The sequence below is a fragment of the Streptomyces sp. NPDC104831 genome, assembly GCF_055583025.1.
In genome coordinates this window covers 14691-56783 of record NZ_JBVJOT010000055.1, presented here as the reverse complement: position 1 = coordinate 56783, position 42093 = coordinate 14691, and the positions used below count along the sequence as shown (strand labels likewise).

The following is a 42093-nucleotide window of genomic DNA, read 5'->3' as shown; positions in this document are numbered from 1 at the left end:
GGGGAGGGGACGGGAGTGAAGACGGGTCCTCTCCCGCTCCCTTGCACCGGCGCCCCCCCCCCCCCCCGGTTCCCCCCTCCCTCCCCGCCCCCCCCCCCCCGCCCCGAGGAGGGGTTCTGGTCATGGCGACCTCATGTCGGGTTCCGGGCGCTGCCGGTCAGCGGAACAGGGAGTCGACGTAGTCGGCGCCGATGCCGACCTCGTCGTAGTGGCGGCGGCACATCTCGATGTAGTCGTGCACGTCGAAGAAGCCGGTGGGCTCGCCGTTCTCGTCCAGCCAGATGAGCGGGCCCTTGACGATGAAGAGCGCCTTCATCGGCTGCTCGCTCTCGTACGCGACCAGGGTGTGGCCCTCGCCCGGGGCCTCGTACACGAAGTCGCCGGCGCTTGCCGTCCAGGGGCGCTCCAGGTAGCCCCACTTGCCGGAGATGGTGTACGCGAACACCTCGTGCGGGTGGTAGTGGCGGTTGACCAGACCCGCCTCTTTGGCCCGCAGGATGTCGGACCAGGTGTTGTCCTTGACGTTGATCCACAGCGGGCGGGAGCTGACGGTCTCGGTGAAGGGCGCGTAGTAGCGGTCGTCGTCGGTGGCGACGTCGGAGAGGTACACCTCCGGCAGCGCGTCCGGCTTGAACGAGTTCTCGATCGGCTTGAGGTTCTTCCAGAACTCGTTCTTCGGCTGCTCAGGCATGGACGGACTCCCTCGGCTCGTTCATCGGGTGGTTGGCTGGAAGTCAATCCCGCGACGCATGTCCTGTCTGTCCCGTACGGGACACCTTCCTTTGCCTGTTCCGGACGTCCGCACCGTCCGGCACCGCCGGCCGCCCGCCGTGGAAGGCACGTGCGCCACGGGGAGCCCTGATGCGTCCAGCGCGCGCATCGCGGCGGTCCGCCGCTCCACCGCGTCCGCGAGGGCGGGGGCCGCCCGGCGCGGCGGCGCCACCTCCTGGTGCGCGGCGACCGCGCGGCGGCAGCCGTCCGGGGCGGTCCGTCTCCTGGGGCGCACCGGACCGGCAGGCACGGCCGCGGCTTCCGGGGGCGTCCCTGCCGGCTCGCGCGGGGGCACCGTGCCAGGCGGGAGGTTCTCCAGGGCGCACACCACCGCGCGGCGGGCCGGCCCGTTCGCGGCCCGCGATGACGCGAGTCTGCTCCGGGCGCGTCCTCGTCGCCCGGACCGCCGACTCCGGGCAGGCGGTGAGCGGCGCGGCGGGGCCCGCACGGCGGGCGCGGTGAGGCCCGAGCGGTGGGCGCGGTGAGGCCCGAGCGATAAGCGCGGCGGGGCCGGCGCGGTGGGGCCGGCCTTTCCGGTACCGGGCGGGAGGGCGTGCGGGGTGCGCCCTTCGCGTCGGGTGCCTTCCTGCCGGCCGCCTGGATCGGCTTCGACGCGGTCCAGCGCGGTCGCGTGCCTTACGCCGGAGTACCGGGAGCGTGGCTCATGCCCGGCGGACCGCGTAGCCCAGATACGTCACCGCTGGGCTGCCCTCCTGGTCGAGCACCATGTCGACCAGTTCCGGCAGTCGCTCGTCGGTGAGCGTGCCACGCCTGCGCCCGCGCGTCGCGCGCACCAGACTGCGTACGTCGCGCGGCTTGAACGCCGAGACGTCCTTCGCCGACAGCCCGGCCCGGTCGAGGGCCTCGGCGAGTTCGGCCGGACGGCGCAGCCGGTGGGCGGCGTAGCGGCCGCGGGGCATGATCCGGGTGCCCGGGAAGGCCTGGAAGGCACCGAGGTAGATCAATCGGGACACAAGGGTGCGGTTCACTGTGTCGTAGACGAAGGCCCCGGCAGGGCGCAGCACACGCGCCGCCTGCGCGAGGACCGCCTTCGGCCGTTCGGTGATCTCTAGGGTGTCGGCGCAGTACACGAGGTCGAACGTGCCGTCCGGCAGGTCGAGTTCCTCCGCGGGTGACGTCAGGTACGTGATGCCGAGCCCGTCGTCCGCGTCCCGGGCGAGGGCCGTCGCGGCGGGAGAGGGGTCGGCGGCGACGACCTCGAAACCCAGCCGGGCGATGCCCCTGGCGGGGAGGCCGCGTCCGCTGCCGATGACGAGCGCCCGGCAGCCGGCCGCCGTGAGGCTCAGTTCCGAGAGCACGAGCCGCAGATACTCCATCCGTACGGACTGGAAGGTCAGGGCCCGGATGTGGCGGCCGTCGACGGCCGCCCGGTCGGCCGAGTCGACTGCGATGCGCGGGGTGGTGGACACGGCAGACTCCCTCGACGCTCAGCGTAAGTTCCCTGAGGGAACCTAGCATTGACGAGTCCCCTGAAGAAACCCGCCGTCGATACGATCGACGCGTGACCCGCACCTCCCTCTCCGATGTCGCGTGCTCGATCGCCCGTGCGACCGATCTGTTCGCCGACGCCTGGACCGCCCTGATCATGCGCGACGTCCTCCTCGGCATCCGCCGCTTCGACGAACTGGCGGAGGACCTCGGCCTGTCCCGCAAAGTCCTCGCCGCCCGGCTGGCCCGCCTGGTCGAGGAGGGCGTACTGACGCGCGAGCGCTACCAGGACAGCCCGCCGCGCGAGGAGTACGTGGCCACGGAAAAGGGCCGGGAGCTGTATCCCGTCCTGCTGGCACTGATGGCCTGGGGTGACAAATGGTACGCGGGGCCGGCGGGACCGCCCGCCCGGATCCACCACGACGCCTGCGGCCACGTCACCACACCGGTCGTGGCCTGCGACACCTGCCGGGAGCCGCTCACCGTGGCCGACACGACGCAACTGCCCGGCCCCGGCGGACGGACAGGACCGGGCACACGGCTGTTGGGACCGTTGCTCGCCACCCGGCACGAGGGGACCCCGGCCACGGCCCCGAAAACCGCCCGATCAGCTCCTGCATGATCCCGCTGCTTGCCATCGGCCCAGGTCTTGCGCACTCGACGTCCCGCCCCGGCTCGCCCTGCTCGTGACAGGCACGGTGGGGGCCTTGGGAAGCAGAACGGGCACAGGCCCCGGTGATCATGGAGCTGCGCGCTCTGTGATCACCAAGGAGCCCTGTGTCCGCGTTTCCGTCATGGCTGCCCGAACCGCTCTGGGACCAATTCGTGGGCTGGGCCCTCCCCAGGCGAGCGCGGCCAAAGCTCGGGTATGACGGACGGAGACGGCAGCCCGCTGGATCGTGCCCCGGCTGGCGCCCACCGCAGCGACTCTCCGTTGCTCGCCCCCGCCCTGGGCGGCCTGGTGGTGTTGCAGACGCCCATCCCGGGCCAGCCGGCGTTGGCACGTGGAACGCACGCGTGCCGGGCAGAGACCGACCGTTGGAACGCCTGCGTGCCGCGCTCGATCATCCGGGAGTCCACGCGCCTCCCTCGACAGGCGACGGGCGAGCCGCGGAAGGGCCGACAGTGGGACTCCCCTATTGTCGCTTTCGATAGGGTCCGGACGTCCGTGCTCTCCCTGATGGGCCCCGACATCACGGCAGTGCGTGCGGGTTGGCCGCACAACAGGCCGATCGCGGCGCGACGCACAGAGGCGTCCACCGGCCGTGTCCCCGGCTTTCATGTTGTCCGTCGAACACCAGCTGTCCGTTGGCCCGAGGGTTGTCCCGGGTCGGCCAGATAACGCTGCAACGTGAGGTGGCGGAACTGGTAGACGGTGCCGAGGCGGCGCAGGACTCCTCGGTGTACGTGGGCGTCGTTGAGAAAGTGCATGAGGCGCCAGGGGAGTCGTCGTCGGGTGGCCAGCAGGAGGCGTGCCGCGGTGTAGCGCCACCACAGTGCTCCGCCGGTGGCCAGCAGGGTGCCGAAGGCCGGACCGCAGAGGGCTCCGAGCCACGGGCGGGTGCCGTATGCGAATACCGGGCCGGCGGTGAGGGCGCCGGTGATCCACAAGCCGATGAACGCGCGGCGGTCGGCGACCAAGAGGTCGCGCGGGCTGTGCACGGTGGACGTGGTGGGCACGCCGGCGCTCAACCCGCCCGCGAGGCCGCCGACCAGGGCAGCCGCCAGACCGGTCGTGACCGCGTTCCGCAGGCCGAACGGCAGGCCGAGGGCCAGGCCGGCAATGAGCCCGCAGCCGGCTCCCACCGCGACGAAGAGGTTGGGCAGCCAGCCGATCCGGATGGTGGGTCCCGAGTACTCGTCCAGGGGGCTGAACAGGGTTCCCACGACGGTACTGGCGCACAGCAGGGCCACCACCAGGGCGCCGCCGCCCAGCGCCGGCCACCCCAGGAGAAGACCGGCGAGCAGGCTTATGAGCAGGCCGGCTACACCCGGGACGAGGATCAGTTGGCGATAGCGGAAGGACGCCGAAATCTGCCACCAGGCAATGTGGGGCCGACCTGCCAGCCTGCTCTGCAGGTGCTGGGCCAGGAAGGTGAGGTAGCGCTCCGCCTGCCGCAGACTCCAGGGACATGGATGGGAGGGGTGGGGGCGGTAGGCAGCAGGCACGAACGCACGGAACAGGTGGTCCTCGACGGTGTTCCGTGACGACCGGTCGATGTCAAGGAGGTCGTCGGGGTGCGGGACCGCGTCAGTCGATCCCCCCGGACGCGGATTGTAGACGGTGCGGGCCAGGAAAAGCCCGAGCGGAGTGCTCAGAGCCTGCGCCAACGGCGAGTGGGGGTCATCTCGCAGGACGTTCGCGACCCTGGACCAGCGTCCGGTGTTCGCACCGAGTCCGTCGTCGGCATCCCTGGCCAGATACTTGAGGGCCTCACCAACGCCTAAGGGTTGGAGAACAATCCCGGCGACGCCGTTCAGCCGCACGACGGGAGCGTCCCATGCCGGTACGCGGGTCTGCCCGTATTCGGTAGTGCGGCTGGACAGAACCAGCGGCTCATGGGACGAAAACGCCTCGTTGACCGCCTGCAGAACGTGGGCGCGGAGAGCACGGGGCACTTCGTCGAGACCGTCGAAGAGCGGGATCACCCGTCCGCTCTCCACCAAGGCGCGGGCCAGGGAGCCGTCCTGCGGCCCGGGAGCCGCGCCGATTCCTTCGGCGGGGGCGCGGAGCGCCGGGTGCTCCTGGACCAGTTGGTGGGTCATCCAGGTACGCAGGTCCTGACGTGTCGGATCGAAGGACGCCAGGGCGAACAGGAACGGTGTCGGCCCGCCGGGCTCGCGGTGGCCAGGGCGCAGCAGCGCAAGCAGCAGCCGAATCAGGAGCATCGTCTTGCCGGATCCCGGCTCCCCCAGCACGACCAGTCGGCGTGTGGGGATCCGCTGGAGGAAGACAGCCTCGATGTCCTGTCCCGAGCCGCTGAGTTCCTCGACACCATCGGCCCAGCGGCCTCGATCGTTCGACGGTCCACCCGGGGCCTGCTCGGCGAAGGTGCGCAACAGGCGCCAGTTCTCCGTCACGTCAGGGCCGGCCGCAAGCCAGGCGACCGGCAACGGGTACGGGTCGTTCAGTCTGCGGACCCGGCTCTCTGCCTCCCATTGGCGTCGCGTCGCCTCCGCCAGGAGGTCAGCGGCTTCCGCCAGTGGCATACCATCGGATGCCGGCGTTCCCCGCCGCAGCCCGAAGGCGGTGACCACCAGCGGCGGCAGGCCAAGGAGCGCGGCCACCACACCGATCACCTTGCCTATGTCGTCGACCCGGTCGACACCCCATGCCCACAGGACTCCGGTCACGGTCAGCAGCACCGTCAGCGCGTACAACCGCACCGGCCACCGTGTTCCTCCACCCATGCCGCAGGCCCTTCACTCCGCCTTCGTCCGGCCGCACTCGATCGTGCCCGAGGAGGACGGCCCGTGGCGTGAGAACAGCGGAAGACGCCGCAGCAGCCGCGTCGTCGCATTCGGTACTGCCCGACGCACACCCCGTGATTGCCCGCCGAGGTGATGGGTGTCGCCGCCGTGGCACGAACCGGCTCGCCCAGACCGCCGCCACGGCCCCAGCAGACGTCTTCGACGCGCGGCCGGCGGGCTTGACTGTTCGCACGCATCTCGGAGTACCTCCGTCGCGCCTGACCAGCGCAACCCGTTCGGCCAAATCCAGTTGTTGCCGCAGGGTTTGGTTAACCGTCGGTATCGAGTGAGCGGGCCCGTGCGAGCGGTGTCACCCGCGCTCCTGGCCCCTCGGCCCCCTCCCCGTCGGCCTCTTGCCCGTCCCCGGCGGTTCCGCATGGGGGTGGGGCCCCCATCTTTCTGCCGGCCGCCCCGGACCCGTGGGTGTCCTCCCCCGCAGCGAACCGGCCCGAACGCACCGGACGGCTCGAACTCTTGTCGGAACACGAAAGGCCTGCAATTGTCAGGCCTGTGATCAACACCATGGTTGCTCCCGCCGATTCGGCCGTTTCCGGCCGGCGGCAAAGCGGACCGACCGCCGCCGGACTCCCCCACGACCCGCAACCGGAGTGGGCCGCGTTCGTCGCGGCGGCGATCGCCGCCGCCCCGCTCGCGCCGGTGGTGCCGGCCGGCGAACTGCCGGGCACCTCCGGTTTCCGGTTCGTCCTGGCCCCCTTCGCCGAGCTGGCCGCCTCCCGGCTGCCGGCCGCCGTCCCCGACACGGATCTGCCGCGCCTCAGGGCCGGGTTCACCGACCAACTGGCCCGGCGCCTGGCCCGGCAGGCCGCCCGCACCCTGGTGCTGGAGCTCAACGTCGCCCGGGTGGACGGCCGCCTGACCGGTGACACCCCCGCGGCCCGGTTCCGCGCCTTCCTGGCCCAGACGTCACGACAGGACGGCCTGTCCGCCCTGCTGTCGGAGTACCCGGTGCTCGGCCGGCTGCTGGCGCAGACCTGCATCGACGCCGCCGACGCCCTGACCGAACTGCTCGACCGCCACACCGCCGACCGGACGGAGCTGGTCCGCACCCTGCTGCACGGCACCGACCCCGGGCCGCTGGTCTCGCTCCGCGCCACCGCCGGTGACGGGCACCGGCACGGCCGCAGCACCGCGGTGCTCACCTTCGCCGACGGCTCCCGGGTGGTCTACAAGCCGCGCCCGCTGACCGCGCACCGGCACCTCAACGAGTTGGTCGGCTGGTTCAACGGACAGCCGAACGTGCCGGAACTGCGCACCGTCGCCCTGCTGGACCGGCCCGGCTACGGCTGGCTGGCCTACGTGGCGGCCCTCCCCTGCCGGGACCGCGGCCAGCTGGAGCGGTTCTACCGGCGGCAGGGCGCCTGGCTCGCGCTGCTGCACGCGCTGGACGCGACCGACCTGCACTTCGAGAACCTCATCGCCCGGGCGGACCACCCGGTGCCGGTGGACGTCGAGACCCTCTTCCACCCCCCGGTGTCCGGCTCCGCCCCTGACGGCGACCCGGCGGCGTCCGCGCTCGCGGCCTCGGTCCACCGGGTCGGTCTGCTGCCGCTGCTGCTCTTCGGCGAGGACGGCACGTTACTGGACGCCTCCGGTCTGGGCGGCGACGCCGGGGCCGTGGCGCCGCTGCCGGTGGTGGCCTGGGCGGAGAGCGGCACCGACCGGATGCGGCTGGTCCGCCGGGCCGGGACGATCGCCGGGGCCGACAACCGCCCCCGGCTCGACGGGACGTACGCCGACCCGGCCGAGTTCACCGAGGCGCTGGTGGCCGGATTCCGCGCGGGGTACCGGGCGATCGCCGCCGGACGGGAGACGCTGACCGGACCGCGGGGCCTGGTGCACCGCTTCGCCGAGGACGAGGTGCGCGTGGTGCCCCGGGCCACCCAGGTGTACGCCACGCTGCTCGACGAGTCGACCCACCCGGACGTGCTGCGCGACCCGGCCGACCGCGACGGGCTCCTGCGGCTGCTCGGCACGGACGCCCTCGGCTCGCCGGGGCCGGCCCGGCTGCTGGAGCACGAGATCGCCCAGCTCTGGGACGGCGACGTGCCGTTGTTCACCACCCGGCCCGGCCTCACGGACCTGTGGTCCGGCACCGGCCGGCGGATCCCGGACGCACTGGAGCGGCCGGGTCTGGAGCGGGTGGTGGAGAAGATCCGTGCCATGGGGCCGGCCGACCTCGACGCCCAGGAGTGGATCGTCCGGGCGGCGCTGGCCGCGAGGTCCACGGCCTCCGCCCACCGGGCGGGCGCACCGGCCACCCGGCGCAGTGGCACGGCCCGACCGGACCTGACGGACCGGCCGGCGGCGGAGCGGCTGCTCAGCGCGGCGCGGCGGATCGGCGACCGCCTGGCGGACGGCGCCCACCGGGGCCGCGGCCGGGCCAACTGGCTCGGCCTCGAACTCCTTACGGACCGGGCCTGGCGGTTCGGTCCGGCCGGGGCCGACCTCGGGCACGGCTACCCGGGCCCGGCGCTGTTCCTCGCCGAGCTCGCCGCGCACACCGGGGAGCAGCGGTACGCGGACACGGCGCGCCAGGCCCTCAGCCCACTGCCCGCGCTGCTGGAACGCCTCGCGGCGGAGCCGGAGGACCTGGCGGCCGTGGGCCCGGGAGCCTTCGCCGGGCTGGGCGGCATCGCCTACGCGCTCGCCCGGACCTCCGCCCTGACGGACGACCCCGAGCTGGCCGGCTGGGCCGGCCATGCCGCCGAACTCACCCGCGCCATCGCCGAGTCCGACGCCGCCACCGAGGCCCCCGGCGCGGCCGGGGCCGCCGACGGGCTCCGGGGCGGAGCCTGGGCGGACGGCTGGGCCGGGCTGGCCGAGGGGACGGCCGGCGGGCTCGCGGCGCTGCTGGCGGTGCACGAGACCACCGGGAGCGCTGCGGCCTGGCACGGCGCCGCGCTGTTCGCCGAGCGGCTGACGGACCGTCCGCTGCCGGCCGCCCCCGGGTTCGCCGAGGGCGCGGCCGGGGTGGGCTGGGCCCTGCTGCGGTTCGCGGGGGCCGGCGGCGGGGAGCGGTACGAACGCGCGGGCCTGGCGGCGCTGCGCCACGCGGCCCGGCGCGTCCCAACCGCTGCGCCCACCGGCCTGACCTGGTGCCAGGGCCTGCCGGGGGCCGCCCTGGCCGTGGCCGACAGCCCCGCCGCCCTGGCGGATCCGGAGCTGGCCGGGCTCACCGCGCGCGCCGTCCGCGAGCTGGCGGCCGCCGGTCCGCTGCCCGGCCACGCCCTGTGCCACGGCGAGTTGGGCGTCCTCGAACTGCTCGGCCATCTCCCGGGCCCCGGCGCGCGCGAGTCGCTGGACCACCGGGCGGATGCCCTGGCCACCGCACTCGACCGGGCGGGCCCGGTCTGCGGTACCCCCGGCGGCCTGTCCGTTCCCGGCCTGCTGACCGGGCTGTCCGGCATCGGACTGGGCCTCCTGCGGCTCGGCTCGGCCGGGCGCACAGCTTCGACGCTGCTGCTGCAGCCGTCGCCATCAGCGCGGCCGTCGTGAACCGACGGCGCGACCTTCACCGAGAGGAAACCCGACCCATGAACGTCGAAGAGTTGGTCCGCAGCTGGAAGCAGCCCAAGGCGCGCGGCGACCAGGCCGCCGACCACCCCAGCGGGCGGATCTCGCTGCGCCCCGGCGGCGGCGCCCGCCGCAGTCGGCTGCTCTCGGGCTTCGACGAGCACTCGATCATCGGGACCCTGACCGTGACCGTTCCGTTCGCACCGGAAGCGGTCGGCTAGGGCCGGTGCGCACGCCCGGGCGCCGACCGGGCGACCGAGACCTTCGGCCGGTGCGCCCGTGTTCGTACGGGCGCTCCGGCCGTCGTGCGGCCGGTGCGCCGGTGATGATCCCTGTCCGCACGCCGGTCGATCAAGTAGCCTCCACGGCATGCGCATGACTTCTTCACATGTCGTCGGCCGGGACGCCGAGCTGGCCCTGGCGGACAGCCTGCTGTCGGACGCCCGGCAGCACTCCGGCCGTGCGCTCTTCTTCCTGGGAGAGGCCGGGATCGGCAAGTCGCGGCTGGCCGGCGAGTGCGAGTCCAAGGCCGCCGCGCTGGGCCTCCCGGTGCTGCGCGGGCGCGGCAGCCCGAGCGGCTCCGGCACCCCGTTCCGGCCGCTGGCCGAGGCACTCTCCTCCCGGTTCCGGATCGGCGGGCCTCCGTCCGACCCGGCGCTCGCGCCCTACCGCCCGGCCCTGGCCAGACTGATCCCGGAGTGGCGGCCCGCGACGGCCGTCGGCCACCCGGAGGGCGTGGTCGACCTCGCCGAGGCGCTGCTGCGGCTGCTGGCCGTGATCGGCAAGCAGCACGGCTGCGTACTGGTGCTAGAAGACCTGCACGACATGGACTCCGAGACCATCGCCGTGCTGGAGTACCTGGTCGACAACCTCGCCGGGCTGCCGGTGCTGCTGGTCGGCACCCTGCGCCCGCAGCCTGGCCCGGCCCTCGACCTGGTCGACGCGGCCGACCGGCGGCGGGCCGCCTCGGTGGCCACCCTGCGGCCGCTCGCGCCCGGCGCGGTGCGGGCGATCACGGCGGGCTGCCTCGGGGTGCCCGCCGCCGGGGTGCCGGCCGAGCTGGTCGAGCGGCTGGTCGACGGCGGTGACGGGAATCCGTACCTGGTCGAGGAGTTGCTGGCCGAGATGGTCGGCTCCGGCCTGCTGCGCTGGGGCGGCGGCGGGGGCTGGCAGGTGGCCGGCGATCTCTCCGCCACCGTCCCGGCCACCGTGGTGCGGGGATACCGCCGGCGGATCGAGTCGCTGGACCCCGAGGCCCAGGAGGTGGTGCTGCTGGCGGCCTCGCTGGGAGCCCGGTTCTCCGTCGCCACGCTCCAGTTGATCACCGGGGCGGAGGACCGCTGTCTGTTCGCCCGGCTGCGCTCCGCCGTCGAGGCGGGCCTGATCGTGCCCGACCCGGGAGCGCCGGACCGGTACGCCTTCCGTCACGCGCTGACCGCCGAGGCGGTGCTCGCCAGTCTCCCGCCGGCCGAGCGGGCCGCGATCGCCCGGCAGGCCGCTGTCGGCCTCCAGCAGGCCGACCCGGAGCTGACCGACGACCACTGCCAGCTGGTCGCGGACCTGCGGATCGCGGCCGGTGACCTGGCGGACGCGGCCCTGCTCTACGCCGAGGCCGGGCGCCGGGCACAGGCCGACGGCCTGTCGGGGACGGCCGTGGTGCTGCTCGGGCGCGCCCACGAACTGGCCGACCCGTCGGCCCGCACCGCGATCGCCGAGTCGCTGCTGTACGCGCTGGCCGACGCCAGGCAGCTGGACCGGGCGCTCGCCCTGGTCGACTCGCTGGCCCCGGCCGGGGCGGCGGCACTGTGCCTGGACGCCCGGATCGCCCTGCACACCCGGCTGGCCTGGGTCGCGGTGGCGGCCGAGCGGCGGGCCGACGCCGTCAGCCAGATGGCGGCCGCCCGGGCGCTGCTCCAGGACGGCGGCACCCCCGAGCAGGGCGCCGCGCTCGCCGTGGTCGAGTGCGAACTGGCCCTGCTGCCCGGGCAGGGCGGGTGCACCGCGGAGACCGAGCGGAAGGCCCGTGCGGCGGCGGAGGTCGCCGAGCAGACCAAGCTGCCCGTGGTGGCCTGCCAGGCCTGGCAGCTGCTGGCCCTGCTGGTCCGGGAGCGCGGCTTCGACATGGCCGACGCCTGCCTGGAGCGGATGCTCGCCGTCGCCGAGACGCACACCCTGCCGCTGTGGCGGGTCGAGGCGCTGACCAGGCTGGGTGCCAACACCTACCTGCGGACCGGCGACATCCGCCGGCTCGAACAGGCATGGGAGGCCGCGAACGAGCTGGGCGCGATCCAGCTGGCCCAGACCGCCGAGAGCGTGCTCGCGATGAACGCGGTGCTCCGGGGCGACCCGCGGCGGGCCGAGGAGATCCTCGCCCGGTGCCTGGACGCCAGCGCGCGGATGGGCAACCTCGGCACCCGCCGGTACCTGCTGCTGGTCTCGGCCACCCTCGGCGCGCACCGGGGCCGCCGCCGCGAGATGGAGCGCGGACTGCTGGCGTTCCGTCAGGCCGGGGGCGCCGAATCGCAGCTGAACCCGGTGATGCTGGGCCTGTGCCGGGCCGTCTGCGCCCTGCTGGAGGAGGACCGTACGGCCGCCCGGGCCGAGCTGGCCGCCGCGGCCGCCTGGGAGTCCCTGCACCCGAACGTCTACTACCTGGCCGGCCGGTACGGGCTCAGCCCGCTGCTGGAGGTGCTGGCCGGCCGGGCGGCCCGCACGGACTTCGCGGCCGTGGCGGCGAAACCGGCCGCCGGACTGGCCTGGAACCGCCAGTTCCTGATGCTCGCCGACGCCGTCCTGCTCGGCCGGGAGGGCCGGGGCGAGCAGGCCGCCGGGGTGGTCGAGGACTTCCGCCGGCACGCCGCGATCTTCCCGACCGGCCACCACCTGGGCCTGCGCCTGGTCGCCGAGGCCGCCCTGGCCGACGGCTGGGGCGACCCGACGTCCTGGCTGCAGGCCGCGGAGGAGTACTTCCACCAGCTCGACGTGCCCGCCGTGGTGAGCACCTGCCGGGCGATGCTGCGTCAGGCCGGGGTGACCGTACCGCAGCGCCGCAGCGGCCGGGAGCTGATACCCGCCGAGCTGCGCGCGCAGGGCCTCACCCCGCGCGAGTACGAGGTACTGGCCCTGCTCGTCGACCGTCCCGGCAACCAGGACATCGGCCGGCGGCTGTGCATCTCACCGCGCACGGTCGAGAAGCACATCGCGAGCCTGCTGCAGAAGACCGGCCTGGCCGGCCGCGCCGCTCTGAGCCGGCTGGCGGCCGAGCTCTCCGCCGGCGGCTGAACCAGCCGCCCCGGGCTCCCGGCAGCGGCCGAGCGGGTCCAGGTACAGGTCCAGCGGTGGCTCGGGCGCGAGGTAGAAGTGCCCGCCGGGCAGCGTCTCGTGCCGGAACGCCCCCCGGGTGAGCTCCCGCCACAGCTCGCCCTGACGGTGCGTCACGTGCGGGTCGTCCGCCCCGCGCACCACCAGCAGCTCGCAGGCCAGCGGCGGCCCCGGGCGGTACTCGTACCGCTGGAACAGCTCGAAATCGGCCCGCAGGTAGGGCAGTACGAGTTCGCGGACCCGGGGGTCGGCCATCAGCTCGGCGTCCGTCTGGCCCATCGCGACGATGCTGCGCACCGCCGAGTCGTCGTTCCAGACGGCGCCCCGCGCCGAGACGTGGGCCGGGTCGTGCGGGGCGCGGGCCGCCGAGACCACCAGCCGCCGCACCCCGCGGCCCTGTTCCTCCAGCCGCCGCGCCACCTCGTAGGCGACGATCGCACCCATGCTGTGTCCGAACAACGTGACGGGCCGGTCCAGTTCGGGCAGGACGGCGGCGCACACCTCCTCGGCCATGGCGTGCAGGTCGTGGTGGCAGGGCTCCGGCAGCCGGTCGGCCCGGCCGGGGTACTGGACGCCGAGGACCTCCACGTCGGTGCGGCCCCGGGTGGCCCAGCCGCGGTAGTAGTTGGCCGATCCCCCGGCGTGCGGCAGGCAGATCAGCCGCCGCGGGGCCTCGGGGCGGGGCTCCAGGACCCGGACGGTGCTCACGCGCCGACCTCCTGACGATTCGTCAGTACCATGCCGTGCAGCTCCTCGAAGGAGCGCAGCCCGTAGACGTCGGCGAAGTCCAGCCGTACGCCGAAGGTGACCGCGATCGACTCGATCAGCAGGATGAGGTCCAGCGAGGTCCCGCCGGAGTGGAAGAAGTCCTCGCCGCTCTCGGCGGGCGTCCCGGTCCGCTCCAGCCACAGCCGGGCCAGCTTCGTCCGGTCGTCCGCCCCGGCCGCGGGTGCCTCCTCCGGCGCGGGGGTGGACGGCAGGGCCTTCAGGGCCTCGCGGTCGACCTTTCCGGAGGGCTTCAGCGGGAACTCCGCGACCACCACCAGCTCGTCGGGCACCAGCTGCCGCGGTGCGCGCTCCGCCAGCCGGGTCCGGACCGCCCGCGGGTCCACGCCTTCGCAGGCCGCGCGGACGAAGGCGCGGACGTGCCGCTCGTGGCCGGTACCGACCGCGGTGGCGACCACTTCCCGTACCTCCGGGTCGGCGGCCAGCAGGGCCTCCACCTCGGCGAGGTGGATCCGATGCCCCCGGACCTTGATCTCGTCGTCCTCGCGGCCGCGGAACTCCATCACCCCGCCCGCGAGCAGGACGGCCCGGTCGCCGGTGCGGTACATCCGGGCGCCCGGCAGGTCCGAGAACGGGTCCGGCAGGAAGCGCTGCTCGGTCATGGCCGGGTCGCCCGCGTAGCCGAGGGCCAGCCGGTCGCCGCCGAGGTAGAGGTCCCCCACCCGGCCGGGCGGCAGCGGGCGCAGCCGCTCGTCCAGGACGTGGCAGGTGGTACCGGCCAGGCCCGCTCCGATCGGGACCGATCCCCCCTGCCGGTCCCAGCCGTTGAGCGAGAAGGCAGTGGAGATCACGGTGTTCTCGGTGGGCCCGTAGGTGTTGAGGAACTCCAGCTCCGGGAAGCGGTCGAGGATCCGCACCGCCTGCTCGCGCGGCATCACGTCACCACCGACCATCAGAGTGCGGAGCCCGCCCAGCGCGTCGGGGTCGCGGTCCGCCAGCAGCGCGAACACCGCCGGGGTGAGCACGGCGGTGGTGACCCGCTCGTCCCGGAGGAGCTCGGCCGTCTCGTGCAGGGACAGCGCCCGGCGCGGGGCACAGAGCACCGAGGCGCCCACCAGCAGGGGCGACCAGATCTCGTACATCGCGGTGTCGAAGGTCAGCACCGTGTGCACCAGGAAGGTCTCGTCCGGGTCGCGGCGCAGCACGCCGGGCCGCAGGCACAGCGCGGTGAGCGCACCGTGCGGCACCGCGACCGCCTTGGGCGTGCCGGTCGAGCCGGAAGTGAAGATCACGTAGGCCGGCCGGTCCGGGTCCCCGGCGGGCAGCGGGCCGAGCGCGTCGGCCGGGCCGGCCTGCTCGATCAGCTCGCGGACGTGCCGGGCCTCCGCGCCGATGCCCTCCGGCACGCGGTGTTCCGAGGTGGCCAGCACCAGCGAGGCGCCGGCGATGGCGGTCATCCGCTCGGCGCGCTCCGGCGGGCAGTCGGGGTCGATCGGCACGAAATGCCCGCCCGCCAGCAGGACTGCGAGCATGGCCACCAGTGTGTCGCGGTCGCCCACGCCGACGACGCCGACCGCGTCACCGGCCCCGACTCCCTTGCCGTGCAGGGCGCCGGCCAGCCGGACCGCCCGGTCCCACAGCTCGGCGTAGGTGGAGCTGCCGGTGCTGTCCCAGGCCGCCACCTTGTCCGGGTGCTCGGCCACCTGCCGGCGGAACACGGCGTCGACGCACTCGAAGTGCTCCCGGCCGGGGCGGCCGGGCAGGGTCGCGCTACTCATCCGTTGCCTCCTTCTGCGACGGCGTCATGAGCCGTTCGACGAGCCGGGCGTGATCGCCCATGGTGCGTGCCAGCAGCAGATCCCGGAGCGGGATCACCACCGTGAAGACCTGCTCCAGCCGCCGGGCCAGCCGGATGGCGAGCAGCGAGTCCCCGCCGTTGGCGATGAAATCCGCGTCCTCGGTGAGGCCCGGGTGGCCGAGGAGTTCGCGCCAGGCGGCGGCCACCGCCCCGGCGGGGGACGGCGTTTCGGCGGCGGTCGCCTCCGCCGGGGCGGCCGCCGGGCGCTCCGGGGTGCGTGCGGGGACGCCGGCCGGGGCCGGGGCGGCCGCCCAGACCGTCTCCGGCGCGATGTGGCGCTCACCCCCGAAGGAGGTGCCCGGAAGGTGCAGCCGACGGCCGGCCGGGATCAGCGCCGACAGCTCGACGGGCTGGCCCTCGGCCCACAGCCCGGCCAGGGCGAGGGCGAGTTCGTCCTCCGCCCGGGGGCCCTTGCCCGGCACCAGCGGGAGGCTCTCCAGCCCGGCGGCGGCCGCCATGCCGGAGAGGGCCTGGCCCGGCCCGATCTCCACGGCCAGCGCACCGGGGTACAGGTCGCGGACGGCGGCGATGCCCTCGCCGAAGCGCACCGTCCGGCGGACGCCCTCGGCGAGGACGGTCAGCGGGACCTCGGTGCCGGCCGGCACCACCGTGCCGTCCAGGGTGGACACGTAGGGCAGCGAACTGCGGCCGCCGGTACGGCCGGAGAGGCGCGCCCGGAGGACCTGGGCGGCGGGCTCCATGGCGGCGGAGTGGAAGGCGTGCGAGGTGCGCAGGCGCCGGGCCGGGATCCGGCCGGAGAGCCGGTCCTCCAGCGCCCGGACGGAGACGGCCGATCCGCTCAGCACACAGGCGCCCGGGCCGTTCACCGCCGCGATCTCCAACCCGGCGGCAGCGTTCGCCGGTTCGGCCAGCAGCGCGCGGGCCTCGGCCTCGGAGCAGGAGAGCGCCAGCATCGCGCCGGGCGGGCAGGCCTGCATGCTGCTCGCCCGGACGGCCACCAGCTCGACCGCCGCCGCGAGGTCCAGGACCCCGGCCAGGCAGGCGGCCGTCACCTCGCCGAGGCTGTGCCCGGCCAGTGCCGCCGGGCGCAGCCCGAGCCCGTCCAGGGCGCGGACCGCCGCGTACTCCAGGGCGAACAGCGCGGGCTGGGCCAGCTCGGTGGCGCGCAGCAGCTCGGCGGGGAACTCCGGGTCCCGCAGCGCCCGCCCGGCCAGCCTGGCCGTGAAGGGTTCCATCACGTGCAGGCACTCCTCCAGGGCCTGCTGGAACCCGGGCAGCTGGGCCTGGAAGGGCAGGGCCATGCCCGGCCGCTGGGCGCCCTGTCCGGGGAGCAGGAAGACCAGCGGCCGCGGGCCGTCGAGCGGCACCCGGCCGCGGACCCGCCCTGGGCCGCCGCGCAGTGCCCCGGCCAGCTCGGGGCCGGTCCGGCCGACCACCGCGAGCCGCTCGGCCAGCGGTGCCCGGCCGGCCCGCAGGGTGAAGGCCACGTCGGCGGCGTCCGCCTCCTGCCCGGTCAGTACCTCGGCCAGCCGGGCCGCGGTCGGCTCCAGGCCCTCCGGCCGGACGGCGGAGAGGGTGAGGACCGAGGTCCGCTCGGCCGGGATCCGGTCCGCCGGGTCCTTTCCCGCCGGGACGGCGGGTGCCTGTTCCACGATCACGTGCGCGTTCGTCCCGCCGATCCCGAAGGAGCTGACGCCCGCCCGGCGGGGCTCGGGGCCCTGCCAGGCGCGCGCCTCGGTGGGCACCCGGAGCGGCGAGTCCAGGTCCGCCAGCAGCGGGTTGAGGCTCTCGAAGTTGGCCACCGGCGGTACCTGGCCGTGCTTCAGGACCAGCAGCGCCTTGTAGAGCGCGGCCAGTCCGGCGGCCGCGTCGAGGTGCCCGATGTTCGCCTTGAGCGCGCCCACCGGGATGGTCCCGGCCGGGCCCGCCCCGCGCAGGGCGGCGGAGAGCGCCGACCACTCGATCGGGTCGCCGACGTAGGTGCCGGTGCCGTGCGTCTCGACGTACCCGAGCGAGCCGGGCGCCACGTCGCCGGAGCGCAGCGCCGCCCGGATGACGGCGGTCTGGCCCTGCGGGGCGGGGGCATTGAACCCGGCCTTCGCCGAGCCGTCGTTGTTGACGGCCGAGCCGAGGATCACCCCGTGGCAGGCGGTGTCCGGCCCCAGGTCCTCGAAGCGGCGCAGCACCACCGCGATCACGCCCGAGCCGCCGACCGTCCCGGTCGCCCGGGCGTCGAAGGGCCGGCAGCGGCCGTCGGCCGACATGATGCCGCCGCGCAGGTGGGTGTGGCCGGCTTGCGGGAAGCCCACCGAGGCGGCCACCACCACGGCCTGGTCGCAGTCGCCGGCGTTCAGCGCCTGGACGGCCAGGTGGACCGCGACCAGCGAGGAGGAACAGGCCGTCAGCACGTTGACCGCCGGGCCTTCCAGACCGAGCCGGTAGGCGATCCGGCCGGCCATGAAGTCCCGGCCGGTGCCGACGTGCAGGGCGGCCAGGGTGTCCGCCGAGGCGGCCGGGTTGCCGAGGATCCGCGACAGGTACTTGCTGCTGGAGGAGGAGGCGAAGACCGCGGTGCGCAGCCCGTCCGCCAGCGGACTGCGGCCGGCGTCCTCCAGCGCCGCCCAGCTCGCCTCCAGCATCAACCGGTGCTGCGGGTCGATGAGTTCGGCCTCGCGGGGGCTGATCCCGAACAGCTCCGCGTCGAACCGCTCGCCGTCCTCGATCAGGCCCCGGACCGGGACGTAGGCCGGGTCGTCGAGCAGGTGGCGGGGCACGCCCCGGGCCGCCAGCTCGACGAGGTCGAGGGTGCTGGTGAGCTCTTCGCCCGCGCAGACCGCCGCCCACCACTTCGCCGGGTCCTCCGGGCCGGGGAGCCGGGCGTGCAGGCCGGTGACGGCGACGTCCAGGGAACGGTTCCTCACGTCCCGTCCCCCGTTCCGGCCGCCCGCCGGGAGCGGCCCGCGGCGAGCCGGAGCCGGCGCTGGTGCGGGCCGCCGTCCCCGTCCCCGTCCCCGTCCCCGTCCCCGGCGTCCGCGGACCGCACCACCGGTTCCGGCCCGGGCGTGTCGCCGCCGCTCGCGGCGAGCAGCGCGCTCTGGGCGTCGATGGTGGTCGCGGTGAACAGTTCGACGATCGGCACCCGGGTCCTCGCCCGGTCCTCCAGCTCCATCTGGAGCAGCGGCACCAGCAGGGAATGCCCGCCCGCGTCGAAGAAGTTGACGTCTCCCGCGGCCGGTGCCTCGCCGAGCACGGCGGCCCAGGCGGCCCGCACCAGTGCCCGCGGGTCCGGTCCGGTGGCCGGGGCAACCGCGGGCTCGGCGGGCTCGGGGGCCCCGTCCTCCTCGGTGCGGAGCTCCACGTTGCGCAGCGCCTCGCGGTCCACCTTGCCGTGCGGGGTGCGCGGCAGCTCCGGGACCACCCGCAGCACGCCGGGCACCATCGCGGGCGGCAGGGTCTCGGCGAGCCGGGCGCGCAGCTCCCGGGGGTCCACCCCGTCCTCGGTGACCAGGTGGGCCGTGAGGCTTCCCCCGCCGGGCGCGAGCAGCACGGCGGCATCGGTCACGCCCTCGGCCGCGCGCAGCGCGCTCTCCACGGCGCCGAGCTCGACCCGGTGTCCGCGGACCTTGACCATCTGGTCCCGGCGGCCCAGGTAGCGCAGGCCGCCGCCGGTGCCCCAGCGCACCCAGTCCCCGGTCCGGTAGGACCGGGCGCCGGGCGCCGTGCCGAAGGGGTCGGGGCGGAACGCGGCCTCGGTCGCCTCGGGCCGCCCGAGGTAGCCGTGGGCCACCCCGCGGCCGCCCACGTGCAGTTCGCCGGCGGTGCCGTACGGCATCAGCCGCCCCTGCCGGTCCAGCACGTAGAGGCTCGCCCCGGGGACGGCCCCGCCGATGTCGACCGGACCGGGCGCCTCGAAGCGGCGGTAGGTGCTCCACACCGTCGCCTCGGTCGGTCCGTACTCGTTCACCAGCGGCGTGGCCGGGAGCAGCGCGAAGTGCCGCTCCAGCAGCGCCTCCGGCAGCACCTCGCCGGCCGTGGTGACCACGTCGAGGGTGCCCAGCGCGGTCCGGTGGGCCCGCTCGGCCCGGTCCAGCACCGCGGCGTACAGGGCCGGGACGGCCAGCAGGGCCGTGACGGCGTGGGTCTCGATCAGCCGCAGCAGTCTCTCCGGGTCACGGACCTCCTCGGTCCGCGCGACCACCAGCCGGCCGCCGGAGGTGAGGGTGCCCCAGAGCCCGGCCACCGAGGAGTCGAAGGAGAGCGGCGAGACCAGCAGGAAGGTGCGGTAGCCGCCGTAGGTCAGCCGGCGGGCGGTGGTGGAGGCGGCCAGCGCGCCGTGCCCGATCTCCACGCCCTTGGGTTCGCCGGTGGTGCCGGAGGTGTAGATGAGGTAGGCCGGGTCGTCCGGCCCACTGCGGTGCGCCGCCCACGCCTGGTCCGGCGGCATCGCCGGGGCCTCGATCGGCACCACCTCGACCTGCGGGAGGCGCTCCTGCCAGGCGGCGTCGGCCAGCACGAACCCGGCCCCGGCGTCCGCCAGGACGGCGCCCAGCCGGGCGGCGGGGTGGCCGGGATGAAGCGGCAGGTAGACGCCGCCGGCCCGGAGCACCGCCAGCACGGCTACCACCATCTCGGCGGAGGGCTCGGCCAGGACGGCCACCGGCGCCCCCGGGCGCACCCCCTGCGCGGTGATCCGGGCGGCCAGGGCGTCGGCCCGGGCCAGCAGCTGACCGTACGTCAGCTCGTGGGGGCCGCAGACCACGGCGGGCCGGTCGGGGTCGGCCAGCGCGATCTCCGCGACCGCCTCCTGCACCGCCCGGAAGCCCTCCGGAAGCGGTGTCCCGCGGCCGGCGGCCAGCAGCTCGGCACGCTCCCCGGCGGAGAGCAGCTCCAGCGAGCCCACCGCGGCCTCGTCGTCGGCGGTCAGCCCGCCGAGCAGGGCGGCCACGTGGCGGGTGAGCTGCTCGATCAGGGCCGGCCGGTAGCGGGAGGTGCGGTAGGTCGCCAGCAGTTCGGCCGAGGCGCCCTTGTCCCGCAGCACCAGGGTGAGGTCGTACTTGGAGATCCGGACCGGGAGTTCGAGGCTGGTGACCTCCAGCCCCGGCACGTTCCGGGGCGCCTCGCGGGCCTCGAAGTTGAACAGCACCTGGAAGACCGGGGTCCGGGTGGCGTCCGGGGTGATCCGGAGCTTGCGGACCACCTCCTCGAAGGGGACCGACCGGTGGGTGAAGGCCCGCAGCAGGCCGCGCTGCACGGCGCCGCAGAAGGCCGGGCCGGTCTGCGCCGGGTCCACGTGCACGCGGACCGCGGCCGGGTTGACGAACATGCCGACGGTGTCCACGAAGTCGGCGGACCGGGTGTCCATGGTCGAGCCGACCACCAGGTCCTCGGTGTCGGTGTAGCGGGCCAGGGTGAGCGCGAAGGCGCTGAGCCCGACCACCTGCGCGGTGGTGCGGTGCCGCCGGGCGTATGCGCGGACCGCCTCCCAGGTCCGCGCGGGGAGCGGCACCCGGACCACCGCGCCCTCCTTGTCCGCGGTCCGGGTGGCCGGCTCGAAGCCGAGCGGCTCCGCGGTCTGCGGGAGCCGCAACTCCTCGACCCAGGCGTCGAACTGAGCCGGGGCCGGATGGGCCGCGGCCTCCCGCTCGACGTACTCGGGGTAGGGGCGGCCGGCCGGGGCCGGCTCCCGGCCCGCGTAGGCGGCGAACAGGTCACCGGTGATCAGCGCCATCGAGCGGCCGTCCACCACCGCGTGGTGGGCGTTCAGCACCAGGACGTGGTCCTCGGGCCCGAGTACCAGCAGCTCCGCCTCGGCGAGCCGGCCGCCGACCAGGTCGAAGGACCTGGTCACCACCCGGTCCAGCTCGGCGGGCAGGTCCTCGGGAGGGACCTCCCGGACCGCGAGGCCGAACTCCTCGGCCGGCCACCGTGCGCGCCGGGGCTCGTTGTCCACCTCGAACAGCCGCAGCCGCAGCTCCTCGTGACGCTCCACGACGGTCCGCCAGGCCCGGCCGAGGGCCGCCCGGTCGAGCGGTCCGCGCAGCCGTCCGGCCCAGGGGGCGGTGAACTCCGCGCTCCCCGGTTCGAGGACGTGCGCCAGCCAGAGCCGCCGCTGCGCGGACGACAGCCCCCCGCTCGCCTCGGACACCTGCTCCGTCATCGACTTCCCCTCTCGTGCGTGTACGTGAACGTGGGCCGGAAGGCTTCCGGTATCGCCGCGGTGAGCCGGCCGAGGGCCGCGTGGTCGGGCACCCGCCCGTACAGCCGGCCGAGCCGGTCGGCCGCACCGGTCCGCCAGTCGAGCGGCTGGCCGGGGCGGCCCCGGACGTCGACCAGGTCGACCCCGGGCAGGGCGCGCAGCCGGTCCAGTCCGCCGACCTCCACCAGGCTCCGGGCGCCGGCCGGCGGCACCAGCGCGTACTGGTAGGTGACCTGGTCGAACTCCGGTGGGCCGGGCGCCGGCCGGCCGAGGGCGAGCAGCAGGGCGGTCTCGACCACGTCGTACCCGGCGCCCCGCCGGAGCAGGTCGGCGACCAGCCCGCCGACCCGGCCGTTCACCTCGATGACGCGTGGGCCGTCCGGGGTCAGCTTGATCTCGGTGTGCACGACGCCGTCCCGGACTCCGAGGGCCCCGACCGCGGCGTCCGCCAGCGCACGGACCCGCTCGGCGGTCTCCGCGCGCAGGGTGTGCGGGACGAAGGACCCACGCTCGCGGAACGGCTCCTCCAGCCGGAACTTGCCGGTGACGCAGAGGAGTCGGCGGTCTCCGTCGTGGACGGCGGTCTCCACCGAGACGTAGTCCCCCCAGTCGGGGCCGGCCTCCTCCGCCACCCCGGTGAGCAGGCTCTCCACCAGGAGCACCGCCCCGGCCGGGGCGGACCGGAAGAAGTCGGCCGCCAGCCGTTCGGCCTCCTCCGCGCTGTCCGCCCGGCGGACGGAGCGGCTTCCGGTGCCGGTCCGCGGCTTGAGCACCACGGGCAGGCCGGTCTCGGCGACCGCCGCGGCGATCCCGGCGGGTTCGGCCACCGGCACGCAGCGGGTGGTGTCGATCCCGGCCGCGGCGAACAGCCGCCGCTGGAGCAGCTTGTCCGTCAGCCGCCGGGTGGTCTCCGGGCTGTGCCACCGGGTCAGCCCGAGCGCGGCGGCCAGCTCCCCGGTCTGGGCCAGGCGGTGCTCGCTGAAGGTGAGCAGGCCGTCCGGCTCCCGGGCGGCCACCGCCGTCGCCGCCTCGGCCGCGGCGAGGCCGCTGACGTCGCAGAGCTCGAACCGGCCGCGCAGTCCCCGCAGCAACTGCGTGACGTGGGGCGAGCGCTGGTCGATCACCAGGAAGACGTCGGCTCCGCAGGCGCGGGCCGCCGAGGCGATCTCCCCGGGCCCGGCGGCGCCGTCGTCGTAGACCACGCCGAGCCGCGGGCTACCGGATCTGCTGTGCATACCCATCCATCCGTCGAAGCGAGAGTGGCCGCCCGGTGGCGCGCCGCCGGTCAGTCCTGGAGGGCGGCCGGCCAGGAGCGCTCGGCGGTGAGGTAGAGCAGCTCGGAGCGGACGCCGCGCTGCCCGGCCAGGTCGCGCAGGACGACCTCCTGGCGCAGCTGCTCGGCCTCCGGGTCGAACCAGCAGCCCGTCAGGTGCTTGAGCCAGGGCTCGATCCCCAGCGCGTAGACGAAGATCTGCTCGGCGCCGAGCCGCTCGGCGAGCTGGTCGGCGGGTCCGGCGAAGGAGCCCTTCAGGCCGCGCTCCAGGCTGTGCTCGCGGGAGATCGGGGTGTCCAACAGCGGGCCGTAGAGCCAGGTCAGCGGGGCGCCGACGCACTCCAGGCCGATGAACAGGGCGTCCACCGAGCCGATCTCCTCGGCCACCAGGTCGTAGAGGGCCGGGTCGATCGGAGAGGTGTCGGTGGCGAACAGGAAGCCGCGGCCGCCGAGCCGGACCATCGGCACCATCTTGGCGCGGATGTCGAGCTCGCCGTGCTCGCCGAGGAAGGGCAGCGCGGTGATGGTGGCCGGGCCGGCCTGCAGGCTCTGCATGTCGGCGAGTTCGACCACGTTGCGGAAGCCGAAGTGCTCCAGCATCGAGCGCAGGCCGATGTCGGCCAGGCTGCCGCCGGAGGACTGCGGCACCACGATGGTGCCGATCCGCCTCCGGAGCTGGAGCAGGGTCTCCAGGGAGAAGTGGTCGGAGTGGCCGTGGCTGAGCACCACGACATCGATGGTCTCCGGCAGGTCGGCGATGGTGTAGTGGCCCTCGAAGCCGTCCCCGTCGTAGCCGACGGTCGGATCGGTCATCACCGTGAAGCCGCCGAAGTCCAGCAGCACCGAGGCGTGGCCGAAGTACTGCATCCGCACCTCGCCGGTCCGGTTGGGCACGTAGCGCCGGGGCTCCCGCTCGGTGAACAGGCGGCGGAAGCCCACCCGGGCCTCCTCGTCCAGGCCGAACTTCTCCGCCAGCTCCTCCACGTCCACCGGCTCCAGCCGGGCGGCGAACAGCTCGTCCAGCAGCTCGGAGGCGAACGGCACCTCCAGGTCGGTGCGGCCGGGCGCGGGCAGGATCGGCGAACTGTAGATGAAGGGCTGCGCCTGGTCGTGACGTTCCAGCAGGGAGACGGTCTGCGCGTGCGGTTCGGTCGCCGGGGTGCGGTAGAGCAGGCTCTCGAAGAACCGCAGGGAGGCGTTGTTGGCCGTGTCGTAGACCAGCTCGGTGACCCCGCGCAGGGCGGGCGGGAGGTCCTGGTAGAGCGGGGCGAGCGCGCGGCCGTCGCCGTTCTTGGTCAGTGTGGCGCGCATGGTGTCGATGTCCTCGGCCATCCGGATCCGGGCCTCGCCCTCGGCCAGGGTGCGCTCCAGCAGGTCGGCGACGCCCTGCGGGCCGCCCGGGCCGGGGTCGATGAACGGGGCGCCGAACATGTTCGGGTCGGCCAGCGCCCGGGCGTGCTGCTCGGGGCTCTCCAGGTAGCGGCGCAGGGCCGGCAGGTGGCGCTTGACGAGGTTGAGCGCGCCGGTGTGGGGCGCGGCCACGAACGGTACCGCGTACCAGCGGTGGACCAGTGGCTGCACGACGGTGGCCGGCGACAGGTAGGCGCGCATGCGGGGTCTCCATCCGTGCCGCGGGGGCACGTTCGAACGTGATGGTCGGGTGGCGGCGCCCACTCTGGCCCGGGGGCCGGGCCGGGCACATGGGGAGCCGGCTCCCAGATTCCGCACACCGGTCCGGACGGAATCTGGGTGCGCTCCCCCCATGTGCGGGGTGGGCTGCGCTGGGAGCGTTGCCGGTGCCGCCCCACCCGACGAACGAGAGCGAGGGGACCCATGACCGCGGTCCACCGGCCCGACACCGCCGTGATCGTGGATGGTTACTCCACGGGCGCCTTCCTCCCGCCGGCCTTCGCGGCCCTCGGGGTCGAGGTGGTGCACGTGCAGAGCACTCCCGAGCCGATGCTGACGATGCTCCAGCCGGACCCGGCCGCCTACCGGGACCGGTACGTGCTCTCCGGTGAGGACGGGCTGCCGGACACGGTGGCCGCGCTCGCCGCGCTGGACCCCGTCGCGGTGCTGGCCGGCCAGGAGCCCGGGGTGCCGCTCGCGGACCGGCTCGGTGAGCTGCTCGGGCTCGCGGGCAACGGCTCCGCGCTCTCCGCCGCGCGCCGCGACAAGTACCGGATGATCGAGACCCTGCGGGCGGCCGGGCTGCGCTGTGCCCGGCAGGCGAAGGGCTCCGATCCCGGGGAGCTGGCCGCCTGGGCGGCCGCCGAGGGCGGCTTCCCGGCCGTCGTCAAACCGCTCAGCTCGGCCTCCACCGACCATGTCTACGTCTGCCGCACCACCGAGGAGGTCGCGTCCGCGGCCCGCAGGGTGCTGGCCGCGACCGACATCTTCGGCAGCCGCAACACCGAGGCGCTGGTCCAGTCCTTCCTGGCGGGCACCGAGTACATCGTGGACACCGTCGGGGTCGGCGGCGAGCACTACGTCTGCGGGGTCTGGGAGTACGAGAAGACCGAGCTGCCCTCCGGCCGGAGGATCTACGACCGGGACGTGCTGCTGGACCCGGGGGCCGAGCCGGTTCCGGAGCTGATCGCCTACGTGCTGGACGTGCTGCGGGCGCTGGGCATCGAGCACGGCCCGGCCCACGCCGAGGTGATGCTGACCCCGCAGGGGCCGGCCCTGGTCGAGATCGGCGCCCGGCTGAACGGCAACATGAACCCGGGCTTCCACGACGCCTGCCTGGGCACCAACCAGGCCCACCTGACCGCGCTCGCGTACACCCGCCCGCAGGAGTTCCTGGACCGCTACGCCGGCCGGGTCTACACCAAGCGCCGCGAGGCCGTGGTGCACAACACCCGGACCGAGCTGGACGGTGAGGTCGTCGCGGTCGACCAGGCGGTGGTCGACAGGATCGCCGCGCTGGAGACGGTCCACCTGGTCGGCGTCAAGCTCGCCCCGGGCAAGCGGCTGCGCCCCACCACGGACCTGCTGACCAGCCCGCTGCGGATCTTCATGACCGGCCCCGACGCCGAGTCGCTGCGGGCCGACCACCGGACCATCCAGACCCTGAAGGACGCGGTCTACCGGCTGGCCGAGACCCCCGACGAGGCGTGACGACGCACCCCCCGCAAGCACCCGAGGAGAGGTTAGCCACCCGTATGGACACCGAACGACGGCCAACGGTTCTGCTGTTGGGCACCGACAAGTACGTGATGCAGGCCTGCGTGCGCAACGGCGTCGACGCCGTGGTGATCTGGGGCTCCACCGCCTACGACTACGGCATCGTCCCGGTCCCCGAGCAGTTCACGGTGCTCCGGGTCGACGACCAGAGCAGTGTCGAGGCCGTCCTGACGGCCCTGCACCGGGCCGGACTGGCCGACTGGGAGTTCGACGCGGTGCTCACCTCGGACGAGTGGGCCATGGTGACGGCCGGCATGGTCGCCGAGCACCTCGGCTGCCGCGGCATCGACCCCGTCACCGCCGCGCACTTCCGTGACAAGTCGCTGCAGAAGCGCCGGATCGCCGCGGCCGGACTGCGCACCGCCCGGGTCACGGTGATCGACGACATCCACGACGTCTCGGCCATCACCGAGCTGCCCTACCGGCGGGCGGTGCTCAAGCCGATCGCCGGGGCCGCCACCGCCCGCACCTCGGTCGTCACCAGCCTGGCCGACCTGGAGCAGCGCAGCAGCCGGTACCGCAAGGAGAGGACCGCCCAACGCACCTTCGTGCTGGAGGAGTTCGTCGAGGGCGACGAGTGGGTGGCGGACGGCGTGGTGTTCGAGGGCGAGGTCGTCTTCCACGCGCTCGGCACCTACGGCGACCCGTGCCTGACCGTGGTCGACCAGGGGCTGCCGCTGCGGCTGCGCCGCTTCGACCCGAAGTCCGAAGCCTGGGCCTACGAACTCGGCGACCCGTTCGTCCGGCGCGCGATCGAGGCGCTCGGCCTGCGCGACGGCGCCTTCCACATGGAGCTGTTCCACCACCCGGAGCACGGGCTGGCCTTCGGCGAGTGCGCCTCCCGGCGCGGCGGGGCGCTGATCCACGAGGAGCTCCAGGCCAAGTTCAACGTCCACCTGGGCGCCGCGCAGCTGTTCGCCGCGCTCGGCCGCCGGCCCGAACTGAACGTCGTGGAGCGGCCGGAGATCATCGGCGGGACCTATCTGCCGGGCCGTCCGGGCACCCTGATCAGCTGCCCCTCGCCGGCCGAACTGCGGGCACAGCCCGGTGTGGAGTTCGCCCGGGTGGAGTTCCCCTTCGGAGGCCAGTTCGCCGACGGCCTGGGCTCCACCAACCAGAAGCTCGGCCAGGTGCTGGTCGCCGCCGACTCGGAGGAGGAACTGCAGGAACGGCTGGCGGAGCTGCGCGCGTGGTTCGCCGAGCGCACGGTGATCGCCCCGTACGGCGGCTCGCTGCGCGAACTGCGCGCCTGGCAGCGCGAGACCTGGCCGGACCTGGACCACCGGGACGCCCTGTGGGACTGACCGGGAGCGCCCGGGCCGTCGAGGAGCGGCGGCAGCGGGGCCCGCTCGCCCGGCTGCTGCCGGAGACCGCCGAGCAGCGCGCGCTGGCGGCCGGGAGTTTCGTGAACTCCCTGGGCGCCGGGATGTTCATGACCAGCAGCGTGCTCTACTTCACCCGCATCGTCGGACTGCCGATGGCACAGGTGGCCACCGGGCTGTTCTGCGGGGCGATGGCCGGGCTGGCGGCCGGACTGGCCGCCGGGCGGATCGCCGACCGCTGGGGCGCCCGGGAGACCCAGATCGCGGTGCTGCTGATCGGGGCCGCCGCCGTGGCCTGCTACCTGGTGGTCCGCACCTTCTGGCCGTACCTGCTGGTCTCGGTCCTGCTCGGCGTGGTCTTCGCCGCCACCAAGTCCAGCCAGGCGCCGCTGGTCCGCAGCTTCGGCGGTGAGAACCCGACGGTCTTCCGGGCCTATCTGCGCTCCTCGACCAACCTGGCCATCGCCCTCGGCGCGCTGATCGCCGGTATCGGCATCCAACTCGACTCCTCCCCTGCCTACCTGTGCCTGGTCGGCGGCCGGGCGCTGGCCTTCGCGGGCAGCGCGCTCGCGCTGCTCCGGCTGCCCCGGCCGGCCCCGGTGCCGGTGCCCCGCGGCACCCGCCGCTGGGAGGCGCTGCGGGACCGCCCCTACCTGACCGCGACGGTGCTCAACTCGCTGATGTCGCTGCACTACGCGGTGCCGACCTTCCTGCTGCCGCTGTGGATCGTCGACCACACCGAGGCCCCGCGCTGGATGGTCTCCGGCGCGCTGCTGCTCAACACGGTGCTGGTGATCGGCCTTCAGGTGCGGGTCAGCCGCGGGGTGGACGACACCGAGGCGGCGGGCACCCGGATGCGGTACGCCGGAGCCGCCGTCCTGGCCGGGCTGGTCATGATGGCCGCCGCGAGCGGCCGCTCCCCCTGGGCCGCGGTGACCCTGCTGCTGGCCGCGGTCGCCGTCTACACCTTCGGCGAACTCTGGCACGCCGCGGCCTCCATGGAGTACTCCTTCGGTCTCGCCGCCCCGCACGCCCAGGGCGAGTACTCCGGGGTCTTCGGCCTCGGCGCGGGCGTCGCCGAGGCGCTGGCCCCCGCCGTGATCGGCGCGCTCGCGCTGACCTGGGGACCACCCGGCTTCCTCGCCCTCGGCCTCGGTTTCCTGGCCGTCGGCACGAGCTGCCGGCCGCTCATCGCCCACTCCCTGCGCAAGGCCGCCGAGGCGGCCCCGACCACCGAAATGGCGTGACCAGAAGATGACCACCACGACCGATCCGCAGTCGCTCGGCCAGGACATGCTGGAGCTCGTCCCCGGCCTGCACTTCGACCACCGGGAAATCCTGAAGGCCTACCAGCAGGTGGTGGACCGGGTGCCGGTCACCGACCCGGAGAACCCGGAGCACCGGCTGCGCCGCCTCGGCCTGACCCACCGCGCCGACGCGGCCGACCCCTGGCACGACGCCGGCACCGGCCAGTTCGACCAGCGGACCGGTGAGAAGCACTTCGAGGAGTCGGAGTTCTCCTTCTTCAACGAGGAGGTGAAGGACACCTACTTCTACCACCTGTACCAGAGCCTGCCGTTCCAGATCGGCCGGATGCGCCTGGTGCCGCTGCACCCGGGCGAGATCTACCACATGCACACCGACGCCTCCCGCGTGGCGCACGTCGCGATCACCAGCAACGAGGACAGCCGGCTGCTGTTCCGCACCGGCCACACCTACCACGTGCCGACCGACGGCCGGGTGCACCTGCTCAACACCAAGCTGCACCACTCCGCCTACAACGCCGGCAGCACCACCCGGATCCACCTGACCATGACCAAGGTCGAGTAGGCCCCGGCCCGCGCCCCGCCACCACACCCCACTGATCAGCGAGGAGCCCGCATGACCGCCCAGGAGCCGACCGAACAGGGCCACCGCCCGGTCGTGGTGCTCGTCGACGGCTACACCACCGGCAACTACCTGCCGCCGGCCTTCGCCCGCAAGGGCGCGGACGTCGTCCACGTGCAGAGCACCGCCGAGTTGATGACCACGATGCTCGCCCCGGACCTCAGCGCCTACCTGGCGAACCTGGTCTGCGAGTCCCCCGAGGAGACCGCCCGGCAACTGGCCCGCTACCGGCCGGTCGCCGTGGTGGCCGGTCAGGAGCCCGGGGTGCCGCTGACCGACCGGCTCTCCGAATTGCTCGGGCTGCCCACCAACGGCACCGCGCAATCGGCCGCCCGCCGGGACAAGTACGAGATGATCGAGGCGCTGCGGCGGGCCGGGGTCCGCTGCGCCGAGCAGTTCAAAAGCGACAGCCCCGAAGAGCTGGCCGAGTGGGCCGAGCGGCGCGGCCGGTACCCCGTGGTGGTGAAGCCGCTGACCTCGGCGGCCGCCGACGGCGTGGCGATCTGCCGGGACGCGGCCGAGGTCCGCAAGGCGGCCGAGACCGTCCTCGCCACCCGCACCGTCTTCGACGAGCCGAACCGCGAGGTCCTCGTCCAGTCCTACCTGGTGGGCGAGGAGTACGTGGTCGACACGGTCTCCTGCCAGGGCCGGCGCTACACCTGCGGGGTCTGGCAGTACCGCAAGAAGCTGATCGGCACCCACAACATCTACGACCACGAGCTGGTCCTGGACCACCAGGACCCGCGGGTGGCCGAGCTGATCGCCTACATGGACACCGCCTTGCGGGCGCTCGGCATCGTCTTCGGACCGACCCACGCCGAGGTCGTCATCACCCCCGACGGCCCGGCCCTGGTCGAGGTCGGCGCCCGGCTGGCCGGCGGAATGAACCCCGCTTACCACGACGAGTGCCTCGGGGCGAACCAGGCCGACCTGACCGCGCTGGCCGCCGTCCGCCCGGAGGAGTTCCTGGAGCGGTACGCGGGCCGGCACTTCCGCAAGCGGCGGGAGGCGTGGCTCTACACCACACCGACCGAACTCGACGGCGTGGTGGACAGCCTCGACCAGGACGTGCTGGCCGAGATCGAGGGCCTGGAGACCGTCCGGGGCCTCAACGTGAAGATCAAGGAGGGCGGCCGGATCCGGCCGACCGTCGACCTCTACACCAGCAGCCTGCGGATCTTCATGGCGGGCGACTCCGCCGCGCAGGTGGAGCGCGACTACCTCCACATCCGGCGGATCAAGGACCGGGTCTTCCGACTGCGCTGATCCACGGCAACCCCTCACCACAACGCGGGAGTTCTCCAGCATGACCACCACCACCGAAGGCACTCCGCCGCAGCTGCTCCTGGTCGGCGGCGCCGCGCCGAACCCGCTCAGCGTCGACGTGGCCGTGCAGGCCCTGGCCCAGGCCCGGGCCCGCGGTCTGCGCACCCACGTCACCAACCAGGAGGCCACCGTCGCCGCCACCCCCGAGGTGGCCGAGGCCGCCGACGCGGCGAGCGCGGTCGACTTCGAGGACGCGGCGGGCAGCGCCAAGTGGGCGGCCGTCCGGCGCGAGGAGGGCGAGCGCTTCGACGTGGCCCTCGCGGTCCGCGAGATGGCCCAGGTGGCGGCGGCCGAGGTCGCCGCCGAACTCGGCGCCCCCGGCAACCCGCCGGAGGCGGTCCGCCGGATCCGCACCAAGGACGCCTGCCGGGCCGCGCTGGCCGCGGCCGGCTTCCCGCAGCCGGCCGTGCGGCTGTGCGCCGACGAGTCCGACGCCCGGGCCTTCCTCGGGGAGAGCACCGGCCCCTGGGTGGTCAAGCCCCGGGACGCGATGGGCAGCCAGGGCGTCAGCCGCGTGGACGGCCCGGACGGCCTCGCGGCCGCGATCGGACTGCTGCCGGGCCAGGACCCGTTCCTGGTCGAGGAGTTCGTGGACGGCCCGGAGTTCAGCGTGGAGGGACTGTTCCTCGGCGCGGAGCCCACCGTACTGGCGGTGACCGCGAAGGAGAAACTCCCGCCGCCGTTCTTCGTCGAGGTCGCCCACGTCCTGCCCGCTCCCCTGCCGGAGGCGGACCGGGCCGCGATCGACCAGCAGGTCCGTGCCGCGCTGACGGCGCTCGGCCTGCGGTTCGGCGCCTTCCACGTCGAGTGCTGGCTCACCGCGCGGGGCGTGGTCCTCGGCGAGGTGCACGGCCGGGTCGGCGGCGGCTGGATCCACACCATGCTGCCCTACGTCTTCCCCGGCCTGGAGCTCTTCGGCCTCGTCCTGGACGACGCGCTCGGCCGCCCGGCCGAGCTGCCGGCCGCCACCTCCAGGGCGGCGGCCAGCCGCTTCCTGACGCCCGCGCCCGGGCGGCTGGTCGCGGTCGAGGGCTGGGACGAGGTGCTGGCGCACCCCGGCCTGCTCTACGCCGAACTGACCGTACGGCCGGGGGACGTGATCGCCCCGTTCCGCTCCGGCCAGGACCGGGTGGGCGCGGTCGTGGTCGGCGCGGAGAGCCCGGCCGAGGCCGAACGGCTGGCCCGGGAGCTGGCCGCCTCGGTCCGCTTCGTCACCGAGGCGCACACCGGCGCGGAGTCCCTCGAGGAGGCCGGGGCATGACCGGCACCCCTACCGGCACTACCGACACCACCGGCACCACCGTCCGGGCCGGCCTCCAGGCCGACGTGGCGGTGATCCCCCATCGGCTCGACCGGCCGTTCCGGATCTCGCACATGACCATCGCCACCGTCGACCGGGTCCGGCTCCGGCTGATCGGCTCCTGCGGCCAGGTCCGCGGCGAGGGGGAGATCGCCGCCGACCTCGGCTACGGCCAGGACGGACCGGCCATCGCCGCAGAAGCCCGGCTGCTGGCCGGCGAGTTGACTCGGACGCGCGGCACCGAGACGCCCGACCGGCTCGGCGAGCTGCTGGCCGGCGCGGCCTCGGCGTTCAGCGCCCCGGCCCGGATGCTGGTCGAGATGGCCTTCCTGGACCGGGCCGCCCGGACCGTCGGGCTGCCGGTCTGGCGGCTGCTCGGCCTGCCCGAGCCCGGCCCGGTCCGGCTGATGCACACCGTCCCGATCGGCGAGCAGATCCCGGCCGCCCGGCCGGTGAAGATCAAGCTCGGCGGCCCCCGGGACCAGGAGGTGCTCCGCGGCCTGGTCGGCGTGGACGGCCCGGTGGTGCTGGACGTCAACCGCGGCTGGGGGCGCGCCGAGTGGGAGGAGGTGCGCCCGCTGGTGCAGCGGGTCGCGCCCACCGTCCTGGAGGACCCGGTGAGCGACGACGCGCTGCTTCCGGAGGTGCGCGCCGCCCTGCCCGGCACCACCGTCCTGCTGGACGAGGGCATCGACGGCCGGGCCGCCGTGGAGCGCGCCGCGCTCACCGCCGACGGCGCCAACATCAAGCTGATGCGCTTCGGCGGCCTGCTGCCCGGCCTGGACGCGTTGCACCACCTCGCCGCCCAGGGCACGGCCCGGATGCTCGGCTGCTTCCTGGAGCCGCCCCGGTCGATCGCCTACGCGGCGCAGCTGGCCGGCCTGTGCGACTGGACCGACCTCGACGGGCACTTCTGGCTCTGCGACGACCCGCCGGCACCCGGCTACCACCTCGACAGCTCCCGCCCCGGCATCCCCGGCATCCGGTACTGACGCCTCCCGGCGCCGTCACCGCACCGAACCCACGAGGAGTCAGCGCACCATGCAGCACGTCACCGAGCCGCTGCCGTACGGCACCTGGAACTCCCCGGTGCAGGCGGCGGAGGTCGCGCGGGGCGAGGCCCTGCTCGAATGGACCGGCTTCGTCGGCGAGGAGGTGTGGTGGACGGAGGCCCGTCCGCAGGAGGGCGGGCGCAGTGTCCTGACCCGTCGCGCCGCCGACGGCCCGGCCCCCGCCCTGCCGCCCGGCTGGGACGTCCGCAGCCGGGTGATCGAGTACGGCGGCCGCCCCTGGCTGGCGCTGTCCGGCCGGGCCGAGGACGGCATCGTCTTCACCCACTGGGACGACCAGCGGGTCTACCGCTGGCGCCCGGGCGCGGACCCGGTGCCGCTGAGCCCCGTCGGGGCCTGGGCCGCCGAGCTGCGCTACGCCGACTTCGCCGTCCGCGGCGAGGAGGTCTGGTGCCTGCGGGAGACCGTCGCCGACGCCGAGGGCACCTCGGTGGTCCGGCACCTGGTCGCGCTCCCGCTGGACGGCCGGGCCGCCGGCGACCCCGCGGCCGTCCGGGTCCTGGCGGGCGGTCACGACTTCCTCTCCGGCCCGCGGATCGAGCCGGGCGGCCGCCGGGTCGCCTGGCTCGGCTGGAACCACCCGGCGATGCCGTGGGACACCACCGAGCTGATGGTGGCCGCGATCGAACCGGACGGCAGCCTGGCCGAACCGGTCCGGGCGGCCGGCGGGGACGGCGAGTCGGTCACCCAGACCGACTGGGCGGCCACCGGCTCCGGCGCCCTCTACGCCGTCACCGACCCGGACGGCTGGTGGAACGTACACGAGTTCGGACCGGACGGAGGGCGGCGCAACCTGTGCGCCCGGTCCGAGGAGTTCGGCGAGGCACTGTGGCGGATCGGCCTGCGCTGGTGCCTGCCGCTGCTGGACGGCCGGCTCGCGGTGGTGCACGGCACCAGCGGCCGCCGGCTCGGCCTGCTCTCCCCGGACGGGCGGCTCGACGACCTGGAGACCCCGTACACCGAGTGGTTCTTCCCGGCCACCGACGGCCGCCGCATCGCGGCCGTCGCGGCCGGTCCGCGGCAGGGCCGCACCGTGGTGCTGATCGACCCGGCCGACGGCGGCACCGAGATCCTCCGCGAGCCGTCCGCCGCCCACCCGGAGTACGCCACCACGCCCTGCCGGCGCACCTTCACCGGGCCGGACGGCGAGCCGGTGCACGCCCACGTCTACCCCCCGTACCACCCGGAGCACACCGGGCCGGACGGTGAGCTGCCGCCCTACCTGGTCCTCGCCCACGGCGGGCCGACCAGCCGCAGCCACCTCGTGCTGAACCAGGAGATCAGCTACTTCACCAGCCGGGGCTTCGGTGTGGTCGACGTCCAGTACGGCGGCTCCACCGGCTTCGGCCGGGCGTACCGGGAACGGCTGCGGGAGTCCTGGGGCGTGGTGGACGTGCGCGACTGCGCCACGGTGGCCCGCGCCCTGGCCGCCGAGGGCCTGGCCGATCCGGACCGGCTGGCGATCCGCGGCGGCAGCGCCGGCGGCTGGACGGCCACCGCCTCGCTGGCGGCCGAGCCCGGCCTGTACCGGGCGGCCGGCATCTACTACCCCGTGCTGGACGCCGAGCAATGGCGCACCCGGGGCACCCACGACTTCGAGTCGCGGTACCTGGAGAGCCTGATCGGCGCCTGGCCGCGGCAGCGTGCCCGCTACGCCGAGCGCTCGCCGGTGGCGGGGGCCGGCCGGATCCGCGCCCCGTTCGTCCTGCTCCAGGGCCTGCGGGACACCGTCTGCCCGCCGGCCCAGGCCGAGCGGCTGCTCGCGCTGCTCGGGGACTCCGCGGTGCCGCACAGCTACCTCACCTTCGAGACCGAGGGGCACGGCTTCCGGCTCGCCGACACCGTGCGCAGCTGCCTGGAGGCCGAACTCGCCCTCTACACCTCGGTCTTCGGTCTCGCCCCGTGACCGCCCGCCCGTCCCCGGGCGTCCCCACCGACACCTCCACGCAGAGGAACACGACATGCCCTCAGGACGATCCTCGACCGGGCGGACGGACCACCGCTCCGGTCCCGGCCGCCCGAACCTCGACGACCTCGACTTCGACCGGCTGGCACCGCCGATCAGACGGGGCCTCAAGTCCCTGACCCGACTGGACAACTACCACGCGCTCCTGGCGATCGCCTTCGAGTACGGCCTGGTCGCGCTCTGCGTCACCGCCTGCGTCGCGGGCTCCTACTGGGCCTACCCCGTCGCGGTGGTCCTGATCGGCTCGACGCAGCGCTTCCTCGCCCACTTCCTGCACGAGTCGGCCCACAAGAGTCTGGCCCGGAACAGGATCCTCAACCTGGTGGCCGGCACCGCCCTCTCCGGCTACCTGGTCGGCCAGCTCTACGGCCCGTACCGCAGCTCGCACGTCGGCCGGCACCACCGCCACCTCGGCGAGGCGGACGCCGACCCGGACTACCGCTTCCACCTCGAGTGCGGGCTCTACGACCCGGACCGCAGCGACCGCGGCTTCCTGGTCCGCGAGGTGCTGCTCTCGCTGCTGGGGCTGCGCACCGTGGACTACCTGCGCTACCTGGTCCGGGACCGGGTCCGGGCCCGGGAGTCGGACCTGACGGTCTCGGTGCCGGTGCCGCTCCGTACCGAGCAGCGGCTGTTCCTGCTCCAGTGGGCCGCCGTGCTCGGCCTCTGCGGCTGGCTCGGAGTGCTGCCCGAGCTGCTGCTGTTCTGGTTCTTCCCCCTGCTGACCAGCAACATCGCGATCGGCTGGCTCTCCGAACTGGCCGAGCACTACCCGCTGCCGGAGAGCGAGTCCACCCGGGTGCTGCTGACCCGCAACCGGCACGGCCGGGCCCTGGAGACCTTCCTGCTCAGCCGGCACGGCGACCGCTTCCACCTGGTCCACCACCTCAACGCGGGCATCCCCTTCTGGAACCTGCACCGGGCCCACCGGCTGCTGCTGGACGACCCGGCGTACGCCGGCTGGGACGGCATGTGGGCGGGAGTGCTCAGCCGCCCGCGCTCCCGGCGCGGCAAGGAGACGGTGATCAGCTACGCGGCCAAGTACCGCGCCTGGCGCCGCAACGGCGGTGACCCGACCACCGCGGATCGCACCTTCGCCCAGTCGATGATGCTCGCCGCCGGGCAGGTCACCGTCACCGTTCCCCGGCAGTCCGAACCGACCACCGTGAGGCCCTGATGACCGAGGCACCCGTCACCACCGCGACACCCGCCGGCGACACCGCCACCACGCCCGACCGGGACGCGGGCCTCGGCCTGCGGCTGCTGGCCGCCGACGAGCGCTGCCGGCGCGCCTTCGCCGAGCCCGGCTCGCTGCTGCGCCAGATCGCCTACCCGGCGGCCCGGCGCTACCTGGTCGCCGACGACCTGGCCGGGCTGCTCCCCCGGCTCGACCTGCTCCGGGCCCGCGGCTACCGCGTGTCGGCCGAGTACGTCGGCGAGGAGATCCGGGACGAGGCCGAGATCGAGCAGGTGGTCCGGGCGTACCTGGACCTGCTCGCCGCCGACGCCGGACCGCTCCAGCTCGGCTTCGACCTCTCCAACGTCGGCCTGCTGGTCTCCCGCGACCTGGCCGTGCGGAACACCTCACGGATCCTCACCGCGGCGGCCGCGCACGGCAGCGAGGTGGTGCTCTCGATGGAGCGCTCGGAGCTGGTGGACCAGATCGTCTCGGTCTTCGCCGAGCTGGCCACCGCCCACCACAACGTCGGCATCACCGTCCAGGCCCACCTGCACCGCACCGAACGGGACCTGCCCGGCCTGGTCGCGCTCGGCCGCAGGATCCGGCTGGTCAAGGGCGTCTACGCGGAGGCCCCGGGGACCGCTCTCGGCCGCGGCCCCGAACTCGACGAGCGTTACCTCCAGTTCGCCGAGTACGCCCTCGGCGAGGACGCCCGGCTCACCCTGGCGACCCAGCACGCCGAGCTGCTGGCCGCCGCCGAACAGCGCGGGCTGCTGGCCGGGGCCGAGGAGATCGAGATGCTGCACGGGGTCCGCCCCGCGCTGCTCCGGCACTACCGGGAGGCCGGTTACCCCTGCCGGGTCTACACGACCTACGGTCAGAGCTGGTGGCTCCACCTGCTGCACCGCCTGGCCGAGCACCCCGCCATGGCCCTGCGCGCCCTGGCCGATCTCGCCGACCCCTCCGCCACGGCCTTCGGCACCGACTACTGAGAGGGCGCCACCCATGACCGGACACCTGATCCACCTCAACACGGCCGGGGCCGGCCTGATGCCCGAAGCGGTCTCCACCGCGATGGCCGACTGCCTGGCCCGGGAGGCGGCCACCGGCGGCTACGAGACCGAACTGCACCACGACGAGATCCTCCAGCACGACGTCTACCGGCGGCTCGGCCGGGTCGTCGGCGCCGAGGCCCGCGACCTCGCGGTCTTCGACAGCGCCACCCGCGCCTGGTGGCGGGTGGTCTCCCGGCTCGACCTCGGCCCCGACGACCTGATCTGGGTCACCCCGTACGAGTACGCGGGCAGCCTGATCGGGTACTTCGGCCTGCGCGACCGAACCGGCTGCGCGATCGAGACCATCCCGCTGCGCCCCGACGGGGACCTCGACCTGGACTGGATGGCGGCCAACATCTCCGACCGGGTCGCCCTGGTCTCGGTCACCCACGTGCCCTCCGGCTGCGGGATCGTCAACCCGGTCGCCGAGATCGGCCGGCTCCTCGCCCCGTACCGCGCGTGGTACGCGGTGGACGCCTGCCAGGCCGTCGGGCAACTGCCGCTGGACGTGGACGCGATCGGCTGCGACCTGCTCACCGGGGCCGGGCGGAAGTTCCTCTGCGGGCCGCGTGGCAGCGGCTTCGCCTACACCACACCGCGGTTGCGGGCCGCGCTGCTGCCCGACTTCACCGACCTGCACGTGGCCCGGGTCAGCTCGCCGACCGCCGTCACGGTGCACGAGGAGAGCGCCCGCACCCTGGAGCTGGGCGAGCGCAGCACGGCCGTGGTGCTCGGGCTGCACGCCGCGCTCGGCCACCACCTCGAACTGGCCCGGGAGGGACGGGCGTTCCCCTCGAAGGACGTCGTCGAGGCGCTGCACGCCTGCGTCCGCGGACTGCCCGGTGCCGAGCCGCTGAGCCCGGGGACGGAGCAGTCGGGCATCCTCTCCTTCCGGCACGGCAGCCTGCCGGCCGAGCGTGTCCAAGACGGACTGGCGGCCCACGGCATCAATGCCTGGAAGATCGCCGGCGACCACACCCCGCTCTACCTGTCGGCCCGGGGCGTCGACACCGCGGTGCGGCTCTCGGTGCACCACTACAACACGCTCGAGGACGTGGAGGCGCTCGGCCGGGCCCTCCACGGCCTCCGGTGACCCGCTCCTGTGCCGGTCCGCCGGGAAGGTGGCGGCCGGACGGTCCCGACGAGCCCTGCGCGCTCATGGTGATCAGGGAGGCCACCGCGGAGGACTGGCCCGCCATCTGGCCGTTCTTCCACCGGATCGTCGCCGCGGGCGAAACCTTCACCTACCCGCTCGACCTCGGTCCGGAGCAGGGCCGCGACTGGTGGCTGCTGTCCGCGCCGGGCCGCACGGTGGTGGCGGTCGACGAGGCCGGCACGGTACTGGGCACCGCGAAGATGCACGCCAATCACCTGGGGAACGGCTCGCACACCGCGAGCGCCAGCTACATGGTCGACCCGGCGCACTCCGGGCGCGGGGTGGGCCGGACGCTCTGCGAGTACTCCCTGGAGTGGGCCCGGGCGGCCGGCTACCGGGGCATGCAGTTCAACGCGGTGGTCGAGACCAACGTCCGTGCGGTGCGCCTCTACCGCTCGCTCGGCTTCGAGATCCTCGGCACACTGCCGGAGGGCTTCCGGCACCCGGAGGAGGGCTACGTCGGGCTGCACATCATGCACCGCCCACTGCCCTGACCTCCTGGCGCGACCTGCTTCGGCCGCCCCCGCCCCACGGCGGGGGCGGCGCGACGGTCGGGTGCCGGACGCGGCGGCCGACGGCCGGGCCGCCGGCTTTCCTGGTTCTCCCGGTCATCCCCGACCAGCCCCTACGATCACGCACATGCCGATCACATCGCCCATACCAGTCCTGCGCAGTTCCGGCGGCACCTTGCTCCGATTCGACGACGACGCACTGGTGTTGCGCCGGACGACCGAGGAACTGCGGATCCCCCTCCCCGCGATCGGACACGTCCGCCCGGAGGGGCGCGCGGTCGCCGTCGAGCTGATCGCCCCGGCCGGAACGGTGCCTGCCGTGCACCGCGTCGACGACGTCAGCGAGGCCGCGGTAACCGTCTTCGCCGACGCCGTCAACGCGGCTCTGCCCCTGCGCGCCCCGGGGGCCGAGATGGCCGACGGCTCGGCCCTGGTCACCGCCCGCGCCTTGACCGAGCCGCGCGAGGAGCAGCGAAAGCGCAGGCGCAGGATCTGGACACTGGCCGTCGGTCTCTTCTTCTTCGCCCTCGCACTCGCCGTCGGGATGCACGGCCAGTGGACCGTCGCGTTCGAGATCCTGCTGGTCGGCCCCTTCGGCGCGGGGATCGTCGCGTTCGGCGCCATGGGGGCGGACACCGTGTACCGCAAGTGGTACCTGCCCCGGAACGGCATCACCGTCGAGGCGGGGAGAGCCGGCGACACACACATCCTGGGCGGCAGGTTCGGGACCTACGTGTACACGGACCTTCAGGGCGTGAGCCGCAGCGTGTACGCCAGGAGCAGTGCCCCGACCGTGCAGGTCGCCTACCACCCGGACAGGCCGCACTTCGTGACGGTCTGTGCGTCGCGGTCCAGCACGGCCGGGGACGCCGCTCTCGCCGTGGTCCTCCTCCTCTTCGGACTCGGCGTCGAAGGCGTTGTCGTCACCCTGGCCGTCGCCGCCTTCCTGGGCCTGTACCCCGGCTACTGACGTGCCCCGGCCGCGGCCGCCGCGCCCGACCCGCCGGCCGGCGTCCTCGGAGCCCGGTGTGTTCCCGAAGGAGAGTGCGTACGCCCTGCCGTTCCGGCACCATGGCACCGGAGCGGCCGGCAGCCCGCGGGAGCCGACGGGCAGCCGTTTCCGACGGGGGCGAGGCGATGAGGAAGAACCGGCAAGGACGCCGCGCGGTGTCGTGCGGGACGGCGGCGGGCGAGTGGGGAGCCGGGGACTTGCGGATCGCCGTACCCCGGCAGTCCCGCGCCACGGGTGTGCTCCTCGTGGCCACCGCTTGGCCGATGGGTCTCGCGGGGTTCTGGCTGGCCCTGGCCGCGTTCAACCACTGGCAGGAGGTCAGGCTCTGGCCCGGGCTGGCCGTCGGCGCGTACCCCCCGCACGACCCCTGGTGGTTCACGACGGTCGTGGCCGCCGCCGTGATCGTGGGCGGGTCCGTGGTGCTCGGCGCCGTGCGCGCCGTGTGCGCCATGGTGCTGCGGCGCCCTTCGAGCGGACGGGGTTTCAGCCGGCTGGGGCTCTTCCTGCCCATCATGGCGTTCAACTCGGTCCAAACGCTCTGGGGGGAGGACTCACCGGTGCCCTGGTGGGACGTCGGCCTCCTCGTTCCCCTCGTCGCGGTGTCCGCCCAGACCCTGTTGTCCGGCGCGCGTCGTCTCGCCGTGCTCGGACGGCAGCACCTCGCGGAGGTCATCCGGTCCCCGGGAGAACTCCGCGGGAACTCGTTCACGCTCTATTTGAGGTCCTTCGAGGACGACGTCCGGCGTACGGCCCTGGAGGAGAACGAGCGTCCGGCCCCCGGGCCGGGCGCGGTGCTGTCGGACCTGGGCCTGTCCACGCGGACCGAGGAGGAGCAACTGGGGCAGGCACTGAAGACGGTGGCACCGATGGTCGCCGTGGGCCGGCCCGGGGAGCGGCTTCCGCTGGTCGGTGCCCTGCGGTTGTACCTGCCGGTCGACGACTGGCAGGAGACGGTCCGGGACCTGATGGAGCGAGCGCGGCTCGTGGTGATGGCGGTGGGGCCGGGCCCCGGGCTGCTGTGGGAGTTCAGGGAGGCGACCCGGCTGCTGCCCGCGGAACGGCTCGTTCTCCTCGTGCCCGGTCGCGAGGAGTACGAGAGGTTCCGGGCCCAGGCGGCACCGCTCCGGCAAGACGCAGCGCGACCGCGGCAGGGGGCGTGCACCCGGCCGTCTCCCGTGCTGCCGCCCTATCCCGACAGCGAGCCTCCGGCCGGCCTCGCGTTGAAGGGTGCCGTGTACTTCGACGCCGGCTGGGCCCCGCACTTCGTGCTCTTCGACGCGGGCAGGAGCTGGCGGGGACCCGTCGGCGTGGTCCGATCGGCGATGGAGGAAGGGCTCAAGCCGGTTCTCGACCGGTACCGTCCCGGCCGCCACCGGTGATACAGCCCGCACCGCAGCCGTGACGGCAGCCCGCAAAAGGTCTTCGGCTCCGTCGCCGTCCTCGCGCCCGGGGTGCTTCCGGTGAGGTCGCCCGGGTGGCACCGGGACGCCGGCCCCTGCGGGTTCCCGCCCGTCGATCCCGCCCCGCGCAAAGCGTGAGTCGTCCCTTCCCGTCATCCAACCGACACTCACCCGTCACCCATTCGACTGCATGTCCATGCCATTCTCCCGGGTGCCGCCTCCGTTCAACCCGCGTAGAGGGGATCCCACATGCCGGCGACACACACCCGCCGCTGGAAGTCAGTGGCCTTCGCCACGGCCGCCGTCCTGGTCGGCCTCACCAGCCCCGCCCTCACCGCCACCCCCGCCGCGGCGACCACGACGGCGTACGACTCGACGTACTACAAGAACGCCGTGGGCAAGACGGGCACCAGCCTCAAGTCCTCGCTGCACACCATCATCAGCAGCCAGAACAAGCTGTCCTACTCGGCGCTCTGGGAGGCACTGAAGGTCACCGACCAGGACCCGGCCAACAGCAACAACGTCAAGCTGCTGTACTCGGGCATCTCCCGCAGCAAGACGCTCAACGGCGGGGACGCCGGCGACTGGAACCGCGAGCACGTGTGGGCCATCTCGCACGGCGACCTGACGACCTCCACCGGTCCGGGCACCGACCTGCACCACATCCGCCCGGAGGACGTCCAGGTCAACGGCGTCCGCGGCAACAAGGACTTCGACAACGGCGGCAGCAGCTTCACCAACTCCGGTGGCAGCCTCACCGACTCCAACTCCTTCGAGCCGCGCGACGCCGTCAAGGGCGACGTGGCACGCATGATCTTCTACATGATCGTCCGCTACGAGGGCGGCGACGGCTGGGCCGACCTGGAGGGCAACGACGGCGTCAGCAACGGCAGCAACCCCTACATGGGCCGGCTGTCCGTCCTCAAGCAGTGGAACGACGAGGACCCGCCGGACGCCTTCGAGGAGCGCCGCAACCAGGTCATCTACGACACCTACCAGAAGAACCGGAACCCGTTCATCGACCACCCCGAGTGGGTCGAGGCCATCTGGTAGAAACGGGCCGGGCACACCCGGGGGGGCCCCACCACCCTTGCCCCCTCCCCTCCGCAGGGGGCACCCCCCCCCCCGGACTGTCCCCCCTTTCCCCCCACCACCCAACGA

28 protein-coding genes are annotated in these 42093 nt (G+C 74.2%); 19 read left to right on the top strand and 9 right to left on the bottom strand.

All coding sequences use genetic code 11. From position 1 onward, the window contains the following. Positions 1-157: 157 nt before the first annotated feature. Together ACZ63H_RS30600 and ACZ63H_RS30595 are read right to left on the bottom strand one after the other, a co-directional pair. Positions 158-691, bottom strand: a complete 534-nt coding sequence (locus tag ACZ63H_RS30600) for a 2,4'-dihydroxyacetophenone dioxygenase family protein (protein WP_469870622.1) — start codon at positions 689-691, stop codon at positions 158-160. Positions 692-1433: 742 nt separating this feature from the next. Continuing rightward, the gene (locus ACZ63H_RS30595; RefSeq protein ID WP_469870621.1) at positions 1434-2201 is read right to left on the bottom strand and encodes a class I SAM-dependent methyltransferase; all 768 of its coding nucleotides are present in this window, start codon (positions 2199-2201) and stop codon (positions 1434-1436) included. Between the two features lie 92 nt (positions 2202-2293). Here ACZ63H_RS30595 and ACZ63H_RS30590 point away from each other — a divergent pair, with 92 nt between their 5' ends. Next, a complete protein-coding gene (locus ACZ63H_RS30590; RefSeq protein WP_469870620.1) occupies positions 2294-2842 on the top strand; it encodes a winged helix-turn-helix transcriptional regulator in 549 nt (182 codons plus the stop codon). A gap of 656 nt (positions 2843-3498) precedes the next feature. Here ACZ63H_RS30590 and ACZ63H_RS30585 read toward each other — a convergent pair. Next, positions 3499-5607: an NACHT domain-containing protein gene (locus ACZ63H_RS30585; protein WP_469870618.1), complete on the bottom strand. Its 2109-nt coding sequence runs from the start codon at positions 5605-5607 to the stop codon at positions 3499-3501. 606 nt (positions 5608-6213) lie between these two features. Between ACZ63H_RS30585 and ACZ63H_RS30580 the strand changes: the two genes are divergently transcribed. From ACZ63H_RS30580 to ACZ63H_RS30570, 3 genes are all read left to right on the top strand, one after another. After that, positions 6214-9207 carry a type 2 lanthipeptide synthetase LanM family protein gene (locus ACZ63H_RS30580; RefSeq protein WP_469870616.1) on the top strand — a complete coding sequence of 998 codons (2994 nt, stop codon included), beginning with the start codon at positions 6214-6216 and terminating at the stop codon, positions 9205-9207. Positions 9208-9245: 38 nt separating this feature from the next. Then, positions 9246-9446: a hypothetical protein gene (locus ACZ63H_RS30575; RefSeq protein ID WP_469870614.1), complete on the top strand. Its 201-nt coding sequence runs from the start codon at positions 9246-9248 to the stop codon at positions 9444-9446. Positions 9447-9594: 148 nt separating this feature from the next. After that, the gene (locus tag ACZ63H_RS30570; RefSeq protein ID WP_469870612.1) at positions 9595-12507 is read left to right on the top strand and encodes a helix-turn-helix transcriptional regulator; all 2913 of its coding nucleotides are present in this window, start codon (positions 9595-9597) and stop codon (positions 12505-12507) included. Here the strand turns inward: ACZ63H_RS30570 and ACZ63H_RS30565 are convergent. The 6 genes from ACZ63H_RS30565 to ACZ63H_RS30540 are packed head-to-tail and all read right to left on the bottom strand — an operon-like array spanning position 12400 to position 24171. Beyond that, positions 12400-13254, bottom strand: a complete 855-nt coding sequence (locus tag ACZ63H_RS30565; RefSeq protein ID WP_469870610.1) for a thioesterase II family protein — start codon at positions 13252-13254, stop codon at positions 12400-12402. The two genes, ACZ63H_RS30570 and ACZ63H_RS30565, sit on opposite strands and share 108 nt — an antisense overlap. Continuing rightward, complete coding sequence (locus tag ACZ63H_RS30560; RefSeq protein WP_469870608.1) at positions 13251-15050, bottom strand: non-ribosomal peptide synthetase; 1800 nt, start codon at positions 15048-15050, stop codon at positions 13251-13253. The genes ACZ63H_RS30565 and ACZ63H_RS30560 overlap by 4 nt, the downstream gene beginning before the upstream one ends. After that, complete coding sequence (locus ACZ63H_RS30555; RefSeq protein WP_469870606.1) at positions 15043-18012, bottom strand: type I polyketide synthase; 2970 nt, start codon at positions 18010-18012, stop codon at positions 15043-15045. Before ACZ63H_RS30555 ends, ACZ63H_RS30560 begins: the two co-directional genes overlap by 8 nt. Further along, positions 18009-21248 (bottom strand): non-ribosomal peptide synthetase, encoded by a 3240-nt coding sequence (locus ACZ63H_RS30550; RefSeq protein WP_469870604.1) that lies wholly within the window; start codon positions 21246-21248, stop codon positions 18009-18011. Before ACZ63H_RS30550 ends, ACZ63H_RS30555 begins: the two co-directional genes overlap by 4 nt. Continuing rightward, a complete protein-coding gene (locus ACZ63H_RS30545; protein WP_469870602.1) occupies positions 21245-22522 on the bottom strand; it encodes an ATP-grasp domain-containing protein in 1278 nt (425 codons plus the stop codon). The genes ACZ63H_RS30550 and ACZ63H_RS30545 overlap by 4 nt, the downstream gene beginning before the upstream one ends. Positions 22523-22572: 50 nt before the next feature. Further along, positions 22573-24171, bottom strand: coding sequence for an MBL fold metallo-hydrolase (locus ACZ63H_RS30540; RefSeq protein WP_469870600.1), 1599 nt, complete (start codon positions 24169-24171; stop codon positions 22573-22575). A 222-nt stretch (positions 24172-24393) separates the two neighbouring features. On the opposite strand from ACZ63H_RS30540, the gene ACZ63H_RS30535 reads away from it, so the two are divergent. The 15 genes from ACZ63H_RS30535 (at position 24394) to ACZ63H_RS30465 (ending at position 41985) form a co-directional block, all read left to right on the top strand. Next, the gene (locus tag ACZ63H_RS30535) at positions 24394-25680 is read left to right on the top strand and encodes an ATP-grasp domain-containing protein (RefSeq protein WP_469870598.1); all 1287 of its coding nucleotides are present in this window, start codon (positions 24394-24396) and stop codon (positions 25678-25680) included. A 77-nt stretch (positions 25681-25757) separates the two neighbouring features. Further along, complete coding sequence (locus ACZ63H_RS30530) at positions 25758-27050, top strand: hypothetical protein (protein WP_469870596.1); 1293 nt, start codon at positions 25758-25760, stop codon at positions 27048-27050. Next, the gene (locus ACZ63H_RS30525) at positions 27041-28315 is read left to right on the top strand and encodes an MFS transporter (protein ID WP_469870594.1); all 1275 of its coding nucleotides are present in this window, start codon (positions 27041-27043) and stop codon (positions 28313-28315) included. Before ACZ63H_RS30530 ends, ACZ63H_RS30525 begins: the two co-directional genes overlap by 10 nt. Positions 28316-28322: 7 nt before the next feature. After that, positions 28323-28898 carry a hypothetical protein gene (locus ACZ63H_RS30520; protein ID WP_469870592.1) on the top strand — a complete coding sequence of 192 codons (576 nt, stop codon included), beginning with the start codon at positions 28323-28325 and terminating at the stop codon, positions 28896-28898. A gap of 51 nt (positions 28899-28949) precedes the next feature. Next, on the top strand, positions 28950-30221 hold the full coding sequence (locus ACZ63H_RS30515) for an ATP-grasp domain-containing protein (protein ID WP_469870590.1): 1272 nt from the start codon (positions 28950-28952) through the stop codon (positions 30219-30221). A gap of 40 nt (positions 30222-30261) precedes the next feature. Continuing rightward, a complete protein-coding gene (locus ACZ63H_RS30510) occupies positions 30262-31542 on the top strand; it encodes an ATP-grasp domain-containing protein (protein ID WP_469870588.1) in 1281 nt (426 codons plus the stop codon). Then, a complete protein-coding gene (locus tag ACZ63H_RS30505) occupies positions 31539-32573 on the top strand; it encodes an enolase C-terminal domain-like protein (RefSeq protein ID WP_469870586.1) in 1035 nt (344 codons plus the stop codon). Before ACZ63H_RS30510 ends, ACZ63H_RS30505 begins: the two co-directional genes overlap by 4 nt. 49 nt (positions 32574-32622) lie before the next feature. Further along, positions 32623-34557, top strand: a complete 1935-nt coding sequence (locus ACZ63H_RS30500) for an alpha/beta hydrolase family protein (protein WP_469870584.1) — start codon at positions 32623-32625, stop codon at positions 34555-34557. A gap of 55 nt (positions 34558-34612) precedes the next feature. Next, positions 34613-35794 (top strand): fatty acid desaturase, encoded by a 1182-nt coding sequence (locus ACZ63H_RS30495; protein ID WP_469870582.1) that lies wholly within the window; start codon positions 34613-34615, stop codon positions 35792-35794. Further along, complete coding sequence (locus ACZ63H_RS30490; protein ID WP_469870580.1) at positions 35794-36789, top strand: proline dehydrogenase family protein; 996 nt, start codon at positions 35794-35796, stop codon at positions 36787-36789. The genes ACZ63H_RS30495 and ACZ63H_RS30490 overlap by 1 nt, the downstream gene beginning before the upstream one ends. 13 nt (positions 36790-36802) lie before the next feature. Next, positions 36803-37945: an aminotransferase class V-fold PLP-dependent enzyme gene (locus tag ACZ63H_RS30485; protein WP_469870578.1), complete on the top strand. Its 1143-nt coding sequence runs from the start codon at positions 36803-36805 to the stop codon at positions 37943-37945. Positions 37946-38010: 65 nt separating this feature from the next. After that, complete coding sequence (locus ACZ63H_RS30480) at positions 38011-38502, top strand: GNAT family N-acetyltransferase (RefSeq protein ID WP_469870576.1); 492 nt, start codon at positions 38011-38013, stop codon at positions 38500-38502. Between the two features lie 145 nt (positions 38503-38647). Then, positions 38648-39490, top strand: a complete 843-nt coding sequence (locus tag ACZ63H_RS30475) for a hypothetical protein (RefSeq protein WP_469870574.1) — start codon at positions 38648-38650, stop codon at positions 39488-39490. A 239-nt stretch (positions 39491-39729) separates the two neighbouring features. Beyond that, positions 39730-40911, top strand: a complete 1182-nt coding sequence (locus tag ACZ63H_RS30470) for a hypothetical protein (protein ID WP_469870572.1) — start codon at positions 39730-39732, stop codon at positions 40909-40911. Positions 40912-41181: 270 nt separating this feature from the next. Further along, positions 41182-41985 (top strand): endonuclease I family protein, encoded by an 804-nt coding sequence (locus ACZ63H_RS30465; RefSeq protein ID WP_469870570.1) that lies wholly within the window; start codon positions 41182-41184, stop codon positions 41983-41985. The last annotated feature ends 108 nt before the right edge of the window (positions 41986-42093 follow it).

Coding starts and splice junctions, on each gene's coding strand:
- ACZ63H_RS30520 (WP_469870592.1), top strand. CDS start 28,323: ATGACCACCACGACCGATCCGCAGTCGCTCGGCCAGGACATGCTGGAG.
- ACZ63H_RS30600 (WP_469870622.1), bottom strand. CDS start 691: ATGCCTGAGCAGCCGAAGAACGAGTTCTGGAAGAACCTCAAGCCGATC.
- ACZ63H_RS30505 (WP_469870586.1), top strand. CDS start 31,539: ATGACCGGCACCCCTACCGGCACTACCGACACCACCGGCACCACCGTC.
- ACZ63H_RS30485 (WP_469870578.1), top strand. CDS start 36,803: ATGACCGGACACCTGATCCACCTCAACACGGCCGGGGCCGGCCTGATG.
- ACZ63H_RS30575 (WP_469870614.1), top strand. CDS start 9,246: ATGAACGTCGAAGAGTTGGTCCGCAGCTGGAAGCAGCCCAAGGCGCGC.
- ACZ63H_RS30475 (WP_469870574.1), top strand. CDS start 38,648: ATGCCGATCACATCGCCCATACCAGTCCTGCGCAGTTCCGGCGGCACC.
- ACZ63H_RS30560 (WP_469870608.1), bottom strand. CDS start 15,050: ATGAGTAGCGCGACCCTGCCCGGCCGCCCCGGCCGGGAGCACTTCGAG.
- ACZ63H_RS30510 (WP_469870588.1), top strand. CDS start 30,262: ATGACCACCACCACCGAAGGCACTCCGCCGCAGCTGCTCCTGGTCGGC.
- ACZ63H_RS30580 (WP_469870616.1), top strand. CDS start 6,214: ATGGTTGCTCCCGCCGATTCGGCCGTTTCCGGCCGGCGGCAAAGCGGA.
- ACZ63H_RS30480 (WP_469870576.1), top strand. CDS start 38,011: ATGGTGATCAGGGAGGCCACCGCGGAGGACTGGCCCGCCATCTGGCCG.
- ACZ63H_RS30550 (WP_469870604.1), bottom strand. CDS start 21,248: ATGACGGAGCAGGTGTCCGAGGCGAGCGGGGGGCTGTCGTCCGCGCAG.
- ACZ63H_RS30500 (WP_469870584.1), top strand. CDS start 32,623: ATGCAGCACGTCACCGAGCCGCTGCCGTACGGCACCTGGAACTCCCCG.
- ACZ63H_RS30570 (WP_469870612.1), top strand. CDS start 9,595: ATGCGCATGACTTCTTCACATGTCGTCGGCCGGGACGCCGAGCTGGCC.
- ACZ63H_RS30545 (WP_469870602.1), bottom strand. CDS start 22,522: ATGCACAGCAGATCCGGTAGCCCGCGGCTCGGCGTGGTCTACGACGAC.
- ACZ63H_RS30465 (WP_469870570.1), top strand. CDS start 41,182: ATGCCGGCGACACACACCCGCCGCTGGAAGTCAGTGGCCTTCGCCACG.
- ACZ63H_RS30495 (WP_469870582.1), top strand. CDS start 34,613: ATGCCCTCAGGACGATCCTCGACCGGGCGGACGGACCACCGCTCCGGT.
- ACZ63H_RS30535 (WP_469870598.1), top strand. CDS start 24,394: ATGACCGCGGTCCACCGGCCCGACACCGCCGTGATCGTGGATGGTTAC.
- ACZ63H_RS30515 (WP_469870590.1), top strand. CDS start 28,950: ATGACCGCCCAGGAGCCGACCGAACAGGGCCACCGCCCGGTCGTGGTG.
- ACZ63H_RS30540 (WP_469870600.1), bottom strand. CDS start 24,171: ATGCGCGCCTACCTGTCGCCGGCCACCGTCGTGCAGCCACTGGTCCAC.
- ACZ63H_RS30490 (WP_469870580.1), top strand. CDS start 35,794: ATGACCGAGGCACCCGTCACCACCGCGACACCCGCCGGCGACACCGCC.